52 protein-coding genes (2 of these 52 running past the window's edge) are annotated in these 55,250 nt (G+C 63.9%); 26 read left to right on the forward strand and 26 right to left on the reverse strand.

Annotated elements, in window-relative coordinates; translation table 11 throughout:
* A protein-coding gene (gene xthA, locus AC1RMG_RS20635) for an exodeoxyribonuclease III (RefSeq protein ID WP_011062215.1) crosses the window boundary here: on the forward strand, window positions 1-644 show its 3' portion. Its footprint begins 169 nt before the window's first position; 644 of the gene's 813 nt are visible here — the last part of the coding sequence; its start codon lies beyond the left edge, outside the window; its stop codon occupies window positions 642-644.
* Between the two features lie 47 nt (window positions 645-691).
* On the opposite strand, the gene AC1RMG_RS20640 is transcribed toward xthA, so the two are convergent.
* Window positions 692-1,024 carry a DUF1508 domain-containing protein gene (locus tag AC1RMG_RS20640; protein ID WP_011062216.1) on the reverse strand — a complete coding sequence of 111 codons (333 nt, stop codon included), beginning with the start codon at window positions 1,022-1,024 and terminating at the stop codon, window positions 692-694.
* A 294-nt stretch (window positions 1,025-1,318) separates the two neighbouring features.
* Between AC1RMG_RS20640 and AC1RMG_RS20645 the strand changes: the two genes are divergently transcribed.
* A complete protein-coding gene (locus AC1RMG_RS20645; RefSeq protein ID WP_019092828.1) occupies window positions 1,319-2,701 on the forward strand; it encodes a substrate-binding domain-containing protein in 1,383 nt (460 codons plus the stop codon).
* A 42-nt stretch (window positions 2,702-2,743) separates the two neighbouring features.
* Here AC1RMG_RS20645 and AC1RMG_RS20650 read toward each other — a convergent pair whose 3' ends face one another.
* Entirely contained in the window at window positions 2,744-3,973 is a 1,230-nt protein-coding gene (locus tag AC1RMG_RS20650) for an acyl-CoA dehydrogenase (RefSeq protein WP_493170111.1), read from the reverse strand.
* Between the two features lie 179 nt (window positions 3,974-4,152).
* On the opposite strand from AC1RMG_RS20650, the gene AC1RMG_RS20655 reads away from it, so the two are divergent.
* The 3 genes from AC1RMG_RS20655 to AC1RMG_RS20665 all read left to right on the forward strand — a co-directional run bounded on the left by AC1RMG_RS20655 (window position 4,153) and on the right by AC1RMG_RS20665 (window position 6,580).
* Window positions 4,153-5,088 (forward strand): LysR family transcriptional regulator, encoded by a 936-nt coding sequence (locus AC1RMG_RS20655; RefSeq protein WP_011062219.1) that lies wholly within the window; start codon window positions 4,153-4,155, stop codon window positions 5,086-5,088.
* 125 nt (window positions 5,089-5,213) lie between these two features.
* The gene (locus tag AC1RMG_RS20660; protein ID WP_011062220.1) at window positions 5,214-5,618 is read left to right on the forward strand and encodes a MerR family transcriptional regulator; all 405 of its coding nucleotides are present in this window, start codon (window positions 5,214-5,216) and stop codon (window positions 5,616-5,618) included.
* 62 nt (window positions 5,619-5,680) lie between these two features.
* Window positions 5,681-6,580 (forward strand): hydroxymethylglutaryl-CoA lyase, encoded by a 900-nt coding sequence (locus AC1RMG_RS20665; RefSeq protein WP_047337304.1) that lies wholly within the window; start codon window positions 5,681-5,683, stop codon window positions 6,578-6,580.
* A gap of 383 nt (window positions 6,581-6,963) precedes the next feature.
* On the opposite strand, the gene AC1RMG_RS20670 is transcribed toward AC1RMG_RS20665, so the two are convergent.
* Window positions 6,964-7,185, reverse strand: a complete 222-nt coding sequence (locus AC1RMG_RS20670) for a hypothetical protein (RefSeq protein ID WP_125062762.1) — start codon at window positions 7,183-7,185, stop codon at window positions 6,964-6,966.
* 6 nt (window positions 7,186-7,191) lie between these two features.
* Window positions 7,192-8,895 carry an AMP-binding protein gene (locus AC1RMG_RS20675; protein ID WP_077934500.1) on the reverse strand — a complete coding sequence of 568 codons (1,704 nt, stop codon included), beginning with the start codon at window positions 8,893-8,895 and terminating at the stop codon, window positions 7,192-7,194.
* Window positions 8,896-9,123: 228 nt separating this feature from the next.
* Here AC1RMG_RS20675 and AC1RMG_RS20680 point away from each other — a divergent pair, with 228 nt between their 5' ends.
* From AC1RMG_RS20680 to AC1RMG_RS20695, 4 genes are read left to right on the forward strand one after another with little or no spacing between them, the layout of a single operon-like run.
* Window positions 9,124-10,287 (forward strand): isovaleryl-CoA dehydrogenase, encoded by a 1,164-nt coding sequence (locus AC1RMG_RS20680; RefSeq protein WP_015636316.1) that lies wholly within the window; start codon window positions 9,124-9,126, stop codon window positions 10,285-10,287.
* A gap of 11 nt (window positions 10,288-10,298) precedes the next feature.
* Entirely contained in the window at window positions 10,299-11,906 is a 1,608-nt protein-coding gene (locus AC1RMG_RS20685) for a carboxyl transferase domain-containing protein (protein WP_493170113.1), read from the forward strand.
* Between the two features lie 17 nt (window positions 11,907-11,923).
* Window positions 11,924-12,739 carry a gamma-carboxygeranoyl-CoA hydratase gene (locus AC1RMG_RS20690; protein WP_011062225.1) on the forward strand — a complete coding sequence of 272 codons (816 nt, stop codon included), beginning with the start codon at window positions 11,924-11,926 and terminating at the stop codon, window positions 12,737-12,739.
* A complete protein-coding gene (locus AC1RMG_RS20695; RefSeq protein WP_019095141.1) occupies window positions 12,739-14,685 on the forward strand; it encodes an acetyl/propionyl/methylcrotonyl-CoA carboxylase subunit alpha in 1,947 nt (648 codons plus the stop codon). Before AC1RMG_RS20690 ends, AC1RMG_RS20695 begins: the two co-directional genes overlap by 1 nt.
* A gap of 53 nt (window positions 14,686-14,738) precedes the next feature.
* Here AC1RMG_RS20695 and AC1RMG_RS20700 read toward each other — a convergent pair whose 3' ends face one another.
* A complete protein-coding gene (locus tag AC1RMG_RS20700; protein ID WP_011062227.1) occupies window positions 14,739-15,404 on the reverse strand; it encodes a LexA family protein in 666 nt (221 codons plus the stop codon).
* Between the two features lie 131 nt (window positions 15,405-15,535).
* On the opposite strand from AC1RMG_RS20700, the gene AC1RMG_RS20705 reads away from it, so the two are divergent.
* Together AC1RMG_RS20705 and AC1RMG_RS20710 are read left to right on the forward strand one after the other, a co-directional pair.
* Window positions 15,536-15,883, forward strand: a complete 348-nt coding sequence (locus AC1RMG_RS20705; RefSeq protein ID WP_015636319.1) for a DUF6124 family protein — start codon at window positions 15,536-15,538, stop codon at window positions 15,881-15,883.
* A 488-nt stretch (window positions 15,884-16,371) separates the two neighbouring features.
* Window positions 16,372-17,526 carry a M14 family metallopeptidase gene (locus AC1RMG_RS20710; RefSeq protein WP_011062229.1) on the forward strand — a complete coding sequence of 385 codons (1,155 nt, stop codon included), beginning with the start codon at window positions 16,372-16,374 and terminating at the stop codon, window positions 17,524-17,526.
* Between the two features lie 36 nt (window positions 17,527-17,562).
* Here AC1RMG_RS20710 and AC1RMG_RS20715 read toward each other — a convergent pair whose 3' ends face one another.
* Window positions 17,563-18,018 (reverse strand): winged helix-turn-helix transcriptional regulator, encoded by a 456-nt coding sequence (locus AC1RMG_RS20715; RefSeq protein WP_011062230.1) that lies wholly within the window; start codon window positions 18,016-18,018, stop codon window positions 17,563-17,565.
* Between the two features lie 104 nt (window positions 18,019-18,122).
* On the opposite strand from AC1RMG_RS20715, the gene AC1RMG_RS20720 reads away from it, so the two are divergent.
* Complete coding sequence (locus AC1RMG_RS20720; RefSeq protein WP_493170115.1) at window positions 18,123-19,343, forward strand: MFS transporter; 1,221 nt, start codon at window positions 18,123-18,125, stop codon at window positions 19,341-19,343.
* A gap of 21 nt (window positions 19,344-19,364) precedes the next feature.
* Here AC1RMG_RS20720 and AC1RMG_RS20725 read toward each other — a convergent pair whose 3' ends face one another.
* Together AC1RMG_RS20725 and AC1RMG_RS20730 are read right to left on the reverse strand one after the other, a co-directional pair.
* A complete protein-coding gene (locus AC1RMG_RS20725) occupies window positions 19,365-19,904 on the reverse strand; it encodes a cytochrome b (protein ID WP_011062232.1) in 540 nt (179 codons plus the stop codon).
* Entirely contained in the window at window positions 19,901-20,986 is a 1,086-nt protein-coding gene (locus AC1RMG_RS20730) for a catalase family peroxidase (protein WP_493170117.1), read from the reverse strand. The genes AC1RMG_RS20725 and AC1RMG_RS20730 overlap by 4 nt, the downstream gene beginning before the upstream one ends.
* A gap of 167 nt (window positions 20,987-21,153) precedes the next feature.
* Between AC1RMG_RS20730 and AC1RMG_RS20735 the strand changes: the two genes are divergently transcribed.
* Both AC1RMG_RS20735 and AC1RMG_RS20740 read left to right on the forward strand, forming a co-directional pair.
* Entirely contained in the window at window positions 21,154-21,660 is a 507-nt protein-coding gene (locus AC1RMG_RS20735) for an RNA polymerase sigma factor (protein ID WP_011062234.1), read from the forward strand.
* Window positions 21,657-22,382: an anti-sigma factor family protein gene (locus tag AC1RMG_RS20740; RefSeq protein WP_065363221.1), complete on the forward strand. Its 726-nt coding sequence runs from the start codon at window positions 21,657-21,659 to the stop codon at window positions 22,380-22,382. The genes AC1RMG_RS20735 and AC1RMG_RS20740 overlap by 4 nt, the downstream gene beginning before the upstream one ends.
* Window positions 22,383-22,385: 3 nt before the next feature.
* On the opposite strand, the gene AC1RMG_RS20745 is transcribed toward AC1RMG_RS20740, so the two are convergent.
* From AC1RMG_RS20745 to AC1RMG_RS20775, 7 genes are all read right to left on the reverse strand, one after another.
* Complete coding sequence (locus AC1RMG_RS20745) at window positions 22,386-23,375, reverse strand: Csu type fimbrial protein (RefSeq protein WP_011062236.1); 990 nt, start codon at window positions 23,373-23,375, stop codon at window positions 22,386-22,388.
* Between the two features lie 32 nt (window positions 23,376-23,407).
* A complete protein-coding gene (locus AC1RMG_RS20750) occupies window positions 23,408-25,765 on the reverse strand; it encodes a fimbria/pilus outer membrane usher protein (protein WP_493170119.1) in 2,358 nt (785 codons plus the stop codon).
* A gap of 119 nt (window positions 25,766-25,884) precedes the next feature.
* Entirely contained in the window at window positions 25,885-26,676 is a 792-nt protein-coding gene (locus AC1RMG_RS20755; protein WP_493170121.1) for a fimbrial biogenesis chaperone, read from the reverse strand.
* A 46-nt stretch (window positions 26,677-26,722) separates the two neighbouring features.
* A complete protein-coding gene (locus AC1RMG_RS20760; RefSeq protein WP_015636326.1) occupies window positions 26,723-27,223 on the reverse strand; it encodes a Csu type fimbrial protein in 501 nt (166 codons plus the stop codon).
* A 4-nt stretch (window positions 27,224-27,227) separates the two neighbouring features.
* Window positions 27,228-27,764: a Csu type fimbrial protein gene (locus AC1RMG_RS20765; RefSeq protein WP_015636327.1), complete on the reverse strand. Its 537-nt coding sequence runs from the start codon at window positions 27,762-27,764 to the stop codon at window positions 27,228-27,230.
* Between the two features lie 20 nt (window positions 27,765-27,784).
* On the reverse strand, window positions 27,785-28,321 hold the full coding sequence (locus AC1RMG_RS20770; protein WP_011062241.1) for a Csu type fimbrial protein: 537 nt from the start codon (window positions 28,319-28,321) through the stop codon (window positions 27,785-27,787).
* A gap of 102 nt (window positions 28,322-28,423) precedes the next feature.
* Window positions 28,424-28,924 carry a Csu type fimbrial protein gene (locus tag AC1RMG_RS20775; RefSeq protein WP_015636329.1) on the reverse strand — a complete coding sequence of 167 codons (501 nt, stop codon included), beginning with the start codon at window positions 28,922-28,924 and terminating at the stop codon, window positions 28,424-28,426.
* 240 nt (window positions 28,925-29,164) lie between these two features.
* On the opposite strand from AC1RMG_RS20775, the gene zapE reads away from it, so the two are divergent.
* From zapE to AC1RMG_RS20795, 4 genes are all read left to right on the forward strand, one after another.
* Window positions 29,165-30,295, forward strand: coding sequence for a cell division protein ZapE (zapE, locus tag AC1RMG_RS20780; protein WP_493170123.1), 1,131 nt, complete (start codon window positions 29,165-29,167; stop codon window positions 30,293-30,295).
* Window positions 30,292-30,906: a hypothetical protein gene (locus AC1RMG_RS20785; protein WP_169893234.1), complete on the forward strand. Its 615-nt coding sequence runs from the start codon at window positions 30,292-30,294 to the stop codon at window positions 30,904-30,906. The genes zapE and AC1RMG_RS20785 overlap by 4 nt, the downstream gene beginning before the upstream one ends.
* Window positions 30,893-31,261: a hypothetical protein gene (locus tag AC1RMG_RS20790; protein ID WP_493170127.1), complete on the forward strand. Its 369-nt coding sequence runs from the start codon at window positions 30,893-30,895 to the stop codon at window positions 31,259-31,261. Before AC1RMG_RS20785 ends, AC1RMG_RS20790 begins: the two co-directional genes overlap by 14 nt.
* Window positions 31,262-31,350: 89 nt before the next feature.
* On the forward strand, window positions 31,351-32,664 hold the full coding sequence (locus AC1RMG_RS20795) for a leucine-rich repeat-containing protein kinase family protein (RefSeq protein WP_493170129.1): 1,314 nt from the start codon (window positions 31,351-31,353) through the stop codon (window positions 32,662-32,664).
* A 65-nt stretch (window positions 32,665-32,729) separates the two neighbouring features.
* Here the strand turns inward: AC1RMG_RS20795 and AC1RMG_RS20800 are convergent, their stop codons facing one another.
* From AC1RMG_RS20800 to AC1RMG_RS20810, 3 genes are all read right to left on the reverse strand, one after another.
* Window positions 32,730-33,434 carry a YebC/PmpR family DNA-binding transcriptional regulator gene (locus AC1RMG_RS20800; RefSeq protein WP_011062247.1) on the reverse strand — a complete coding sequence of 235 codons (705 nt, stop codon included), beginning with the start codon at window positions 33,432-33,434 and terminating at the stop codon, window positions 32,730-32,732.
* A gap of 108 nt (window positions 33,435-33,542) precedes the next feature.
* Entirely contained in the window at window positions 33,543-34,934 is a 1,392-nt protein-coding gene (locus tag AC1RMG_RS20805; RefSeq protein WP_125062770.1) for an FAD-dependent oxidoreductase, read from the reverse strand.
* Window positions 34,935-35,032: 98 nt separating this feature from the next.
* On the reverse strand, window positions 35,033-36,358 hold the full coding sequence (locus tag AC1RMG_RS20810) for an MFS transporter (protein WP_019095130.1): 1,326 nt from the start codon (window positions 36,356-36,358) through the stop codon (window positions 35,033-35,035).
* A 287-nt stretch (window positions 36,359-36,645) separates the two neighbouring features.
* On the opposite strand from AC1RMG_RS20810, the gene AC1RMG_RS20815 reads away from it, so the two are divergent.
* The gene (locus AC1RMG_RS20815; RefSeq protein WP_011062250.1) at window positions 36,646-37,533 is read left to right on the forward strand and encodes a LysR substrate-binding domain-containing protein; all 888 of its coding nucleotides are present in this window, start codon (window positions 36,646-36,648) and stop codon (window positions 37,531-37,533) included.
* Between the two features lie 170 nt (window positions 37,534-37,703).
* Here AC1RMG_RS20815 and AC1RMG_RS20820 read toward each other — a convergent pair whose 3' ends face one another.
* Window positions 37,704-38,564, reverse strand: a complete 861-nt coding sequence (locus AC1RMG_RS20820) for a LysR substrate-binding domain-containing protein (RefSeq protein ID WP_011062251.1) — start codon at window positions 38,562-38,564, stop codon at window positions 37,704-37,706.
* Between the two features lie 110 nt (window positions 38,565-38,674).
* On the opposite strand from AC1RMG_RS20820, the gene AC1RMG_RS20825 reads away from it, so the two are divergent.
* The 3 genes from AC1RMG_RS20825 to AC1RMG_RS20835 all read left to right on the forward strand — a co-directional run bounded on the left by AC1RMG_RS20825 (window position 38,675) and on the right by AC1RMG_RS20835 (window position 41,470).
* Complete coding sequence (locus AC1RMG_RS20825) at window positions 38,675-39,784, forward strand: 2-aminoethylphosphonate--pyruvate transaminase (protein ID WP_011062252.1); 1,110 nt, start codon at window positions 38,675-38,677, stop codon at window positions 39,782-39,784.
* A 101-nt stretch (window positions 39,785-39,885) separates the two neighbouring features.
* Window positions 39,886-40,713 (forward strand): phosphonoacetaldehyde hydrolase, encoded by an 828-nt coding sequence (phnX, locus tag AC1RMG_RS20830; RefSeq protein WP_015636337.1) that lies wholly within the window; start codon window positions 39,886-39,888, stop codon window positions 40,711-40,713.
* A 202-nt stretch (window positions 40,714-40,915) separates the two neighbouring features.
* Window positions 40,916-41,470 (forward strand): cytochrome b, encoded by a 555-nt coding sequence (locus AC1RMG_RS20835; protein ID WP_011062254.1) that lies wholly within the window; start codon window positions 40,916-40,918, stop codon window positions 41,468-41,470.
* On the opposite strand, the gene AC1RMG_RS20840 is transcribed toward AC1RMG_RS20835, so the two are convergent.
* From AC1RMG_RS20840 to AC1RMG_RS20855, 4 genes are all read right to left on the reverse strand, one after another.
* Window positions 41,461-42,390, reverse strand: coding sequence for a 1-aminocyclopropane-1-carboxylate deaminase/D-cysteine desulfhydrase (locus tag AC1RMG_RS20840; protein WP_493170131.1), 930 nt, complete (start codon window positions 42,388-42,390; stop codon window positions 41,461-41,463). The two genes, AC1RMG_RS20835 and AC1RMG_RS20840, sit on opposite strands and share 10 nt — an antisense overlap.
* Before the next feature lie 207 nt (window positions 42,391-42,597).
* Window positions 42,598-44,637, reverse strand: a complete 2,040-nt coding sequence (locus AC1RMG_RS20845; RefSeq protein WP_011062256.1) for an NADPH-dependent 2,4-dienoyl-CoA reductase — start codon at window positions 44,635-44,637, stop codon at window positions 42,598-42,600.
* Window positions 44,638-44,797: 160 nt separating this feature from the next.
* The gene (locus tag AC1RMG_RS20850) at window positions 44,798-45,943 is read right to left on the reverse strand and encodes a serine hydrolase domain-containing protein (protein ID WP_493170134.1); all 1,146 of its coding nucleotides are present in this window, start codon (window positions 45,941-45,943) and stop codon (window positions 44,798-44,800) included.
* A 148-nt stretch (window positions 45,944-46,091) separates the two neighbouring features.
* On the reverse strand, window positions 46,092-47,159 hold the full coding sequence (locus tag AC1RMG_RS20855) for a fatty acid desaturase (protein WP_493170136.1): 1,068 nt from the start codon (window positions 47,157-47,159) through the stop codon (window positions 46,092-46,094).
* A gap of 509 nt (window positions 47,160-47,668) precedes the next feature.
* Between AC1RMG_RS20855 and AC1RMG_RS20860 the strand changes: the two genes are divergently transcribed.
* Entirely contained in the window at window positions 47,669-48,799 is a 1,131-nt protein-coding gene (locus tag AC1RMG_RS20860) for a carbon-nitrogen hydrolase family protein (protein ID WP_493170138.1), read from the forward strand.
* Window positions 48,800-48,803: 4 nt separating this feature from the next.
* The gene (locus tag AC1RMG_RS20865) at window positions 48,804-49,844 is read left to right on the forward strand and encodes an AraC family transcriptional regulator (RefSeq protein WP_019093770.1); all 1,041 of its coding nucleotides are present in this window, start codon (window positions 48,804-48,806) and stop codon (window positions 49,842-49,844) included.
* Between the two features lie 29 nt (window positions 49,845-49,873).
* Here the strand turns inward: AC1RMG_RS20865 and AC1RMG_RS20870 are convergent, their stop codons facing one another.
* Window positions 49,874-49,999: a hypothetical protein gene (locus tag AC1RMG_RS20870; RefSeq protein WP_011062261.1), complete on the reverse strand. Its 126-nt coding sequence runs from the start codon at window positions 49,997-49,999 to the stop codon at window positions 49,874-49,876.
* Window positions 50,000-50,213: 214 nt separating this feature from the next.
* Here AC1RMG_RS20870 and AC1RMG_RS20875 point away from each other — a divergent pair, with 214 nt between their 5' ends.
* Window positions 50,214-51,302, forward strand: coding sequence for a transketolase-like TK C-terminal-containing protein (locus tag AC1RMG_RS20875; RefSeq protein ID WP_065363211.1), 1,089 nt, complete (start codon window positions 50,214-50,216; stop codon window positions 51,300-51,302).
* A gap of 11 nt (window positions 51,303-51,313) precedes the next feature.
* Here the strand turns inward: AC1RMG_RS20875 and AC1RMG_RS20880 are convergent, their stop codons facing one another.
* A complete protein-coding gene (locus tag AC1RMG_RS20880) occupies window positions 51,314-51,784 on the reverse strand; it encodes a MarR family winged helix-turn-helix transcriptional regulator (RefSeq protein ID WP_053152753.1) in 471 nt (156 codons plus the stop codon).
* Between the two features lie 160 nt (window positions 51,785-51,944).
* Here AC1RMG_RS20880 and aceE point away from each other — a divergent pair, with 160 nt between their 5' ends.
* Entirely contained in the window at window positions 51,945-54,620 is a 2,676-nt protein-coding gene (gene aceE / locus AC1RMG_RS20885; protein ID WP_053152755.1) for a pyruvate dehydrogenase (acetyl-transferring), homodimeric type, read from the forward strand.
* A 5-nt stretch (window positions 54,621-54,625) separates the two neighbouring features.
* Here aceE and AC1RMG_RS20890 read toward each other — a convergent pair whose 3' ends face one another.
* Window positions 54,626-55,250, reverse strand: partial view of a DUF2242 domain-containing protein gene (locus AC1RMG_RS20890; protein ID WP_015636345.1) — the 3' portion only. Its footprint extends 221 nt past the window's final position; only the last 625 of its 846 coding nucleotides appear in the window; its start codon lies off the right edge, out of view — the gene reads right to left on this strand; it ends in the stop codon at window positions 54,626-54,628.

Consider the following 55,250-nt stretch of genomic DNA (forward strand, 5'->3'; position numbering starts at 1 on the left):
ACGGCCAGAAAGGCCATTACGGCGTAGCCCTGCTCTCGCGCCAGGCACCGTTGGCCCTGCATAAAGGCTTTGAAGGTGACGACGAGGACGCCCAGCGGCGCTTTATCTGGGGCACCTTCGCCGATGCCAACGGCACCCCGGTGACCATCATGAACGGCTACTTCCCCCAGGGCGAAAGCCGCGACCATCCCACCAAATTCCCGGCCAAAGAGCGCTTCTACCAGGATCTGCAGCACCTGCTGGAAAGCCGTTTCAGCAATGACCAGCCCCTGGTGGTGATGGGCGATGTGAACATTTCCCCGGAAGATTGCGACATTGGCATCGGCGCCGAGAACGCCAAGCGCTGGCTGAAGACCGGCAAGTGCAGCTTCCTGCCGGAAGAGCGCGAGTGGATGGCCCGCCTGAAGAACTGGGGCCTGGTGGACAGCTTTCGTCACCTGAACCCCGAGGTGAACGACCGCTTCAGCTGGTTCGACTACCGCAGCCGCGGCTTCGAGGATGAACCCAAGCGCGGCCTGCGCATCGACCTGATCATGGCTTCCCAGGGGTTGTTGCCACGGGTCAAGGACGCTGGGGTCGACTATGAACTGCGGGGCATGGAAAAACCTTCGGACCATGCGCCGATCTGGCTCGAACTGGGCTGATCCACAGGCACAAAAAAGCCCATCTGCCGATGGGCTTTTTTTTGCGGTTACAGCTGTATGTGCTCGACCCGCTCCGTGGTACCGGCACTGGCGATAGCGCTGATGGCGCTCTCGAGGGTGGCTTCCGAATCGTACAAGTGGCTGACCAGAATCACTTCCTTACCGGACTTGAGCTTGAAAAAAGGTTTGCCGCCCGACGAAATTTTCTTGACGTAGCGTTCCGGGGAAGCGCAGTGTGCGCGGAACAGGCCGAGAGCCGCCTCGGCACTGTCCCGGCAAGGGTAGCGGTCGCTTTGAAGCATGGTCTGCGCCTCCTTTGTCTTCAGCAAGAATCTGCATGCACCACTGCCATACTGCTTCAGCTCGAACCAGGCACTCATTTGTAACTCCTTTGCACACTACGAAATAGCAGCTCAACACTGCCGAGGCATCCGCGGGGGATGACGCGTTGGCAGTCGCCCCAATCCCCGCCAGACAAAGTTGCCCACTCTACGCGTCGTTCCGAGGTTGGTCTTTAGGACAAATCTCAAAAAATCTAGAGAAAACAGCTATTTATGATGTAGGACTTTCGCCATTTCTCTGCAAATAGCCCCGTCCGTCACATCCCTGTCACCTCCCTGACTTAATGTCCCCAGCACTTACCTCCTCCCTCTATATAGAAGGCCAGTGCCGCCATGCCCCGCGCTTCCACCGTCAGCGAACGAGATATCTGGTGCCGGACCATCAGCCTGTTTCTGATCGGTTTCGTTTGCTACGCCCTGCCCTGGTCGGTATTCGCCGCCCTGCCCCCAGCCCCGGACAATGCGCCCGTCCTGCGCATCCAAGGCTCCAATACCATCGGCGCCCGGCTGGGCCCGGCCCTGGTCAAGGGCCTGATGGAAGAACAGGGCCTGCGCGATATCAGGATCACCGCCAGTGGCAAAGACAATGAACAACAGGTGGTGGGGCAAACCGCCCAGGGCCGAGCGGTGCGGGTGGAAGTGGCCGCCCACGGTTCGAGTACCGGCTTTGCCGCTCTGAAAACCGCCCGGGCCGACCTGGCCGCCGCTTCACGGCCGATCAAGGACAGCGAGCTGGTGGACCTTGAAAGCCTGGGGGACCTGAAAAGCCCCAGCGCCGAACAGGTGATCGCCATCGACGGGCTGGCAATCATCCTGCATCCGCACAACCCGCTGAACCAACTGAACACCGAGCAACTGGCCCGGCTGTTCAGCGGCGAAGCCAGGACCTGGGAAGAACTGGGTGGCATTGGCGGCGCGGTACATCTCTATGCCCGGGATGACCAGTCCGGCACCTACGACACCTTCAAGGAGCTGGTACTCAGCCGTCGCGGCAAGACCCTGGGCCCCGGCGCAAAACGTTTCGAATCCAGCGAGCAGTTGTCCGACGCAGTCAGCCATGACCCCCAGGGCATAGGTTTCATCGGCCTGCCCTATGTGCGCCAGGCCAAGGCGGTGGCCATTGTCGACGGCGACTCACAGCCGATGCTGCCGCTCAACAGCCTGATCGCCACCGAGGATTACCCGCTGTCACGGCGCCTGTATCTGTACCTGCCGCCCAATGGGCAGAACCCCTGGGCCGATGCCCTGGTGAGCTTTGCCCAGGGCAGCAAGGGCCAGGCCATCGTCGCCGCCAACGGTTTTATCGCCCAGACCGTGCAGGCCATGCGTGTCGCTCCCGGCCCGCAGATGCCGGAGGCTTATCAGGCGCTCACCCGCCAGGCGCAGCGCCTGACGGTCAACTTTCGTTTTGAGGAAGGCAGCGCCAGCCTGGACAACAAGGCCCGCCAGGACCTCAATCGGGTACTGGATTACCTGCGCCAGCACGGCAAGATGAACCGCCAGGTGACCCTGGCCGGCTTCGGTGACGCCAAGAACGATCCGGCCCGCGCGGCCCTGCTGTCCAAACTGCGGGCCATGGCGGTACGCCGGGAACTGGTGAAGAGCGGCGTGGTGTTTCGCGAGATTCGCGGCTTTGGCGCCGAGCTGCCGGTAGCGGCCAACAGTGCCGACGAAGGGCGGATCAAGAACCGCCGCGTGGAGGTCTGGGTGTACTGAACTCACAGCGGCCGGCCTTTCGACAGGCCGGCCGCATCGCCCTCAATGCCCGCTGCGCATCAGCTCCTTGGGTACATACTTGCCGATTTCATACTTGCCGATCGCCGCGCGGTGCACCTCATCCGGGCCGTCGGCCAGGCGCAAGGTACGCTGCATCGCATACATGTAGGCCAGCGGGAAGTCGTTGGAGACCCCGGCCCCGCCGTGGATCTGGATCGCCCGGTCGATCACCCGCAGGGCCACGTTCGGCGCCACGACCTTGATCTGGGCAATCTCGCTCTTGGCCACCTTGTTGCCCACGGTGTCCATCATGTACGCGGCCTTCAGCGTCAGCAGCCGGGCCATGTCGATCTCCATCCGCGAGTCGGCGATCTTGTCGATGTTGCCCCCCAGGCGCGCCAGCGGCTTGCCAAAGGCAGTACGGTTCACCGAACGCTTGCACATCAGTTCCAGCGCCCGCTCCGCCATGCCGATGGAACGCATGCAGTGGTGGATCCGGCCCGGGCCAAGGCGGCCCTGGGCAATCTCGAAACCACGGCCCTCACCCAGCAGCACGTTCTCGTAGGGCACCCGGACACTGTCGAACAGCACTTCGGCGTGGCCATGGGGTGCGTCGTCGTAGCCGAACACCGGCAACGGGCGAACAATCTTCACCCCGGGGGTATCCACCGGCACCAGGATCATCGAGTGCTGTTGATGGCGCGGCGCATCCGGGTTGCTCAGGCCCATGAAGATCAGGATCTTGCAGCGTGGGTCGCAGGCGCCCGAGGTCCACCATTTCTTGCCGTTGATCAGCCACTGGTCGCCGTCGCGTACCGCACGGGCCGCCATGTTGGTGGCATCGGAGGACGCCACGTCCGGCTCGGTCATGGCGAACGCGGAACGGATCTCGCCGCGCAGCAATGGCTCCAGCCAGCGCTGTTTCTGCTCTTCGTTGGCGTAGCGCACCAGCACTTCCATGTTGCCGGTATCCGGTGCCGAGCAGTTGAAGGGTTCCGGGCCCAACAACGACCGCCCCATGATTTCCGCCAGCGGCGCGTACTCAAGGTTGGTCAGGCCTGCCCCCAACTCCGACTCAGGCAGAAACAAATTCCATAGCCCGGCCTCCTTGGCCTTGAGTTTCAGCTCTTCCATGATGGCGGTCGGCTGCCAGCGATCGCCTTCGGCAACCTGACGCTCGAAGACCGCTTCAGCCGGATAAACATAGGCATCCATGAACGCGGTGACACGCTCACGCAGTTCCTGAACCTTGGGGGAATAGGCGAATTCCATGGGCAGCTCTACCTTTGTGACGATCGGGTGTTGGAGGACTGAAATCGATGCTAGATCAGCTACGAAAATTTACCTAGCCTATTCTCGGCGTGTATTAACATTCATCACCGATATATGATCGGCTGATCCGACAGGCTTCCGAGCCCTCCCACAGGCCCTAACAATAAGAGTGCAGCGCAATGAATCTGAGCAAGGTCGATCTCAACCTCTTCATCGTTTTCGATGCGATCTACACCGAAGCCAACCTGACCCGTGCAGGGCAGATCGTCGGCATCACCCAACCGGCGGTATCCAACGCCCTGGCACGCCTGCGCGAGACCTTCAACGACCCGCTCTTCGTGCGTACCGCCCAGGGCATGGTGCCCACGCCCATGGCGCAGAACATCATCGGGCCGGTGCGCAATGCCCTGTCGCTGCTGCGGGTTTCGGTCCAGGAAAGTCGCATTTTCAACCCCCTGCAAGCGGTCAAGACCTACCGCATCAGCATGACCGACCTCACCGAAGCGGTGATCCTGCCCCCACTGTTCCAGCGCCTGCGGCGCCTGGCGCCGGCGGTGATCATCGAAAGCTTTCTCTCCAAGCGTCGGGAAACCACCAAGGAGCTGGCAGCCGGGCGCCTGGACTTTGCCGTTGACGCACCGCTCAATACCGACCCCCAGGTGCGTCACGTCAAGCTGATGGAAGACCGCTATGTGTGCGCCATGCGCAAGGGCCACCCGCTGGCGGGCAAGGAAAAATTCAGCCTGGACGATTACCTGTCCCTGACCCACATCCATATCTCCAGCCGCCGCAGCGGCCTCGGGCATGTCGACCTGGCCCTGGGCAAGATGGGTATCCAGCGCAAGATCGCCCTGCGCTCCCAGCATTACCTGATGGCTTCCCAGGTGCTGCAGCAGACCGACATGGTGATGACCGTACCGGAGCGCTTTGCCCGTCGCCATGAACTGCACGCGTTCAACCTGCCGGTCAATGATGTCCCGCCGGTGGAAACCCACCTGTACTGGCACGAGAGCACCGACCAGGACCCGGCCAACCGCTGGATGCGCGAGCAGATGATCGAGCTCTGCCAGCAGGTCACGGCCTACGAAAAGAAGCTCGACCAGCAGACCGCCTGAGCCCTTTCGCCGGCAAGCCCTCACTGCAGGAGCCGGCTTGCCGGCGAACGGGATCGGCTCGGACTGCTTGACGTATACGTCAACCTGCCTTTAGCTTAGCGCCAAGCCCCCTCTTGAGCGCCTCCATGAGCAGCCAGACCTACAGCATTTCCGACCTCGCCCGCGAGCTCGACATCACCACCCGGGCCATCCGCTTCTATGAAGAGCAGGGCCTGCTGGCTCCCGAACGCCGTGGCCAGGAGCGCATCTATTCGCCCCGGGACAAGGTCAGCCTGAAACTTATCCTGCGGGGCAAGCGCATCGGCTTTTCCCTGGCCGAGTGCCGCGAACTGATCGAGCTCTACGACCCGAGCAGCGGCAACCTGAAGCAGCTGCACAGCATGCTGGCGAAAATCGCCGAGCGTCGCGAACAGCTCGAACAGCAATTGCTCGACATCGAACAGATGAAGCTGGAACTGGACACCGCCGAAGAGCGCTGCACCCAGGCGCTGGAGCAGACCATCCTGAACCAGAAAAGCACCGCCCGATAATCATCGGCACACCTGCGCCCGGGCGCCGGTATCCGCCACTCCCTATAAGAAGGTGAACCTCTATGTCACTCCCCAGCCATGTACGCCTGATCGAAGTCGGCCCCCGCGACGGCCTGCAGAACGAAGCCCAGCCCATCAGCGTCGAAGACAAGGTGCAATTGGTGGATGCCCTCACCGCCGCCGGCCTGGGCTACATAGAAGTCGGCAGTTTCGTGTCTCCCAAATGGGTGCCGCAGATGGCCGGTTCAGCCGAGGTCTTCGCCCGTATCCAGCGCAAGCCCGGGGTTGTCTATGGCGCACTGGCGCCCAACCTGCGGGGGTTCGAAGATGCCCTGGCGGCTGGGGTCAAGGAAGTGGCGGTGTTCGCCGCGGCCTCGCAAGCCTTCTCCCAGCGCAACATCAACTGCTCCATCAGCGAAAGCCTGGAACGCTTCGTGCCGATCATGGACGCCGCCAAGCAGCACGGCATCAGCGTGCGCGGTTACGTGTCGTGCGTGCTGGGCTGCCCTTATGAAGGTGAAGTGGCCCCGGAACAGGTGGCCATGGTCGCCCGCGAGCTGCATGACATGGGCTGTTACGAGGTCTCTCTGGGCGACACCATCGGTACCGGCACCGCCGGTGCCACCCGGCGCATGTTCGAGGTGGTGGGCGCCCAGGTACCACGGGAAAAACTCGCCGGGCACTTCCACGACACCTACGGCCAGGCCCTGGCCAATGTCTACGCCAGCCTGCTGGAAGGCATCGCGGTGTTCGACAGCTCCATCGCCGGCCTCGGCGGCTGCCCCTATGCCAAGGGCGCCAGCGGAAACGTCGCCACCGAAGACGTGCTCTACCTGCTCAATGGCCTGGGCATCCATACCGGTATCGACATGGACCGCCTGATCGACGCCGGCCGGCAGATCTGTAACGTGCTGGGGCGCCCCACCGGCTCCCGCGTGGCCAAGGCGCGTAACGCCAGCTGAGGTATTGTGCGGCCGGGTGTTACCGGCCACTCCGATCTGGGGCGGGAACGAGTAACACGGAAACAGTTTGTCGAATTTGTTGCGGTACAGATTGTCCTACAAAATTATCAAGTCATTGATTTTAAATGACTTTAAAAAGTTGGCACGGCTTCTGCTATCTCTATGGCATAACAAGAATAAAAAGCAGCAAACCTAATAAAAATAAGACGTAACGACTCTGAGATAACAAAAACAACACGGCAGAGACGCAGCTAACAGATTTTTTTGGAGAGGATGCACTGTGCAGGAGGGCTTGCAAGAGCCACCCGCAACCGGTCAGAGAACAATAAAACTACCCTGAGGTAGTTCCCGAACTGGTTGGATCGCCCTGGCGACACATTGAATCAGCGCTCAAAAAAATACGTTTGCTCTTGATCCCGGATGGGGATCGCCAAAAACAGCAGTAAAGGGCAACGGTTGCCAAAAACAACAATAGACCGCCCCTCAATAATAAAAAAAGAGCACGCAACGACAAAATTAAAGGGGAGCTTCGGCTCCCCTTTGTGCTTTCTGCGATCCCTCTTTGCTGCCCATAAAGCGTGCACCGGCGCCGATGCACGCTCCATCCGGGTTCACCCCTTGTTCATGCGCTCACGCAGCTCCTCGATGCTGATTTCGCGCATGCGGAACTTCTGGATCTTACCGGTCACGGTCATGGGAAACTCTTCAACGAACTTGAAGTAACGCGGCGTCTTGAAGTGCGCGATACGCTCCTTGCACCAGGTCTGCAGCTCCAGCTCATTGGCCGAATGGCCGGGGTGGAACTTGATCCAGGCGACGATCTCCTCGCCGTACCTGTCGCAGGGGATGCCGATTACCTGCACATCGGCCACCGCAGGATGGGTGAAGAAGAACTCTTCCAGCTCTCGCGGATAAATGTTCTCGCCACCGCGAATGATCATGTCCTTGTTGCGCCCGGCAATGCACACGTACCCCTGCTGGTTCATGGTGGCCAGGTCACCGGTATGCATCCAGCCGGCCTGATCGATGGACTCGCGGGTGCCCTCAGGGTTGTTCCAGTAACCGAGCATGACGCTGTAGCCCCGGGTGCACAGCTCACCGATGGTGCCGCGGGGCACCACATTGCCGGCCTCGTCGATGATCTTGCTCTCCAGGTGCGGCTGGGTCCGGCCCACGGTGGTCACCCGCAGTTCCAGGTCGTCGTCCGGCCCGGTCTGCAGCGACACCGGGCTGGTTTCGGTCATGCCGTAGGCGATCTGCACTTCGCTCATGTGCATTTCGCTGATCACCCGGCGCATCACTTCGATCGGGCAGGTGGCCCCGGCCATGATCCCGGTCCGCAGGCTCGACAGGTCGAACTCGCTGCGGCGGGGCTGATCGAGCACAGCGATAAACATCGTGGGTACGCCGTACAGGCCGGTGGCGCGCTCTTCGGCCACCGCAGTCAAGGTCAGCAGCGGGTCAAAGGCGTCATTGGGATAGATCATGGTGGTGCCGTGGGTGATGCACCCCAGGTTGCCCATGACCATGCCGAAGCAGTGGTACAGCGGCACCGGGATCACCAGCCGGTCGGCAGCAGTCAGGCCCAGGCTCTCCCCCACCATGTAACCGTTGTTGAGGATGTTGTAGTGGCTCAGGGTCGCGCCCTTGGGGAAACCGGTGGTGCCGGAGGTGTACTGGATATTCACCGGCTGGTCGAAATCCAGGCTGTCCTGGCGCGCCTGCAACTGCTCGGCCGTGGCCCCCGCCCCCAGCGCCGATAGCTGCGACCAGGGCAGGAAACCCGACGGCGGCTGCGCATCCAGGCTGATCACCCCGCGCAGCTCGGGTAACCGCTCGCTGTGCAATTGGCCGATGGACTGTTCCGCCAGCTCGGGCACCAGGCCCTGGAGCATGCCGTGGTAATCGGACGTCTTGAAGGCTCCGGCGCAGATCAGCCACTGGCAGCCGGACTGCCTGAGCACATACTCCAGCTCGGAACTGCGGTAGGCCGGATTGATGTTCACCAGAATCGCGCCGATCTTGGCGCTGGCGAACTGGGCGATGCACCACTGGGCGCAGTTGGGGGCCCAGATCCCCAGGCGATCGCCGGTCTTGAGCCCCAGGGCCAGCAGCGCCCGGGCATGCAGGTCGACCGCCTCGCGCAGTTGCTGCCAGGTGTAGCGCAGCTGCTGGTGGCGCACCACCAGAGCCTCGCCCTGGGGATAGGCGGCGGCGGTGTTATCGAAAGCCTGGCCGATGGTCAACGCCAGCAGCGGCTGGTCTTGCGTACCACGGGTGTAACTGCGATCCGGCTGGAAACCCGAGTGTTCCATGACGACCCCTATTGTCTTTATTAGTGGGTGTGCAGGAGCCAGGCGAAAGGTGCAAAACAGCCTGGCTCCAATCGAAAGCCTCGCTACTCTGGCGCAAGTTGACGTTTACGTAAAGGGCGATTGACAGCCACCGGTCGCAGGTTTACGTTAACGTAAAGGTGAGAGCCAGGCTGCGCCGCTCTCGACATGCTGTTCCCTCAATAAAAACAAGTTTGAAGGTGCCCCGCCATGAGTTACCCGACCCTGAACTTCGCCCTCGGTGAAACCATCGACATGCTGCGCCAACAGGTCCAGGCCTTCGTCAAGGCGGAGCTGGCACCCCGGGCAGCGCAGATCGATGTCGACAACCTGTTCCCCGCCGACATGTGGCGCAAATTCGGCGACATGGGCCTCTTGGGCATCACCGTGGCGGAAGAATACGGTGGCGCCGGCCTGGGTTACCTGGCGCATGTGGTCGCCATGGAGGAGATCAGCCGCGGCTCGGCCTCGGTGGCGCTGTCCTACGGCGCGCACTCCAACCTCTGTGTGAACCAGATCAACCGCAACGGCAACCACGAACAGAAGAGCAAATACCTGCCCAAGCTGATCAGCGGCGAACACATCGGCGCCCTGGCCATGAGCGAACCCAATGCCGGCTCCGACGTGGTGTCGATGAAGCTGCGGGCCGACAAACGCGGCGACCATTTCGTGCTCAACGGCAGCAAGACCTGGATCACCAACGGCCCCGATGCCAACACCTACGTGATCTACGCCAAGACCGACCTGGAGAAAGGCCCCCACGGCATCACCGCGTTCATCGTCGAGCGCGACTGGAAAGGCTTCAGCCGCAGCAACAAGTTCGACAAGCTGGGCATGCGCGGCTCCAACACCTGCGAGCTGTTCTTCGATGACGTGGAAGTGCCGGAGGAAAACATCCTCGGCGTGCTCAATGGTGGCGTCAAAGTGCTGATGAGCGGCCTCGACTACGAGCGCGTGGTGCTCTCCGGCGGCCCCACCGGGATCATGCAGGCCTGCATGGACCTGGTGGTGCCCTACATCCACGACCGCAAGCAGTTCGGCCAGAGCATCGGCGAATTCCAGCTGATCCAGGGCAAGATCGCCGACATGTACACCCAGCTCAACGCCAGCCGCGCCTACCTGTATGCGGTGGCCCAAGCCTGCGAGCGCGGCGAAACCACCCGCAAGGATGCCGCCGGAGTGATCCTCTACAGCGCCGAGCGCGCGACCCAGATGGCCCTCGACGCAATCCAGATCCTCGGCGGCAACGGCTACATCAATGAATTCCCCGCCGGCCGCCTGCTGCGCGACGCCAAGCTCTACGAGATCGGCGCCGGCACCAGCGAGATCCGCCGCATGCTGATCGGTCGCGAACTGTTCAACGAAACCCGCTAACGGAGCTGTCCATGGCTATCTTGCATACCCAGCTCAACCCGCGCTCGGCGGAGTTCGTGGCCAACAGCGAGGCGATGCTGGCCCAGGTCGACGCCTTGCACAGCCTGCTCGCCCAGGTCCAGCAAGGCGGCGGCGCCAAGGCCCAGGAGCGCCACACTTCGCGAGGCAAGCTGCTGCCCCGCGAGCGCATCAACCGCCTGCTCGACCCCGGCTCGCCGTTCCTGGAAATCAGCGCCCTGGCCGCCTATGAGGTCTATGGCGAAGACGTACCCGCCGCTGGCGTGATTGCCGGTATCGGCCGGGTGGAAGGCGTCGAATGCATGATCGTGGCCAACGACGCCACGGTGAAAGGCGGTTCCTATTACCCGCTGACGGTGAAAAAGCACCTGCGGGCGCAGACCATCGCCCAGCAGAACCGCCTGCCGTGCATCTACCTGGTGGACTCCGGCGGCGCCAACCTGCCGCGCCAGGATGAAGTGTTCCCGGACCGCGAGCACTTCGGGCGGATCTTCTTCAACCAGGCCAACATGAGCGCCCAGGGCATCCCGCAGATCGCCGTGGTGATGGGCTCCTGCACCGCCGGGGGTGCCTATGTTCCGGCCATGGCCGACGAAGCCATCATGGTCCGTGAACAAGCCACTATCTTTCTCGCCGGCCCACCCCTGGTGAAAGCCGCTACCGGCGAAGTGGTAAGTGCCGAGGACCTGGGCGGCGCCGATGTGCATTGCAAGATTTCCGGGGTCGCCGACCACTATGCCGAGAGCGACGAACACGCCCTGGCCCTGGCCCGGCGCAGCGTGGCCAACCTCAACTGGCAAAAACAGGGCCAATTGCAACAACGCACGCCGATCGCTCCGCTGTATGCCCGCGACGAACTCTATGGCGTGGTCCCGGCCGATCCCAAGCAGCCGTTCGATGTACGTGAAGTCATCGCCCGGCTGGTGGACGGTTCGGTATTCGATGAGTTCAAGGCCCTATTCGGCACCACCCTGGTCTGCGGCTTCGCCCACCTGCACGGCTACCCGGTGGCCATCCTCGCCAACAACGGCATCCTCTTCGCCGAAGCCGCGCAAAAAGGCGCGCACTTCATCGAGCTGGCCTGCCAGCGCGGGATTCCGCTGCTGTTCCTGCAGAACATCACCGGTTTCATGGTGGGGCAGAAATATGAGGCTGGCGGCATCGCCAAGCACGGCGCCAAGCTGGTGACCGCAGTGGCCTGCGCCCAGGTACCGAAGTTCACGGTGATCATCGGCGGCAGTTTCGGTGCCGGCAACTACGGCATGTGCGGCCGGGCCTATGACCCGCGCTTCCTGTGGATGTGGCCCAACGCGCGCATCGGCGTGATGGGGGCCGAGCAGGCCGCCGGAGTCCTGGTGCAGGTCAAGCGCGAACAGGCCGAGCGCGGCGGGCAAAGCTTCGACGCCGCCCAGGAAGCCCAGATCAAGCAGCCGATCCTCGACCAGTACGAGCATCAAGGGCATCCCTACTACTCCAGCGCGCGGCTCTGGGATGACGGCGTCATCGACCCGGCGCAAACCCGTGACGTACTGGCCCTGGCCCTGTCTGCGGCCCTCAACGCCCCCATCGAACAGAGCCGCTTCGGCGTGTTCCGCATGTAATCCTGCGCGAGAAGAACATGAGCGACTTCAATACCCTGGAACTGCTGCGTGACCCTCGAGGCTTCGCCACCCTGTGGCTCAGCCGCGAAGACAAGAACAACGCCTTCAACGCCGAAATGATCCGTGAACTGATCCTCGCCCTGGATCAGGTGCAGGGCGACCCGAGCCTGCGCTTCCTGCTGCTGCGCGGGCGCGGCCGGCATTTCAGCGCCGGCGCCGACCTGGCCTGGATGCAGCAATCGGCCGAGCTCGACTACCACACCAACCTCGACGACGCCCGGGAACTGGCGGAGCTGATGTACAACCTGGCCAAGCTGAAGATCCCGACCCTGGCGGTGGTGCAAGGCGCGGCCTTTGGCGGGGCCCTGGGCCTGATCAGTTGCTGCGACATGGCCATTGGCAGTGACGAGGCGCAGTTCTGCCTCTCCGAAGTGCGCATCGGCCTGGCACCAGCGGTCATCAGCCCGTTCGTGGTCCAGGCCATCGGCGAACGCGCTGCCCGCCGCTATGCCCTCACCGCCGAACGCTTTGGCGGCCAGCGGGCGCGGGAAATCGGTCTCCTGGCAGAAAGCTATCCCGCCGCAGAGCTGGATCAACAGGTCCAGCAGTGGGTCGACAATCTGCTGCTCAACAGTCCCCAGGCGATGCGCGCCAGCAAGGACCTGCTGCGGGAAGTGGGCAACGGTGCGTTGACCACCGCCCTGCGTCGCTATTGCGAAAACGCCATCGCCCGCATCCGGGTCAGCGCCGAAGGCCAGGAAGGCCTGCGGGCATTCCTGGAAAAACGCCCGCCCAGCTGGCAGTCCGAGACCACGTCCAAGGAGTCCCGTTGATGAGCGCCCCTGTTCTAGACACCCTGCTGGTGGCCAACCGCGGCGAGATCGCCTGCCGGGTGATGCGCACCGCCAAGGCCCTGGGCCTGACCACCGTGGCCGTGCACAGCGCTACCGACCGCGACGCCCGGCACAGCCGTGAAGCGGATATCCGCGTGGACCTGGGCGGCAGCAAGGCTGCCGACAGCTACCTGCAGATCGACAAGCTGATTGCCGCCGCCCGGGCCAGCGGCGCCCAGGCCATCCATCCCGGGTATGGGTTTCTCTCGGAGAACGCCGGTTTTGCCCGAGCCATCGAAGCCGCCGGGCTGATTTTCCTCGGGCCGCCTGCCGCGGCCATCGACGCCATGGGCAGCAAGTCGGCAGCCAAGGCGCTGATGGAAACCGCCGGGGTGCCCCTGGTTCCGGGTTACCACGGTGAAGCCCAGGACCTGGAAACCTTCCGCAATGCCGCCGAACGCATCGGCTACCCGGTGCTGCTCAAGGCCACCGCGGGCGGTGGCGGCAAGGGCATGAAAGTCGTCGAGGACGTCAGCCAACTAGCCGAAGCCCTGGCCTCGGCCCAGCGCGAAGCCCAGTCGTCCTTCGGCGATTCGCGGATGCTGGTGGAAAAGTACCTGCTCAAGCCACGGCACGTGGAGATCCAGGTGTTTGCCGACCAGCACGGCAACTGCCTGTACCTCAACGAACGCGACTGTTCGATCCAGCGCCGCCACCAGAAAGTGGTCGAGGAAGCTCCGGCCCCGGGCCTCAGCCCCGAACTGCGCAAGGCCATGGGCGAAGCCGCGGTGCGCGCGGCCCAGGCCATTGGCTACGTGGGCGCGGGCACCGTGGAGTTTCTCCTGGATGCCCGTGGCGAATTCTTCTTCATGGAGATGAACACCCGATTGCAGGTGGAACACCCGGTCACCGAGGCCATCACCGGTCTGGACCTGGTGGCCTGGCAGATCCGCGTGGCCCGCGGCGAAACCCTGCCCATCAGCCAGGAGCAGGTGCCACTGCGCGGGCATGCGATCGAAGTACGGCTGTATGCCGAAGACCCGGCCAACGACTTTCTTCCGGCCACCGGGCGCCTGGAGCTGTACCGCGAATCGGTTGCAGGCCCCGGTCGGCGGGTGGACAGCGGTGTCGAGGAAGGCGACAGCGTTTCGCCCTTCTACGACCCGATGCTGGGCAAGCTCATTGCCTGGGGCGAAGACCGCGAGCAGGCGCGCCTGCGGTTGCTGAGCATGCTGGACGAGTTCGTCATCGGTGGCCTGAAGACCAACCTGGCGTTTCTGCGGCGCATCATTGCCCACCCGGCCTTTGCCGAAGCGCAGCTGGATACCGGCTTTATCCCTCGCTATCAGGAGCAGTTGCTGCCAGCCGCAGGCGAGCTGAGTGCAGACTTCTGGCAAGCCGCCGCCCACGCCTTCAGCCAGAGCCAGCCGCCACGCACACGAAGCGATGATCCCGACTCGCCATGGTCCGCCATCAACGGCTGGCGCAACGGCCTGCCAGCGCAAACCAGCCTGCACCTGAGCTGCGCCGGCCAGGATCAGGCCATCAGCCTTGGCGCTCGCACTGCGGCCTTTGAGCTGCAGGGCGAGCACCTATGGACAGAGCAACAGGGACTGCGCCGCGAGCACCGGGCCATCCGCCGCGGCGACACCCTGTACCTGAACTGGCAGGGCGACACACATGCCGTCAGCGCCTATGACCCGATTGCCGCGGCCGAAGCCAGCCATAGCCAGCAAGGCGGGCTGACTGCGCCGATGAATGGCAGCATCGTTCGGATATTGGTCAGCCCGGGTCAAAGCGTCGAGGCCGGTACGCAATTGGTGGTGCTGGAAGCCATGAAGATGGAGCACAGCATTCGTGCCCCCCAGGCCGGGGTCATCAAGGCGCTGTATTGCCAGGAAGGCGAAATGGTCAGCGAAGGCAGTGCATTGGTGGAGTTGGAATAACTCCCAAGTAAGAAAGCCCCTTCCTGTTTGCAGGAAGGGGCTTCTAGGGAAAGTTAAAACTTCGCAGTAGCTTGTACGACTACACCAATAATCCGGCACTTGTCGCTGTAGAGCATCTTCGGATAAGTAGGATTGAGCGGAACCAGGTAACGCAAACCACCCTCTTGCACCAACTTGCGGAAGATCGCCTCGTCACTACCAGGACACTGTACAACCACCAACTTCCCGGGTTCGGCGCCAATCGCCGGGTCCACCAGGATCAGCATGTCCTGGCTGATGCTCAGACCGCTGGGAGCGATCATCGCGTCGCCGACCACCACCAGCCAGAATGCCGCGCCCCGGGCCTGATAGTCGGAAAGCTCGTAGCGCTCCGGCACGTAGGCAGGCTGCCCGTCTTCGCGAACTTCGCCGGCCACCCGCCAATCGCTCACCGGGTATCGGAAGTACGGGTTGTACTTGTTGAGCAGCGCAGGCCCGTCTGCCAGGGGCTCGCCATCGTCTCCTAGCAAGGGTTTCTCGCGGACCACCAGGGCCACTTCGAGAAAGCCCATGCCGATCTCTTCCAGCACCCGGTTCATGTCTTCGATCTTCGGTTGGCGGCGCTTGCTCAACCAGTGACCGATACCCCCTTGAGACATGCCCAGGCGCTCGGCGAGCTTTTCCTGTGTGACCTTGCGGCCTTTCATGTTGGCTTTGACCAACTCGATCCATTTGTCCATGGGCCGAACAATACGTTGTGTATTTCCAGCCTCAACACACAACTTGTAGTATTTGAAATCCCGTCACAATTACAATGTGTATTAGCATCGGCCTACCCCTATTTCCTTTCTCAGACAGGGCAGAACACTTCATGAACACAAGCAGCAAGGACGTGCCGGAACTCGATACAGAGACCACATTAAGCTCACTCAAGGACAGCCAGGCTGCCCGACGCGCAATGGACTATTACTTGAAGCCGGCCATTACCGAGTCAGACAAGGAAGAGAAGTTCTTCGAAATCAGGCGCAGCCTGAGCAGCGAGGAAGCCATGATCCACGCTTCCGACCTGCTGCGCTGTGCAGCGGCCACCGCCTACGATGCAGCGGACAATCTGCGGGGAGCCAATCGCGACCTGGCGTTTTCAGTGGTGCACATGATCGATCTGGCCAAGGCCCTGGTGGACAAATCACTGGAAAGCCAGCGCGTTGAGTCGAACTGAAGCCCTGAGCACGGCTGGACGTGAAGCCATCGACGGGAAAAAACGGAAGTGGAAAAAATATTTTCCGGAAGGCGGGGAAAAACATTTGACTTGCAAATGATAATGATTATTATTGCAAGCAACTGGTCGCGAGATCAGTCGATAGCCCAAAGGACCTTAGGTCGGACCTTTGGATTATCTCCTCATCAGGCTAATCACGGTTTTTGACCCGGCTTTTTGCCGGGTCTTTTTTTTGCCAGTTTTTCTGGCTTGGCTTCAGGCTAATGAAGACTGTAGGTGTCGCAAAAAATAATGGCGGCGATGATAGCAAAAGAATGTCCTTTTGCAAGCAAACGCCCGTCGTAAAAGCCTCGCAAATCAAAAAGTAGCGCTTGAGAATCAATCGCATAGCCACTAAGCTTCGTCTGCGTCAAGGACGACGCCCCCCTTCTTTTACCCCCCCTTCTGTGTAGAGTAGCGCTCATAACAATCCTGATAAGGAATCGATTATGACCGTGGGCAATCACACTTCTTTTGATATTTGCGCTGATTTCGACAGTGGCAACATCGACGTACTGGATATCAGCAACCCGTTGCAGGCACTGCTGGCCATCCGCCCGGATACCCGCAGCCCGCACTTCCAGTGGTTTCATTTCAAGGTCAGCGGCCTGCATGTCGGCCAGGAACACTGGTTTCGCCTGACCAACGCCAGCCAGTCCTCCTACAACAAAGCCTGGACCGGCTACCAGGCAGTGGCCTCCTACGACCATGTGAACTGGTTTCGCGTACCGACGATCTTCGAAGGCGACGCCTTGCGCTTCAACCTGGAAGCCACCCAGACCCATGCCTGGTTCGCCTACTTCGAACCCTACAGCCGTGGCCGCCACGACTGGCTGATCGACCAGGCCCTGACCAAGGCCGGCACCGAGTTGCTGGCCGTGGGTAAAAGCGTCGAAGGCCGGGACATCCAGTTGCTGCGCAAAGGCAGCGGCGCGCCAGGCCAACGCAAGATCTGGATCATCGCCCAGCAGCATCCCGGTGAGCACATGGCCGAATGGTTCATGGAGGGCGTGATCGAGCGCCTGTTCCGTCACGATGATGCGGAGCTCAACGCGCTACTGGCCAAGGCCGACCTGTACCTGGTGCCGAACATGAACCCCGACGGCGCATTCCACGGCCACTTGCGTACCAACGCCCAGGGCCAGGACCTGAACCGTGCCTGGCAGACCGCCAGCCAGGAACTCAGCCCGGAAGTGCTGTTCGTCCAGCAGCAGATGGAACAATACGGCGTCGACCTGTTTCTCGATGTGCACGGCGATGAAGAGATTCCCCACGTGTTCACCGCCGGCTGCGAAGGCAACCCGGGCTACACCCCGCGACTGGAGAAGCTCGAGGAGCATTTCCGCAGCCACCTGAAACGCCAGACCCGGGACTTCCAGACCACCCACGGCTACACCCGGGACAAACCCGGCCAGGCCAACATGGCCCTGGCCTGCAATGCCGTCGGGGAAAAGTACGACTGCCTGGCCCTGACCCTGGAAATGCCCTTCAAGGACCACGATGACAACCCCAACCCGCTCACCGGCTGGTCGGGCAAACGCTCCATGCAACTGGGCAAGGATGTGCTGAGCACCCTGGCCGACCTGGTGGATCACCTGCGCTGAACCCGACTCAGGGCTGCGCCCCCCGTTGCGCAGCCCTCAGTCACCCTCCCCGACCGGCACCCGCCGGCAATCCTCCGGCCCCAGCAAGCGCCCGTCCGCCGAGCGCAGCTCCAGCGCGCGCAACGGCTGCCCGGTCTGCCGGTCGACCATCCGTGAATGCGCTTCCCCTTCCTGGTAGAAAAACGCTTCGCCCCATTGGCGCAAGCCGATGATCAGGGGAAACAGCCCCCTGCCCTTTTCCGTCAGCACGTACTCCTGGTAGGCACTGCCATCGGACGCCGGGACAACCTCGAACACCCCATGTTCCACCAGGGTCCGCAGGCGTGTGGCCAGGATGTTCTTGGCCATGCCGAGGTTGCGCTGGAACTCGCCAAAACGGCGGATTCCGTCAAAGGCATCCCGCACGATCAGCAGCGACCACCAGTCGCCAATGGCGTCCAGTGAGCGGGCAACCGGGCACTCGGCATCTTGCAGGCTGGTGCGCTTGACCATGTAGGGCATTCTCCGATCAGGCCAAAGGAAAGTAGTTGCAATATAAAACCACGATCTTTACCGTACAACTGGTTTCATTATGAAACCAAAACTCGGAGCCCAACATGTCAGCCAATTCTTCCCCTCATGCCTCGCCTGCTCTTTCCACTAAAGTGGTGCTGCTGTTCGCCATCGCCTGCGGTCTGGCGGTGGGTAACGTCTACTACGCCCAGCCACTGCTGGATGCCATGGCTCATACCTTCGACCTGGCGCCGGCCACCGTAGGCATCGTCATCACCCTGACCCAGGTCGGCTATGGCCTGGGCCTGCTGTTGCTGGTGCCCCTGGGGGACCTGTACAACCGGCGACGGCTGATCGTGACCCAGACCCTGCTCTCGGTGCTGGCCCTGCTCACCGTGGCCCTGGCCCCGAGCAGCGCCTGGCTGCTGCTGGGCATGGCCTGCATCGGCCTGCTGGCGGTGGTAACCCAGGTACTGGTGGCCTACGCCGCCAACCTGGCCCCGGCAGAGCAACGCGGCCGAACCGTGGGCATGGTCACCAGCGGCGTGGTGGTTGGCATCCTGCTGGCCCGTACCGTGGCCGGGACCATGGCCGACCTGGCGGGCTGGCGTTCGGTCTATCTGTTGTCCGCCGGGCTGACCCTGCTGGTGGCCCTGGCCCTGTGGAAAACCCTGCCTACCCGCGAGCAACCCAAGGCCACCCAGGGTTACGGGCAATTGCTCGGTTCGCTGCTGCAACTGTTCAGGGAGGAAAAAGTGCTGCGGGACCGGGCGGTGCTGGCGATGCTGATCTTCGCCGCCGGCACCGTGCTGTGGACGCCATTGGTGTTGCCATTAAGTGCCCCGCCACTGTCCTTGTCCCACACCGAGATCGGCCTGTTCGGCCTCGCCGGCGCGGCAGGCGCCCTGGGCGCGGCACGGGCCGGGCACCTGGCCGACCGCGGCCTGGCGCAGTGGACCAGCGGCCTGGCACTGGGCCTGATGCTGCTGTCCTGGCTGCCCATTGCCTTCACTCAATCGTCCCTGTGGGCCCTGCTGTTCGGGGTAATCAGCTTCGACCTGGGCCTGCAGGCCGTGCACGTCACCAGCCAGAGCCTGATCTACAGCGTGCGCCCCGAGGCGCAGAGCCGACTGGCCGCCGGCTACATGCTGTTCTATTCCCTGGGCAGCGCCGCAGGCTCCATCGCCGCCACCGCCACCTATGCCTGGGCCGGCTGGACCGGGGTCTGCCTGCTGGGGGCCGGGATCAACGGCGTGGCGCTGATCTACTGGCTGTGGAGCCTGGCCCCGGGCAAAGCCGCGGCCAGGATGCGTTGCGCCACTTGAGCCCGGCGCCGCCGGGTTCAATCAACCGCGGCCGCGCAACATGCTCTGCAGCACACCATCGCGACGCACCCAGCCATGGAACAGCGCCGCGGCCAGATGCAGCAGCACGGTGAAAAACAGCAGGTACGCCAGATAACCATGGGCCTTGCGCAACACCGCAAACAGCTGGGCATTGGCCGGCAGGATCGCCGGCAGTTGCAGCGAACTGCCGAGCATCACCGGGTCACCGGCCGCCGAGATCATGCCCCAGCCCAGCAGCGGCAGGCTCAGCATCAAGGCGTACAGCAGCACATGGGAGGCCTTGGCCGCCAGCACCTGCCAGCCCGGCAGGTCTGCCGGCAACGGCGGTTGTCGGGTGTAAAACCGCACCCAGAGGCGCACCAGCACCAACAGCAGGATGGCGATCCCCAGGGGCTTGTGCAGGTGGATCAGCCATTCATGACGCGCGGAAACCGAGGCCACCATGCCGGCGCCGATGAACAGCATGGCGATGATCAGCAACGCCATCAGCCAGTGCAGCAGGCGCGCCAGGGGAGCGAAATGTCGAGGTTGGCTATTCATGGACGTGGCTCCTGGGCGCCGGGCAATTGGCTGACTTCGCTGGTGCGACGCAGGTAGGAACTGGCGTAGGCCGCAGAGCGCGCTGCCAGCAGGGGGTCGTCGGACGCCTGGATGCCGCTGGGCAGGATCAGCGGGTCGTAATTGATGTCCCGACACTCGCCGCTGTTCTGCGCCTGGGTGCTTTGCAGCACCAGGGTCCCGGCGTTGATTACCGGCCGCTGCGCCGGCCAGGCCTTGCTGGCGTCATCCGTGGGGTCGCCGGGCGCCGCCAGGGTGATCTGCAAGCGCCAGCGCAGCGGCCCTTGGGCCAGGCGCCGAACCAGGTCCTGCTCCAGGTAGTCGGCGCCTTGCGGGGCACTGCCTGCATCAGGCCCATCCCGGGTCTCGGGCACTACCCCCCAGCGCACTGCCTGGCGCTTGCCGCTGCCATCCACCAGGTAGAAGGCATTGATCCCGTTGTAGCTTTCACTGGCATAGCTGGCCGAAGGTTTGGCGCCCTTGACCCATTGCAGGAACGGCGTCGCCTCGGGATGGCTGGCGAAGAATGCCGGCACTTTGCTCGGGTCCGGCTTGCCCGTGGCCGGATCGGGGGAGCCGGCCTGTTGCAACTGATAGAAGGCTTCGGGAGTGCCCACCGGGAACACCGGCATGCTGTTCATCCCGGTCCGCCACTGCTGGCCGTTGGCCTGGAGGAAACGCAGCGCCAGGCTGCGGATCGGCACGCTGCTGTCCGGCGCATAGGGATTGCCACTGGGCAGGGCAAAGCGCCCCATCACCGGCGTGCGTGCCTCATTGAACACCTGCGCCGTGGAGTAGGCCCGGGCCTCGCCGCTGCTTTCGAAGTAGCCGATGACGCACACCCCTTTGGCGTGATTGCGGCGATACCCCGGGTGCACGCCATTGTTGGTTTCCAGCACATCCACCAGGGCCTTGGGGGTCAGGCGACCGGGATCGAGGCTGCCATGCACATAGGCCAGAGCCGCCGCAGCGACGGCCACCACCAGGGCGATTGCCCCCAGGCGCAGGGTCAGGCTGACGGGCCCCAGGGGTGGGCGGTCGGGCTTTGATGAAGGATCAACCATGGGACATCTCCAATACGCATAGCCATGAGGGCAAGGACCTGTCAGACGCAGCTCGCCCAGGGTTATTCCACGACCGGTATTTATTTTCCTGCGGCTGGAATAACCTGCTGTGCGGCGCGTCTTCCTAGCCTCAAGCCTAGTGACTGGCCCAGCATCCGCAGGATTTCATGAACGATCTCGACCAACAGCTACGCCCGCTGATTCCAAGGCTGCGCCGCTTTGCCCTGTCCCTGACGCGCCAGCCCAGCAGCGCCGACGATCTGGTGCAGGCCTGCCTGGAACGCGCCCTCGCCGGATGGACCGAGAAACGCCCCGAAGGCGACCTGCGGGCCTGGCTGTTCGCCATCCTCTACCGGCAGTTCCTCGATGCCCACCGGCGTTCCCGACGCTACGCGCGGATGCTGGAGTTCTTCACCGGCCGTGACGACAGCCAGCCCTCGGTGGAGCGCACGGTGATGGCGCAATCGACCCTGGAAGCCTTCGACCGCCTGAATGCCGAACAGCGCGCCCTGCTGCTCTGGGTGTCGGTGGAAGGCTTGAGCTACAAGGAGATCGCCGAGATTCTCCAGGTGCCCACCGGCACCGTGATGTCGCGCCTGTCCCGGGCCCGCCAGGCCCTGCGCCAACTCAGCGACGGCGAAATCAGCAGCCCTTCTCTACGGATACTCAAATGATCAGCCTGCCCCCCAGCGACAGCGACTTGCACGCTTATGTCGATCACCAACTCAGTGAGCAGGACCGCCGGCTGCTGGAACACTACCTGGCCAGCCACCCGCAGGTGGCGGCCCGGGTCCAGGCCTGGCAGCAGGACGCCCAGCACCTGCGGGCGGCCCTGGGTGGTGCCCTGCTGCAGCCGGCCAACCCGGCGCTGGACCCTGTGCAGATCCGCGCGCGCCTGAAGCAACGTAGCCTGCGCCGCCTGGCCAGTGCCGCGGTGCTCCTGATGGCGGTGGGCGTGGGCGGCCTGAGCGGCTGGCAGGCGCGGGAACTGACCCTGGCCGGCAGCAGCGTGCTGCCCATGACCGACGCCCTGCAGGCCTATCGTCTGTTTGCCGAGCAGGGCATGCTCCCCGCGGACTTCAAGGTACAGGGCAATCAGAGCATGCAGGCCTGGCTGGACCGCTACTTCACCCAGGCCAGCCCATTGCCGGATCTGCAGGGGGCCGGGTTCAGGGCCGTCAGCGGGCGCCTGCTGAGCACCGAGCAAGGCCCGGCGGCCATGGTGCTGTACGAGGATCGCGAGGGGCGCAAGGTCAGCTTCTACATCCGCCCGCCAGGGCCGCAGAACAAACTGCTGCCCCCGGGCAGCCGCCGCGAGGGCCCGTTGCAGGCGCAGTACTGGTCCGGCCAGGGCTACAACTACGCCATGGTCGGCCCGGCGGAAATTCCCCTGTAGCCCTCAGAAGCCCACGTCCAGCACCACGTTGTCGATATAGGTGCCGGCCGGCGGGGTGCTCTGGTCGGTGTAGATCCTGGCGTTGTAGTTGAAGATCTGGCTGCCGGTGCCCAGGCCGTTGCCGGGGTTCACCTCGGCATCGGTGCTGGAGCGCCGGGCACTGCCGACACTGCCCCAGCGGGTGCTACCGGCACTCTTGAAGATGTCGTAGGCCAGGTAGTTGCTGCCGGAAATCATCTGCCTGCGCCCCCCCGCACTCACCGGGTGCTGGCCGTCGCTCAGGCCCACGGTGTAGGCACTGCCCTTGGTGCAGGCCAGGTTGATGGTCTGCCCGGTCACCGTCGCGAAGGCGCTGATCACCGGCGCGCTACCGAAACTGATGTTCGGCGCAGTGATCACGCAATCGTTGGACACCGTCATGTTCACGGTCAGGCTCTGGGTACCGCTGCCGACATCCCGGCCCAGACAGATCCCCAGGGCGCCTATTCCGGAGCAATAGTTCCAGCTCCAGAGAATGCTCAGGTTCTCGGTATAGACCCCCGCCGCCACGTTGCTGCCGGTGAGCGTACCCAGGTAGATGGGCACCGTCTTGGCCACGGTCGGGCTGCCCAGCAGGCCCAGCAGGTCGATGATGGAATTGCGGGCGAAGTCGAACTGCACCCCGCGGGTGATCGGATAGCTGGTGCTGTTGTTGGCGTACAGGGTGTAGCTGATGACGTCGCCGGTAGGTCCCACCATGCCGCTGGTGGTGGAGGTGATGGTGGCGTAGAAATGATCGTTGCTGGCCAGAATGCTCAGCAGCGAGCCGGTACAGCTCAGCCCGGCATTGGTGGTGGAGGCCGGCTGCGAGGTGGTGCGCACCAGGATCGAGCTGACGGTACCGAAGCCTGCCGGCGCGGTCGGGACCGTCGTGCACAGTGCCTGGGCCGTGCACGACAGCACGCTCGCCAGCAGCCCCAGTATTGCCTGTCGCCATCCCTTGCCCGCATTCACACGCCACGCTCCTTGATCCGGTGATACCGCCGTTACTGACAGACCAGCGGGCCGATCAACGGCACCTGCTGCTGTTGCATGTCGATGTCGAACTGCGCCCGGCAGGTCTTGCCGTCGGCCAGTTCCACGTGCAGGGTGTTTTGGGCCGCGAGGTTTTCCAGATAGACCAGCCCATCCCAGCCGACCACCGTCCGCGCCCCGCTCTGCTCATGGGTGACGTTGCTGCCCAGGGGCAGCTCGCGCTGCTGGGCGTCCACCAGCACCACGCTGGCGGCAATGATCCGGGTCAGCGGAAACTCCAGCAGGTAGCCGCTGCCACGCCGCACCGCCACCCGCTGCTCGACATTCGGGCTCTGCACGTTGGCCGGCAGGTTCAGCGGATCGATCTCGTACTTGCCGCGGTAATAGGCGCTGCTCCAGGGCACCAGCAGATGGCCGTTCTTGTCGGTCTGGCCCACCAGCTGGTTTTCATAGCGCACCGGGATGTCCTTGTAGCCGTCGGTACTGACCACCACGAAGGCGTCGTCGATCTGGTTGGCGGCGAACACCTGGCGGTCCATCCACACCAGTGAACCGCTGGCATCGGCCCAGCGGGTCTCGGCATCGCTGGTGCCATAGACCCCGGCCTGCAGGCGCACCGACTGCAGGCGCCAGGTCACATCGGCCTGTCGATAGTCGGGGCCACTGCCGGTGGCGTAGCCAAGGTTGTAGCCAACCCCGCCTTCGATCGGCACCGAGCGGCTGAAGTTAACCCGCTGGCGGTTTTCCCCGGTCTTGCTGCGCTCGTTGCTCAGGCTCAGGCTGCCGTGCAGGTCGAAGGGGACCACCAGTTGTGCCTGCATGGCCCAGTGGCTGTCGCCGATCTCGCGGTTGGCCGACAGGTAGAAGCTGCTGCTGTGCCACAGCGGCTTGCTCCAGGTCAGGTTCAACAGCCGGGTACGGGTCGAGTCGGCGGCGCGCACGTCGAAATAACCGGCGCCCAGGCTGCCGAAGCGCTCCAGGTTGAGGCTCAGGGTCAGTTGCTCGCTACGCTGGCTGAGGCTGGTGTAGGGGCTGTCGACCACCGTCAGGTCGGCGTACTGATCACGCCGCTGCACCCGCTGGTAGGCGACGCTGTAGCGCTGGCTGCTGTACTGATAGCCAAGGCTCAACTGCTGGCCGCCGTCGCCGTCGAAACGGCTCTGGCTGACGGCGGTATTGATCACCCCGAACTGCCCCAGCCGCAGGTTGCCACCGACCCCGCCCAGGGTCAGGGAGTCCGAGGCTTCGGCATGGCCTTCCAGGGTCAGGCTGTCGCTCAGGCCGTAGCGCAGGCTGCCGGAAGTCACCCCCGGGCCATAGCCGAAGTCGCGCAGGGTGTAGTCCCGGCGCAAGGTGCCCGCGGCCACCGAGAAGTCCGTCAGGCCCTTTTGCAGCAAGGTGCTGGTGACGTAGAACGGCACCGTGGTAGACACCTGCCGGCCAAGGGCATCGGTGGTGACCACCACCGCTTCGCCGGCGCCGTTGATGAAGGGAATGTTGGTCAGGGTATAGGGGCCGGGCTGCAGGTCGGCGCTGCTGGATTTGTAGCCGTTGATGAACAGGTCCACCGAGGACGGCACCGCTGCTTCCCCGGCGAACTGCGGCAAGGGATAGGTCACCAGGTCCGGACGCACCGAGAAATCCCGGGACAGTTGCACCCCGCCCAGGCGCACCGAGTTGCTCCAGGGCAAGGCGCCACTGATCAGGTCGCCGGCCTCGTAAGTCAGCAGGCGTTCATCGTCGGAAAAACGCCAGGTGGTGTCATAGCGTCGGTAACCGTTGTTCAGGGAGCTGTTCCCAACCCCCGACAGGGTCTGGCGGTACTGCCCGGTGTTGGACAGCGTGCCCCAGGAGTCGAACAGCCGCACCTCGTTCCAGGCCGCCAGGTAGGTGCCGCCGTCATCGGTGTCGTTGAGGTACAGGTCGTAGTTGAGCAACCCGCCGAAGCTGCTCAGGGCCGGGGTCCGTGGGTAAGCCTGGCGGCTGCCGATGAATTGCTCCGGCAGCCAGTCGGGCGGCACGTCCAGCAGCAGCCGCTGGCCCTGGCTGTCGTAGTCGCTGTGCAGGCCCGGCAGGCTGTCCAGGTCGACCTCGGCGCCCAGCCCCTCGGGCAGCTTGATCCCGGTTTCACGCAGGGTCTGCGCCGGCAGAAACAGCCGGCCGGAGCGCTGCTCCACCGCCACCACCTTCCCTGTGTTCATCTGATTGATCACCAGTTCCAGAAACAGCTGTGCATCGGCCATCGACTCCAGGCTGCTGGGCGGCGGCGGCAGTTCGCCCGCCGGCACCTCTGCGGCCAGCATCAGGCTACACAGGCCGGTCACCAGCCCTTGCCACCTGCGAAAACGCCGAGCCGGGTCCTGGCTCATTGCGGGCTCAAGTCCATCTATGGACATCTCCATCCCGGGGCGGATGCGCCACCGCGCTCACATCCGTCCGTACCTCTCCCCACCGGCCGTCCGACTGGCGGCCGCGTTGCGCCCGAGGCTCAGTGCGTAGGCGCCAGGTCCTGTACCTGCGGTGCTCCATTGACCCGCAGTTGCAGGGTCGACTCGGCCGCCAGGGTTTCAGGCATCGGCCAGCGCATCACCGCCCCGGGCAACACATAGCCCAGCAGCCCAGGCGCCACGGGCCGGGCCTGCCCGCCCTGCTTGAAGGCCACATCGGTCAGGCGGGCGTGCACCGCGCCCTGGTTGCGCAGCTCGAAAAACGTCTTGCCGTCCACTGCCACCTTGCGCCAGCTCAGGTCCGGCACGCCGGCCCCCTTGGGATCGCGTGGACGGGAGGTGTCTTCCTTGCTCCACAGCCCGGCGCCATAGGCGAACAAAGGCACCGAGTAGCGCATCTGGAAGCGGATCGCTGCCGCACTCTTGGCATCCCCTTCCGGGGTGATGGGCTTGGCCGAGGGAATCTCGTCGATGATGATCCGGTACGCCAGCTCCTGCCCCGGTGGCACCTCGCGGGTGCGGGTCAGGCGTACCAGTTGCTTCTGCCCCGGCTCGATCTTCGCCACCGGCGGGCTGCCGATGACATCGCGCTGGTTCTGGTACTGGTCGGCAAAGCCGCTCTGGCTCCAGGCAAACACCCGGATCTGCAGGTTGGCGGTCTCGGTACCGCGGTTCTCCAGCCACAGCGCGCTGGCCTGCTGATCGGCCTCCAGTACCGGGTCGATCGGCCAGATCAGCACCGAACTGGCGGCCTGGACCCTGGGTACAACTGCCAACAGCCCCGCCAGGATCAGATAACCGGTCCCCCGCATGCCCTGCAAAGGTAAATGCATACTGCTACTCCTTGTCCGCCTGCCGGCTGGTTATGAATGCGCCCCATCACCACGACAGCTGCACCTGCAGCACATCGCTGTACGTCCCCCCAGGCTGATTGCCCGGCAACTGCACCTGCCCGTAGATCGGCAGGCTGATGTTATTGGCATCGCTGTAGGCCACGGCCACGCTCTGGCCTATCCCCAGGCTCTGGCTGTAGCCCGCATCGCGAAACAACTGATAGGCCACCCGCGCACTGCCGCTATTGAGCTGCATGTGCCGGCCGCTGCTGTTGTACTGGCCTCCGTCCACCGTCATGTTCAGGGTCACCCCCGGCGTGCACTGCAACTGCACGCCCCCGGTGAGCGCCACTCTGACCGTGCTGGTGGACAGCGCCGACTGGCTGCCGAAGGCCAGGCTGCCGTAGTTGCTGACGCCCCCCACCACCAGGCACCCGGCGGTGATGGTGGCGCTGACCTGGAAGCTCTGGCTGGTGGCCGCAGCGATCCACCCCGGCCAGGCACTCGCGCAGGCCAGGAGCAGCAGCGCACAAGCGTGGCTGGCCATGGCATCAGAAGGTCAGTTGCACGGACACCGTATCGGTGTAGGTGCCGGCCGGTAGCCCCGCCTTGCCCACCGCCTGGCCATAGAGGTTCACGGTTTGCGCCACCCCGGTGCTTGGCGCCAGGTTGATCACGCCGTTGATCGCGACGATCTGCGAATGCCCGGAGTCGGTGTACAGGTCATAGGGCACATAGTTGGCCACCCCGTCGAACAGGGCCCGGGTGCCACCGGTGGACTTGCCGTCATTGGCGCCGCCCTGGATGGTCAGGGTCGGCGTGGTGCCGGTGGAGCAGAGGATCGACAGCGCGCCGCCACCGCCGCCCAGCACCTGGCCGGTGGCCGTGGTGAACAGGCTGTTGGTGGTGCCGAAGTTCAGGGCACCGAAGTTCAGCCCGGTGCTGCCGCCGACGCCGTTGACCTGGCAACTGCTGGTGAGGATCAGGGTCGAACTGATCTGCCCGGTGACCGTGGTGGCGGCATTGGCCGTTGAAGCCATGACCAGCCCCAACAGAGGCCAGCCGATTCTGGATACAAGCGCGTGCATGATGTGTGTCCTCTCATGGTTTACCAATCCAGCGTGATGGTCAGGGTGTCGGTGTAGAGCCCTGCCGGAACCGCGCGGGTATTCGCGACCACAGAGCCGAACACCGGGATGGGAATCCGTCTGCCGCTGCTCACTGCGAAATTGCGCTGCTGGCCGATGCTGTAGCTGTCGCTACCGGATGCATCGACGAACAATCGATAGGGAATGGTCTGGCGGCCATTGCTCAAGCGCCGGGTCGTGCCGTCGCCGTTGAGGCCGCCATTGATGGTCACGGTGAAGCCGGTGACCGAGGAGTTGCAGGCCACCTGCAGCTGGCCCTCGGCGCTGTTGGTGAGGCTGGCCTTGATCGGCGCGACCCAGGTCGGGCCCTGCTGGCCGAAGTTGAGCATGCCCGGGTCGCCGATCGGGCTGGCAGACGGATCGCCGCCGCTGCTGACCTGGCAGGCAGCGGTAATCACCAGGCGTGCCTGGATCTGCCCGCTGATTGCCGCCTGGGCGTCATCCGCCAACAGGCACAACGAACCCAGGGCGACAATCGTCCAGGTCCTGCCTTTCATTGCAGCCATCCCAGTTCCATCAGGACTCCCACATGGGCCGTTCACCATGAACCGCCCTCCCTGCTCTGCCCCGTTACTGGTGGCAGCATTCATACCCCGGCCCTACCAGGTCAGGGTCACTTTCAATACATCGGAATAACCGCCGGCCCGGGGGATCTCGGCCAGAGGTTCGATACGCCCGTACAAGGGCAGGTCCACCGTGCCGGAATCCGGCACCCGGCCACTGACCGGTACATTCACCGGCAGCGGAATCCGCCGGGCCGGGTCCTGGTAGAGGCGATAAGGAATGGGTTTGCCGGCCCGGGTGTTGCTGGCCAGGTAGCGCACCTCGCCGACGCCACCGTGCAGGCCGCCGTCGATGCGCATCTGATAGGGGGTATCGGGGTTGCATTCCAGGCGCGGCTGGCGGCTGCCCGGCAGTGCCGCCGACAAGGGCCCGGCCGGGTCGTCCAGGCGTGCGGTGCTGCCGAAGTCCAGGGTACCGAGCTGTTCGATCCCCGCTTCGCGCTGCTGGCCGACCAACTGGCAGCCACGCAGCACATCGACCCGGACCTGCACCTGCAAGTCCGCGGCCCCTGCTGTCGCGCTGAGCAATGCGCTCATCACTGCCACACCCTTATATCCATTCAAGGCCTCAATCCTTATGAGGAGCATTCGCTGAAGTCAGGTTAGCAACCCGCGGGGAAACCGCCAGTTAGCGTATTAATTGCTCACGGCATGAGCGCTGCGCCGGCACGGCTGCAGCCATGCCTTTTCGAGATGACTGGCCGGGGCATTTTCTATTGGTTAAATTGGCGCGCCGCTCTTAAGGTGAGCGGCCTGGAACCATCGGGGTAATCACCATTGGCCGCTTTACCGCCAAAACCTGCACAGACTCGATCTCCCTGGCGTCGCCTGTTCGCCAGGCCCGCCCGCCGCCCGAGCGCCGCTGGCGCGCTGATCCATGACTACTTTCGCCATAAGGCCCACGACCTGGGCTACACCCTGAGCCATGGCCAGTTGCAGGTGATCGAGCGCATGGGGCAACTGGCCGACGCCCTGGAGCAGGCCACCCCGCAGGCGCCGAGCCTGTACCTGTATGGCGCCGTGGGGCGGGGCAAGAGCTGGCTGCTGGACGGCTTCTTCCGCGCCCTGCCCATCGACGAGAAACAGCGCCTGCATTTCCATGACTTCTTCGCCCAACTGCACCAGGGCATGTTTCGCCACCAACAGCAGGCCGATGCCCTGGAAACCACCCTGGACGAGCTGCTCCGCCAGTGCCGGGTACTGTGTTTCGATGAGTTCCATGTCCACGACATCGGCGACGCCATGCTCATCACCCGGCTGTTCAAGGCCCTGTTCAAGCGCGGCATCGTGCTGCTGGTGACCTCCAACTACGCCCCCGAAGGCCTGCTGCCCAACCCGCTGTACCATGCCCGCTTCAAACCGGTGATCGAACTGATCAACGCGCGCATGCAGGTCATGGAAGTCGGCGGTGCCGAGGATTACCGGACCCACGCGCAAACCCACGAACAACAGGCCTTTACCCGGGGGCAGTATCTCTGGCCCGGCACCGCGGCCCAGCGCCAGGCGCTCAAGCTGCCCGAACGCCACGCCCCGGCAACGCTGCTGCAGGTCGGCAGCCGCCAGCTGACCACCCGCCAGCGCCAGCAGCGCAGCATCCGCTTCGAATTCAACGACCTGTGCCAGCAGCCCACGGCAGTCATGGACTACCTGGAACTGAGCCGCCAGTTCGACACCTGGATCATCGATGAACTGCCGCCACTGGCGGAGTGCTCGATCGCCGCCCAGCAGCGCTTCATCAACCTGATCGACGTGCTCTACGACCAGGACAAGCGCCTGCTGCTGATCGGCCAGCGCCCGCTGGCCGAAAGCCTGGGCGGCCACGCCATCGACCTGGCCCGCACCCGCAGCCGCCTCGGGCAATTGCAGGAAATCGGCCCCGAGCACCCGCTTGAGCAGGTAGCCACATGAGTTCGATCAGCTTTTGCGAGCTGGTGTGCCTGCACCTGCAAGATTCAACCCTCCAGCACTCCCGGCTATTTGGCCTGGAGAGTTTCTCGGCAGCCGAACTGGCGGCCAAAGGCTATGAGCGGGTCGGCGAGCCCCAGGACTTTCACCAGTATGAAAAACGCTGCACGACGCGCTACCACCAGCGAACCCTGGAGGTGCTGTTCAAGTGCTACTTCCTTGACCGGCAACGGGTCGGCAGTGGCTTCAACCTGGCCCCCGGGGCCCGCCTGACGTCGGTGCTCAAGTACAGGAAACGCCTTGCGGCCCAGCAAAACCTGCCCCCTTCGCAGTTGGCTTTCCATTTCTCGGACGACAAGCAGGAAGGCGCGGTGATTCTGGATGACCGGCACGTCATGCGTTTCAACCAATGGAGCCGCCAAGGCGCCTACCTGCTTGCAACCCTGGAGAGCGACTTCGACCTGGAAAGCCCGCTGGGCAGAGCCGCCACCGGATCGGTAAAAAATACCCTGGAGCACCATAGCCTGGAGTCGATGCTGGCTGAGGCCGGGAACTCCAGGCAACCCGCGGCATTTCGCCGGCTGGCTGGAGCACTGCAAGATGCAAGCATTTGACCGCCAAGAGATTTACCGACTGGCAGAGGCACTTTTGCGCGCCATTGAACATGCCCAGCCGACGGCATTGGCGGCAGTTGGCGTGAGCCCGGCCATTTATGCAGAAATCCTCGAAGAGCTGGACAGCTCGGGAGAACAGGCCGGGGACCTGACCCTCGCGCCCTATGACCTGGCATTCCAACCGGACCGCAGCGGCCGGGTGGCCCTGGACCTTTACCCGCTGGGCACCGAGCCATCGATCATGAGAGTGGCCTGCCAGCTGTGGTCCAAAGGCCGCAAGACCGACCTGACCCTGATTGCCGACTACGTTCAAGGAGCGGGCGCGTTGGCCTTCAGGCTGCTGGAAACCCAATAGCCCCCATCCCATGGCCGCTCAGGCAGCAAAAACCGCCGAACTGCTTTATTCTGCCCGCCTTTTTCTTCTTTCGAGTGTTGACGCTGTTCATGGATACCCTTGCCCAACTGCGGGCTGGCCAACTGGCCGGCATCAAGCGCCTGGACCTGTCCTGCGGGCTGACCGAGTTCCCCCGGGAAATCTTCGATCTGGCCGACTCCCTGGAGATCCTCAACCTCAGTGGCAACGCCCTGAGCAGCCTGCCCGAGGACCTGCACCGGCTCACTCGCCTGCGCATCCTGTTCTGCTCGGACAACCGGTTCAGTGAAGTACCGGCCTGCCTCGGCCAATGCCTGCAACTGAGCATGATCGGCTTCAAGGCCAACCGCATCGAGCGGGTCCCGGCCGCCGCCCTGCCACCGCAGCTGCGCTGGCTGATCCTCACCGATAACCGCATCGCTGAGCTGCCGGAAGAACTGGGCCAGCGCCCGCTGCTGCAAAAACTCATGCTCGCCGGCAACCGCCTGACCCGCCTGCCCGAAAGCCTGGGCCAGTGCCACCGCCTGGAACTGCTGCGGATTGCCGCCAACCGCCTGACCGAGCTGCCGCCCTTCCTCCTCGCCCTGCCGCGCCTGACCTGGCTGGCCTATGCCGGCAACCCGCTGGAGTCGGAAGCCGATGCCACGGCCCTGGAATCCACTCCGACCATCCCCTGGAGCGAACTGACCCTGGAACAGCGCCTGGGCGAAGGCGCCTCGGGGGTGATTCACCAGGCGCAATGGCAGCCCGCCGGGCAACCGCCGCGGGCGGTGGCGGTCAAGCTGTACAAGGGCGAGATGACCAGCGACGGCTCGCCGCTGCATGAAATGAACGCCTGTATCAGCGCCGGGCTGCACCCGAACCTGATCCGCGTCGAAGGACGCATCCTCGACCACCCCCAGGGCCAGAACGGCCTGGTGATGCAGCTGATCGACAAAAGTTTTGCCAACCTTGCAGCGCTGCCCAGCCTGGACTCCTGCTCCCGGGATATCTACCCGGACAATGCGCACTACAGCGCCAACGTGACGCTGCGGATCGCCCGCGGCATCGCTTCGGTGGGCGCCCACCTGCACGCCCAGGGCATCACCCATGGCGACCTCTATGGCCACAACACCTTGTGGAACGCCCAAGGCGACTGCCTGCTGGGGGATTTTGGCGCAGCGTCCTTCCATGCCCAGGACGACACCGTGCAAAGCCGGGCGCTGCAACGCCTGGAAGTGCGGGCCTTCGGTATCTTGCTGGAGGAATTGCTGGAGCGCGGGGATGGCTCGCTGAGCCTGGAGCAGCGGCAGAAACTGGCGGCGCTGGTGCAGCGCTGCTGCCAGCCGGAGGTACTGGCGCGACCGGGCTTTACCCAGGTCTGCGAGGAATTGGCGGGGCTTTAAAACAGCTTCGCCGGCCAGCCGGCTCCTACAAAGGTATGCAGGAGCGGGCTGGCCGGCGAATCGCCTTAGCCTGCCAGGCCGACGAACATGTCCTGCACGTCGTCATGGTTGTCCAGGCCTTCGAGGAACGCCTCGACTTCAGCCATCTGCTCATCGCTCAGGCCGCTGACCGGGTTCTTCGGCTGGTAGCCAAGCTTGGCCGAAAGCACGGTGAAACCTTGCTCCGGCAGGGCTTTCTGTACCGCATCCAGGTCCGCAGGCTCGGTCAGGAACAGGGTCGCGCCCTCTTCGCCCGGCTCGAAGTCCTGGGCACCGGCCTCGATGGCGGCCAGTTCCGGATCGGCGTCCGGGCTGTCCGGCGAGGCCTCGATCATGCCCACGTGGTTGAAATCCCAGGACACCGAACCCGAAGCGCCCAGTTGGCCCTTGCGGAACGCCACGCGGATTTCCGCCACGGTACGGTTGATGTTGTCGGTCACGCATTCAACGATCAGGGGTACCTGGTGCGGGGCAAAACCTTCGTAGGTCACGCGGTGGTACTGCACGGTCTCGCCCAGCTGGCCCGAGCCTTTCTTGATGGCACGCTCCAGGGTCTCGCGGGGCATCGAAGCCTTTTTCGCCTGTTCCACCACCAGCCGCAGGTGGGCGTTGGTGGCGGTGTCGGCGCCGTTACGTGCGGCGATGGTGATCTCTTTGACCAGCTTGCCGAAAATCTTGCCCTTGGCATTGGCTGCCGCTTCTTTGTGTTTAACCTTCCACTGTGCGCCCATTACTCACTCTCTTGATCTATGGCGTCGAGTTGGATTTGGCCGACGCGATGGGCAAGTTTATACGTCCTCAAGGCCCTGATCGACCAAAAAGTCAGTGGCTGGCAGGCTTCAGCCCTTGTCGGCCTTGCCGGCCGCCGCGGCGAAACGCGCCAGGCGCACATCCAGGTGCCGCGGCCGGCGCCCGTGGTCCTCGGCCCGTTCCTTGCGGCGGATGGCGTTGCGCACCACCAGCGAACCCAGGTAGCGGATCGGCTCCGGCGGGAAGTAGCCCAGGGGGCCATTGACCAGCGGCGAGCGAGTCCAGGGGTTGTCCAGCCCCTGCACCAGGGAGGCGAGGATCTGCCCGCCCATATGGCAGGGGCCGACGCCGCTGCCGGAATACCCGAAACCGTAGAACACATTGCCCGCGCGGCTCATCTGGCCGAAGAACGGCAAGCCGGTCACCGAGCGATCCGACGGGCCATTCCAGGTGGCCGCCACCGGCACGTCGGCAAAGGCCGGGAAGAACTGCCCCAGGCTGCGCTTGAGCAAGCCGGCGTAGGGCGACGGCTGGTCGAACACCGGCAGCATCCGCCCGCCGTAGGCGAAGGTGTTGCCGCCCTTGCCGAGCATGATCCGACCGTCCGGGGTGTTGTGGTAGTAGTGCACGAAGATCCGCGAATCCAGCACCGTCACGCCGCTGGTCAGGCCGATCTGCTGCAGCAGTTGGGGCCGCGGCTCGGTGATCAGCATGTCGCTGGAAACAATCGCCACGCTGCGCTCGAATTGCGGGAAGGCCCGGGCCATCCAGGCATTCATCGCCAGTACCACGCGCTCGGCGCGGATCTGCCCCAGGGGCGTGCGCAACAGCGCCGGGCGCCCCTCCTCCAGCCCGGTCATGGCGGTGTTCTCGTGAATCCTCACGCCCAGTTGCAGGGCCACCCGGCGCAGCCCGCGCACCAGCAGGCCCGGCTGTACGCTGGCCGCAGCTGGCGAATACCAGCCCTCCAGATGCTGGCTGGAACCGGCCATGCGCTGCACGTCGGCCAGGGGTCGCTTGTCGAAGGAGTTGATGCCGCGGCGCTCCAGCGCAGCGATCACGCCATCGGTGGAGCCGACCTGGGCCGGGTTGGTGGCCGTGTACAAAGTGCCGTCGAGGCGGTACTGGGCATCCACCCCGTAGCGCTCGCAGAAGGCGCCGATGGCATAGATGCTCTGCTCGGATTCCTTGACCAGGCGCACGGCCTCCTCGACACCGAACAGCCGCTCCAGGGTGAAGTACTTGGCCGACCAGGACAGCGCGCAGCCGCCGTTGCGCCCACTGGCACCGGCGCCGCAGATATCCGCCTCGATCAGCAGCACGTCCAGCCCGGGGTTCTGCTCCTTGAGCATGATGGCGGTCCACAGCCCGGTGTAGCCGCCGCCGACAATAGCCACCTGGCAGGTGGTATCGCCCGACAGTGGCGGGCACGCCGGTGAGGGTAGCTGTTGCAGGGCCTGTTCCAGCCAGAAAGGTCGCATGGTGAGTCTCCAGGTAAAAAACGGCGAGTGGGTTCGCTGGCAAGCCTGCTCCTACAAGCCTTCGTAGGAGCCGGTTTGCCGGCGAAGAGGCCCGAAAGTCAGGTACGCAGCGGTTTGATCAGCAAAGGTCCATTGGGAACGAGTGCGCGCACCGGCTCGAGCCCTTGGGGCCGGCTGTTCCAGTACGGCACCAGCACCAGGGCCGAGACCAGGGCGCAGGCGGCAAACACGATGAACACCGTGACCGTGTCGAAGTAACCCGGCAGCAGGCCACCCAGCACCGCGCCCACCGAGCCGCAGCCATTGACGAAACCGGCCGCGGTGGCCCCGGCCTTGGCCGAGCCGAAGTCGATGGCTGCAGCGCCACAGATCATCGAGTCCGGCCCGTACAGGGTCAGGCCCATGAAAAACAGCAGGGCCATCACCAGCACGACGCTGCCGGTATGCAGAGCGCCCATGAACAGCGCCAGGGACAGGGTCAGCGCCAGCAGGCTGATGACACAGGCCGGCATGCGCCGGGCGCCGAACAGCTTGTCCGAGGCCAGGCCGATCATCACCGGCCCCAGCAGCCCGGCCAGCTCGAAGCTGGTGGGCACGATCGCCGCCCCCACCTTGCCCACCGACGGCATCTGTTCGTAGACGATCACCGGCCCCCACAGCAGGATCGCGTAGCGCGCCGGCTTGAGCAGGAAGTACGACAGCCCGAGGATCAGCACCGTGCGGTTGCGCAGGATCTCGCGCAGCGGTTCCCAGACGCTCATGCGCCGTTCGGCGGCGTCTTCTTCGGCGCTCTGCGGGGGCAATGGCTCCACGGCCGGCAGGCCCACGTCCTCCGGGGTATTGCGCTGGAAGATGAAGAACAGCACCGCGGTCAGGCCCACCACCACCGCACTGGAAATGAACGCCGCGTGCCAGGTGCCGATCAGCGTATAGGCCCACCAGCCGGCAAAGGGCGAGGCCACCAGGCCGCCGAAGGCGTAGCAGGAACTCCACAGCCCCAGCACCCTGCCGCGCTGCCCGGCGGGAAAGAAACTGCCGATGTTCTTGCACAGCCCCGACCAGCCCGTGGACTGCGCCAGCCCCTGGACCAGCATGCAGGTGGCGAACACCGGCAAGGTGGCGAAGCTGCCCATCACCAGCGCCGCAGCGGCGGAAATCAGCAAGCCGCCCAGCACCACCACCCGCGGGCCGAAGCGGTCGGCGAAGATGCCCCAGGTGAACTGCCCCACGGCGTAGGCCGCCAGGTAGATGGCGTCGAGGTTGGCCATGGCCATCTTGTCGAGGGTGAAGTCGGGATCGTCGGCGATCCCGAGCTTGGCGACGGAAAAGGCTTTGCGGGTGAAGTAGAACGCCGCGTAGGCGATCCAGGTGATGGCGAAAATCTGCACGCGCCAACGTTTGATGGTGCCGATCTGCTTGTTCATTGTGGTTCTGACCTCAGGGTGAGTGTGCCGGCAGGATGCGAAGCAAACGCCTGTGTTTTTTTATTCTTGAGCACTGCAGCAGGGCCCTCGCGGCGGGCGCTGCTGGTCAGATGAGTCCTGTTGCCGGCCCGTTTCGGGGACCGAAGCTGCACGCACAGGCCTCAGGGCCCGGTGCCGGTCGACCGACCGGTCACTGGGCTTGCAGGGATGGAAGCAATTACTGACTAATAAATGAAATCGATTTATCGTATTTCAAATATAAGCTCAGCTTGTAAGAGGTTTGGCCCATGTCGGTTTCCCACGCCCAATTGAAAGCCTTCCACGCCGTGGCGGTGCACGGCAGCTTCACCCGGGCGGCCGAACGCCTGTACCTGACGCAGCCGGCGATTTCCGACCAGGTGCGCAAGCTCGAAGAGCGCTTCGGGGTGCTGTTGTTTCATCGCAACAAGCGCTCGGTGCGCCTGACCGACCTGGGCGAGCGCCTGCTGGCCATCACCCAGCGCCTGTTCGTGGTGGAAGCCGAAGCCAAGGAGCTGCTGCAGGAGTCCCGGGCCTTGCAGACCGGCAGCCTGGTACTGGCGGTGGATGCCCCGGTGCATGTGCTGCCGCAGATCGCTCGATTCTGCGAGCTGTACCCCGGGATCAATGTGAAGATCGAAACCGGCAACACCGATGAATCGCTGCTGCGCCTGTTCAATTACCAGGCCGACCTGGCTCTGCTGGGGCGGGCCGTGGACGACGAGCGCCTGCTGTCTCTGACCCTGCGCAACGACCCGATGGTGGCGTTCGTCTCCCGTCACCACCCCTGGGCCGGCCGCCAGTCCATCTGCCTCGCCGACCTGGACGACACGCCCCTGGTGCTGCGGGAGGTCGGCTCGGTAACCCGCCAGACCCTGGAAGAGGAAATGAACCGCGCCGGCCTGCGCATCCGCCCGACCATCCAGGTGGAAGGTCGCGAAGCCGCGCGCGAAGCGGTGGTGGTGGGCATTGGCGTGGGGGTGGTCTCGGCGGCAGAGTTCGGCGCCGACGCCCGGGTCTGCGCCCTGCCGATCGTCGACTGCCAGCGGCGCCTGACCGAAACCCTGGTGTGCCTGCGCGAACAGAGTTCACGACGGATCGTCGCCACCTTCCTCGACCTGGTACGCGAAAGCCTGGCCTCCCCCACCGCCCTGTAGGAACCGGCTTGCCGGCGAAGGTGATCTCCAGGCACCACTACCATAGGAGCCGGCTTGCCGGCGAAAGCGATCCCCCAGACACCGCTACCGCAGGAGCCTGGCTTGCCGGCGAAGGCGATCTTTCGGGCCTCTTCGCCGGCAAGCCAGCTCCTACAAGAGTGGAGGTGGGCTCAGGCTGGAGCCAGGGCGAAAAACGCCTGGATCAGGCGCAGGTCCCGGCGCCGCTCCACGCAGCCGATCATGTGCCGGTTGACCAGCCCCGCACCGCGGATCGGCACCGTGCGCACCCGCGGGTCGTGGCCAACCTCCACCGAACTGACAATGCCCACCCCCAGGTGCGCCGCCACCGCCTCGGTCACCGCTTCGCGGCTGTCCAGCTCCAGCAGCACCCGGGGCTGGACCTGGGCCAGCCCACAGGCCTCATCGAACGTCCGGCGGGTGATCGAACCCGGTTCGCGCAGCACCATGATCACCTGGTCCAACTGCTCGATGGCGACGCCCTCGGCCAGTTCCAGCCAAGGGTGCCCATCGGGCACCAGGGCACAGATCCGCGACTCGCCCAGGCTTTGCAGATGCAGGCCCTTGCGCGGCTCGACCTCGGTCAGCACCGCCACGTCGGCATGCTCGGACAACAGCGCCGCCAGGGTTTCCTGGGCATTGCCCAGGCGCAGGTTGACCGTCACCCCCGGGTAGCGCGCCCGCAGGCTGGCCAGCATCGGCATGACCAGATGGGGGCCGTCCGCTGCCACTTCCAGGCGCCCGGTGAGCAATTGCCGGTTGGCCTCGAGCATGGCCTGGGCCTCTTCCGCCAGGCCGAACATGGCCCGGGTAATGGCCGCCAGCTTGATGCCCTCCTCGGTCAGTTCCACCCGGCGCGCAGTGCGCCGCAGCAAGGTGATCTGGTAATGCTCTTCCAGGGCCTTGATATGCCCGGTGACCGCCGGCTGGCTGATGAACAGCCGCCCGGCGGCCCGGGTAAAGCTGCCTTCCCGGGCCACGGCGTCGAATGCGCGGAGTTGAAACAGGTTCATAGCTATCGGCCTCACTGATGGCTGGCATAACAACAAACAATTTGATTGATGACAAGGCAAACTGCAATTTAGTCCCCGTAGCGTCATCCCCACCTTTTCGAGGACACAGCATGAGCATCGCCGAGCCAATCCTGCTTACCCCCGGCCCCCTGACCACCTCCGCCCGCACCCGCCAGGCAATGCTGGTGGACTGGGGTTCGTGGGATGACCGCTTCAACCAGCTGACCGCCAGCCTGTGCCAACAGCTGCTGGCCATCATCCAGGGCGCCGACAGCCATCACTGCGTGCCCCTGCAAGGCAGTGGCACCTTCGCCGTGGAAGCGGCCATCGGCACCCTGGTGCCCCGCGACGGCAAGGTCCTGGTGCTGATCAACGGTGCCTACGGCAAGCGCCTGGCGAAGATCTGCGAAGTGCTCGGCCGGGATTTCAGCACCTTCGAAACCGCCGAGGACCAGCCCACCACGGCCGCGGATGTCGAGCGCCTGCTCCAGGCCGACAGCAGCATCAGCCACGTGGCGCTGATCCACTGCGAAACCAGCACCGGCATCCTCAACCCGCTGCCGGAAATCGCCCAGGTGGTGGCCAGCCATGGCAAGCGCCTGATCATCGACGCCATGAGTTCCTTCGGCGCGCTACCCATCGATGCCCGGGAAATCCCCTTCGATGCGCTGATCGCCGCCTCAGGCAAATGCCTGGAAGGCGTGCCCGGCATGGGCTTTGTCTTCGCTGCCAAGGCCTCCCTGGCCCAGGCCGGCGGCAATGCCCATTCCCTGGCCATGGACCTGCACGACCAGCACAGCTACATGGCCAAGACCGGCCAGTGGCGCTTCACCCCGCCGACGCACGTGGTCGCCGCGCTGCACGAAGCCCTGCTGCAATACGCCGAGGAAGGTGGCCTGCCGGCGCGCCACGCCCGCTACGCCGACAACTGCCAGACACTGCTCGATGGCATGGGCGAACTGGGCCTGCGCAGTTTTCTGCCGGAAGCGATCCAGGCACCGATCATCGTCACCTTCCACGCCCCGAAAGATCCCCGCTACCAGTTCAAGGATTTCTACGAGCGGGTCAAGGCCAAGGGTTTCATCCTCTACCCGGGCAAGCTGACTCAGGTCGAAACCTTCCGCGTGGGCTGCATCGGCCATGTCGACCGCCGCGGCATGCAGGCTGCCGTCGCCGCCATCGCCGAGGTGCTGCAAGAGATGGAAGTCCTCGATATCTGACTCCCCACCGAGCCTGTAGGAGCGAGCTTGCTCGCGAATCAGGCGACGCGATACCGAACCTTTTTTGCGAGCAAGCTCGCTCCTACACAGGCATCGAAACCATGAACTACAGCAACCCTTCTCAGCTGCAAGCGGCGATCCTCGACTGGGCCGGCACCGTGGTCGACTTCGGCTCCTTTGCCCCGACCCAGATCTTTGTCGAAGCCTTCGCCGAGTTCGATGTGCAGGTGTCCATCGAAGAAGCCCGCGGCCCCATGGGCATGGGCAAGTGGGACCACATCCGCACCTTGTGCGACCTGCCGGAGGTGGCCGAGCGCTATCGCAAGGTCTTCGGCCGCACCCCGACTGACGCCGATGTGACCGCCATCTACGAACGCTTCATGCCGTTGCAGATCGAGAAGATCGCCGAGCACTCGGCGCTGATCCCCGGCGCCCTGGAGGTGATCGCCAAGCTGCGTGGACAGGGGATCAAGATCGGCTCCTGCTCCGGCTACCCCAAGCAGGTGATGGACAAGGTGGTAGCCCTGGCCGCCACCAACGGCTACACCGCCGACCACGTGGTGGCCACCGACGAAGTGCCCAACGGCCGCCCATGGCCAGCCCAGGCCCTGGCCAACGTGATCGCCCTGGGCATCGACGACGTGGCCGCCTGCGTGAAGATCGACGACACCGTACCGGGCATTCTCGAAGGCCGCCGCGCCGGCATGTGGACCGTGGCGCTGACCTGCTCGGGCAATGCCCTGGGCCTGACCTACGAAGGCTACCGGGCCCTGGCCAGCGACACCCTGGCCAGCGAGCGCAAGCGCATCCACAAGCTGTTCGAGGCTTCGCGCCCGCACTACCTGATCGACACCATCGCCGACCTGCCCCAGGTGATCGCCGACATCAACCAGCGCCTGGCCCGGGGGGAAATGCCCCAGGGCAACTGATTCAGGCACGGGGCAATATTAAAAAACGGCGGTGCCTTCGGGGCCGCCGTTTTTTTCATACCCGCCCACCGCCCCGGCGCTGCACAGGGGGGCGATAAAAGCCGCTACAGCTCCAGGCAGACCGGCATAAAGCGGATTACAGTTAAAGCACTCCGTCGCTCAAGAACGGAGGCTTCAGACCTGATGACCGAGGATGTCCCGTATGCCCTGGAAAAACACTGAGTCTCGCTACAGCACCATGACGATCGCCCTGCACTGGTTGATGCTGGTGCTACTGGCCGTGGTTTACGCCTGTATCGAATTTCGCGGCATCTTCCCCAAAGGCAGCGGTGGTCGCACGCTGATTGTCGAAGCCCACTTCATGCTCGGCCTCACAGTGTTTGCGCTGGTCTGGCTGCGCCTGTTCGCTCGCGCCCAGGGCGTAGCGCCGAAGATCCTGCCCACCCCGCCCCACTGGCAACGGCTGCTGTCGACCCTGATGCACTGGGCGCTGTACCTGTTCATGATCGCCATGCCGATCCTCGGCTGGCTGACCACCAGCGCCAAGGGCCATCAGGTGATGTTCTACGGCCTCGACCTGCCGCTGCTGCTGGCCGAGAACAAGCCACTGGCCAAGCAGCTCCAGGGCTGGCACGAACTGCTGGGTACGGTCGGCTACTGGCTGATCGGGCTGCACGCCCTGGCCGGGCTCTACCACCACTACGTGATGCGCGACAACACTCTGCAACGCATGTGGCGCAAGCGCGGTCAGGCCTGAGCCAACAGCCCGCGGCGGCCCTGCAGGCCGCCGGTATGCACAAAGATCAACCGACAACCCGGGGAGAAACGCCCGGCCTGGACCTGTTCCTGCAACGCCAGCAGGGCCTTGCCGGTGTACAAGGGTTCAAGCGGTAGAGCGCATTGTTGTTCTGTGAGCCGGATAAACCCGCTTAACACTTCATCGACCTTGGCAAAACCGCCGCGGCTGCTGTCCAGCAGCTGATAACCGCCGCAGCCCTGCCCGGCCTCTTGCAAGATCCCCTCGACCTGCTGCGCCACCCCGTGATCCTCGGGAACCGCCAGGGCGCCGTAGACCGGATGCGCTCCGGCCTCCGCCAGCACCAGCCCGGCCAGGGTAGTGCCCGTGCCGGCGGCCAGCCACCAGCCGTGGTAGTCGCTCCAGCCCAGGCTCGGCAACTGCCGCCGCACCTGATCGCGCAGGGGCATGCAGCCCGCTGCGCCGGCCAGGCCACCGCCACCTTCGGGCACCGGGTACAACTCCGGGTACCGGGCCTGCCAGGGCGTCCAGAAACCCGCCTCGTGGCGCGCGCGATAACCGCCATAGCCCAGCCAGTGCAGGTGCATGCCGAAGGCTTGCAGGTCGAGCACCGTCGGTGTGTCTTGTGGATGGCCACGCAACAGACCCACGGTGGGAAAGGCAAAACGCCGGCCAGCAGCGGCCAGCGCATGCAGATGATTGGAATGGGCGCCCCCCAGGCTGATGATGCCGTGGGCACCGGCGGTGCGTGCCGCCGCCAGGTGTTCGGTCAGCTTGAACCACTTGTTGCCGCTGATCAGCGGGTCGATCAGGTCCAGGCGCAGCACCGCCACCTCGACCCCGGCCCGCGACAGCCAGTCCAGCTCCAGCCGTTGCAGCGGGGCGTGGGGTAACCAGTCGAAGGATTCGGGGAAGGACATCGGCAGCGGGGGTTCGGGGAAGAAGCTGCGCAGTCTATCAGCTCCAGGCCCAGGCTCATCCTTGTAGCCGCTGCCGCAGGCTGCGAACGGGTTCGCAGAACCCGCAAGACAGGCAACCGCGCTCGCTGGTTGCAGCGCGATTGCCCGCTGGGCGAGTCCTGCGGCCTCGTGCCCGGCCTACGGCAGCGGCTACAGGACGGCAGGCCGTTACAGCTCGGCCGCCAGACGCGAACCCTGGTTGATGGCGCGCTTGGCGTCCAGTTCGGCGGCCACATCGGCACCACCGATCAGGTGCACGTTCTGCCCTGCCGCCACCAGGCCGTCCTGCAGTTCACGCAGCGGATCCTGGCCGGCACAGATGACGATGTTGTCCACCGGCAGCACCTGGGGTTCGCCGGCCTCACCGATACGGATATGCAAGCCGGCATCGTCGATCTTCAGGTACTCGACGCTGTTGAGCATCTGCACCTGCTTGTTCTTCAGACCGGTGCGATGGATCCAGCCGGTGGTCTTGCCCAGGCCGTCGCCGACCTTGGTCTTCTTGCGCTGCAAGAGGAACACCTGCCGCGCTGGTGCATGGGGCTCGGGCTTGATCCCGGCCACGCCGCCACGGGCCTGGAGCTGGGTGTCGATGCCCCATTCCTTCCAGAACGCCTGGCGATCCTGGCTGGTGGCCACACCCTGGTGCACGAGGAATTCGGAAACATCGAAGCCGATGCCGCCGGCACCGATCACCGCCACGCTCTTGCCCACCGGCTTGCGCTCCAGCAGCACGTCCAGGTAACTGAGGACCTTGGCGTGCTCCACCCCGGGAATCGCCGGCACGCGAGGGGCAATGCCGGTGGCCAGAATGATTTCGTCAAAGCCGCCGGCCACCAGTTGCTGCACATCGACGCGGGTGTTGAGGCACAGCTCGACATGGCTGGTCTGCAACTTGCGCTTGAAGTAGCGCAGGGTCTCGAAGAACTCTTCCTTGCCCGGCACTCGCTTGGCGATGTTGAACTGGCCGCCGATCTCGCTGGCGGAATCGAACAGGGTCACCTGATGCCCACGCTCGGCGGCCACGGTAGCGGCGGACAGGCCCGCCGGGCCGGCACCGACCACGGCGATCTTCTTGATCTGCTTGACCGGCAGGTAGTTCAGCTCGGTCTCGTGGCAGGCGCGCGGGTTGACCAGGCAACTGGTGAGCTTGCCGCCGAACGTGTGGTCCAGGCACGCCTGGTTGCAGCCGATGCAGGTATTGATTTCGTCGGCGCGGCCTTCGGCGGCCTTGTTGACGAAGTCCGGGTCGGCCAGGAATGGCCGCGCCATGGAGACCATGTCGGCATCGCCCTCGGCGAGGATCTGCTCGGCGACTTCCGGGGTATTGATGCGGTTGGTGGTGATCAGCGGAATGCTCACCGAACCGCGCAGCTTGGCCGTCACCTTGCTGAATGCGGCACGCGGCACCTTGGTGGCGATGGTGGGGATCCGCGCTTCGTGCCAGCCGATCCCGGTGTTGATCAGGGTGGCGCCGGCCTGCTCGATGGCCTGGGCCAGTTGCACGATCTCTTCCCAGGTGCTGCCGCCTTCCACCAGGTCGAGCATCGACAGGCGGAAGATGATGATGAAGTTCGGGCCCACCGCCTCACGTACCCGACGGACGATTTCCACCGGCAGGCGCATGCGGTTTTCATAGCTGCCGCCCCAACGATCGGTGCGGTGGTTGGTGTGGGCGGCCAGGAACTGGTTAATGAAATAACCTTCCGAGCCCATGATCTCGACACCGTCGTACTCGGCCTTCTGGGCCAGGGTCGAGCAGGTGACGAAATCGCGGATCTGCTTCTCGATGCCTTCCTCGTCCAGCTCCTTTGGCTTGAACGGGTTGATCGGTGCCTGGATGGCGCTGGGAGCCACCTGCTTGGGGCTGTAGGCATAACGCCCGGCATGAAGGATCTGCATGCAGATCTTGCCGCCGGCCTCGTGCACCGCACGGGTCACGATCTGGTGCTTGAGTGCCTCTTCTTCGGTGGTCAGCTTGGCGGCGCCGGAATACACCCCGCCCTCATCGTTGGGGCCGATGCCGCCGGTGACCATCAGGCCCACGCCGCCCCGGGCACGCTCGGCAAAGTACGCCGCCATGCGCTCGAAGCCGCCGGGCTTTTCTTCCAGACCGGTGTGCATCGACCCCATCAGGGTGCGGTTGCGCAGGGTGGTGAAACCCAGGTCGAGGGGGGCCAGCAAATGCGGGTAAGGTGCTCCAGCCATGGTGTCACTCCAGATCGGGCAATCACGGAAAAATGCGGAAGCTCTGCGGCTTCCATCAGTAGTGCTGCACAGACTAAGAGCAGAACATCGGACACTCAATGACCGTAACTGACAACTTAATGATCAGAACGCACACCCTTTTACCATCCCCCCCTTCCACTTAAAGTGCCGCGTAGGCCAGCGCGGCCAGTCGCTGCGGGCGGGGATCGATCATGGTGTGCCGGCCCGAGGTGGAGGTGACAAAGCCGAAGCTCACCTCGCGTTCGGGGTCGGCAAAACTGATCGGGCCGCCCAGGCCGATATGACCGAAAGTCTCGGGCCCCATGCCGAGGGAGGCAGCCGGATCGGCCGGTTGCTCCATCATGCAGCCCAGGCCATAGCGCATGGGGCGTCGCCAGATGCGATCCATGTCATTGCTGTGCTCACGGGTGAACTCACTCAACAGGTCGGGCCCGATCAGGCGGCCCCCCAGCAATGCGCTGTAAAAGCCGGCCAGGCCATGGGCGGTGCTGTGGCCGTTGACCCCCGGCTGCCGATAGGCCCACCAGCGGGGGTCGCAGGTGCGCCGGGGGACCATGCCCGGGTTGGTAAAGGCCAGGGTCGCGACATGCTCCGGCTCGGCAATGATCACCTTGCGCAGGTCCTCCGAGTAGTAGTCGCCCACCCGCCCCTCGGCGGCATCGAAATGCGCGATACGCTCAAAATCCTGTTCCTCGACCCCCAGGTAAACCTCCAGGTCATGGGGCCGGGTGATCCGCTCGTGGATGAAGGTGCAAGGCTCTCGACCGTCGACCCGGCGAATCAACTCACCGATGACCCAGCCAAAGATAGTGGTGGCATACCCCAACCCGGTTCCTGGCTGCCACCACAATGGCTCGGCAGCCAGGATCTCAACCATGTGCTCCCAGTCATACATCATGGCGTTGTGATTGGGCCCGCGCAGCGCCGGTATGCCGGAGGTGTGGGTCATGACCTGGCGCACGGTGACCCGCCCCTTGCCGCCCTGGGCAAACTCGGGCCAGTAGCGGGCCACCGGCGCGTCGAGCTCCAGCTTGCCCTCCTCCACCAGCATCAGGGCAGCCACTGCGGCCAAGGGCTTGATGGTGCAGAAGGTATTGGCCAGGGTGCCGTGGTGCCACGGCTTGTTGCCCTCCAGGTCCGCCACGCCGGCCCACAGGTCGACCACGGTCTGGCCGCCGACCTGCACACAGAGCCCGGCGCCGCGCTCCTGGGGATCATCGAACATTGCCTCGAAGGCGTGCAGCACGGCTTCGAAACCCTTCGCACATGTTCCTTGCGCTTCCATTCTCAAAACTCCCATCCATCGTCATGCCGCCCTGGCGAGAGTCGGCCAGGGTCAGCATGAGTTAAAAACCGAAACCAAGAGGCCGGTTGCATTCGTCAACGGCAATGCAAACCTGTGATAACAAGAGCAATAGAGGTGCAAAAGATCTTCAGCCTCTGGACTGAAACTGGACCGTATCCAACTTGAAACGATTTGCCCGCTTGTAGGTACCGAAGTCATTGAAACGAACTCCGGCCTTCCCCATGACTTCATGGGCATAGGGCGCCGTCATCTGTCGAAGATAAAAAGGATCTTTCACGACAAAATGGTGAATACTGTGAGTACTGCCAAAGTTGAAACAGAACAACTGGAACGGCCACAACAGCCAATGGTTCATTACTTGGGTTTGCTGTAGAGCATTGCGTGGCGCAACGTCACCATAATAATGCATATTGGAACTGATGAAATACAGGCAGAACTGTCGAATCATATTCGGCGCAACAACAATGACCACTACACAATCAATCACGTTCATCACTTGCAGCACTAACGGCGAACTTGGTGGCGGCACTCCTGCCAGGCCGCCCAGCCAGGTAGACAAGTGATAACCCAGGAACACATACCAGCTGCCCCAGTACAGGAGCCCGAAAGGGGTATTGAGGCGAATGATCCTGGCCAGCAGTTTCATTTTCTGCCGCCAGCCCGGTGCGCAGACCGCATTCACAAAGCCGAACAGGAAGCCATCCATCAGCTTCAGCAGCCTGAGAATGCCCCAGGGGTTGCCGCTGGTGGTGATCCAGGCCTCGACATCGGTGGCGGTTCCGGATTCCTTGTGATGATGAAAGTGCAGGCCGCGCCTGAGCCAGGGGCTGGGCATTCCCGGGCGCGTCAGCCAGCACAGCAGCATCATGAAGTTATGGGCCAGAGGCTGTTTCCGGAAATACAGACGGTGAATCAGGTCATGTTCAAGTTCATGAATGATCGAGGTCGACAGCGCGTTTACCAAGATGCACAACCACGCGGGCATGATGCCCTTCACATACAACACACCAGTCACCACCATAGCTGTCACCGAAACAGCCATGGCACTTGCACCCAGGGCGTTCTGATAGTTCAGGACAGGATAGCGTCTGCGTAGTTCGTTACCATGCTCGGTAATTTGGCGGGTGACTTCTTCGATCTTTTGCTGGTCAGTTACGGAACGACCGCAATCAAGTTCCTTTTCTATGGAGTTCATCACTTCATCCTTTGAAGAAAATGAGTGGAGGCGAACTTCAATAGAAAGACATACTTCGATAGCAAAACAACCAATTGGGCCGAAACGGCGGCTACAACTGATAAGTGGCCCCCTGGACCGCTGGTTTTTTTAACAACTGTTATGAATGACCCAGCAGTCCACTTTGGAACTATTAGTTCGCCACTACTGAGCCTCTTTGGGTAAGTCCTGAAGAACTTTCAAGATTGCTTCATTGTCGAACAACCCATCAACGTGCAAAACCTCAAACTTCGACGAAAGTAGGGGCAACTGCACTAAACCTGACTCGCTCGACGCAGGACCGCAGCAACCTGCCAGCCCTCTCCCCCCTGAGGCGACATCGCAGGCGCAGCCCAGGGAAAAGCCCGAGACGCCACGAAAAATGACCCATTTCATGCAAAAAACCGCTCTAACACACTGTTTTCCTGTACCTTTGGTCCAAATTTCCGAGAAATGTCACGATCCAGCACACGGCCGCTGACTGTTTTCCCATGCGCAAACTTCTCTACATCACCCTCACCCTGGCCCTGCTTGCCGCCATCACCAGCTACGCCATCTGGACCCGTGATCGTCCAGGGGCGCACTACCTGTCGGACCTGCGTATCCAGCTCGCGGTGGACCAGGGTGTGCCTGCCGACCACGGCAACCTGCTGGCAATCCAGCCCGAGCTGTTCCCCACCGACTACCAGAGCATCGAGCGCCTGCATCGCAAGCTTGCGGCCTACATGCAGCAAGCCCGTGACAAGGGCCTGGTCAATGACAAGACCATCGTCGTGCTGCCCGAGCATGTCGGCACCTGGCTGATGGTCAGTGGTGAAAAGAATGAGCTGTATCAGGCCACCTCTCTGAAGGAGGCAATGAACTGGCTGGCGGTGAGCAACCCGCTGCCGTTTCTCAAGGCGCTGATCACCGCCAGGGGTGACAGCCGCCTGGACGATGCGTACCTGCGCATGAAGGCCAAGAGGATGGCTCGGGACTATCAGTCGCTGTTCGGCGGCCTGGCGAAGGAGTTTCATGTGACCCTGGTGGCCGGCAGCATCATTCTTCCAGAACCCAGTGTCAGCCAGGGCAACCTGCAGATCGGCAGCGGCGCCCTGTACAACAGCAGCCTGGTGTTTGGCAGCGATGGCCTGCCCATGGGCCAGCCCCAGCGGCAGATCTACCCGACCTATGCCGAAAGCGGCTACGTGAAGGGCGATGCCGACAAAGCGCTGGAGGTTATCGACACCCCGGCCGGGCGCCTCGGTGTGCTGATCGGCAGCGACAGCTGGTACCCCGACAACTACCGCAAGCTCAATGACCAGCACGCCCAACTGGTGGCGGTCCCGGCCTTTGTCATGGGCCGTGATGGCTGGGACAAACCCTGGCGCGGATACAAGAGCATCGCCCCCCCCAGCGAAGTCAGCCTCAAGCCCGAGGAAGTCAGCGAGGGGGAGGCCTGGCATCGCCTGACACTGACTGCGCGTGCACCCAGCAGCCTGGCCAGCGCCGGGGTCAGCGTGTTCCTGCGCGGCCAGTTCTGGGACCAACGCAGCAGTGGCCAGAGTTTCATCAACAGCAACGGCCAGACCTTTGCCGACGATGGCAACCGCGGCGCCCGCCTGCTGAACATCTGGTTGTAGGCCAATGAAAACCCCACCGATGCGCCTGGGCGATTTGTCGGTGGGCTTCGTCCATAGCCTGGTGGATGCGGTCCTCAGCTACGGGCAGGACCCCACCCCCTTGCTGGAACAGTACGCCCTGGACGCCGCGCGCCTGGGCGAAGCCGGAGCGCGGCTGTCAATCCCGCGCTACATGCGCCTTGGCCACGGGGCGATCCAGCTGACCGGAGACCCGGCCCTGGGCTTGCGCATGGGCCGCCTGAGCCGGCTGAGCCAGGCCGGCCTGGCCGGAGTGACCGCAGCCCAGGCCCCCACCGTGCGCGAAGCCGCCCGCTGCCTGACCCGCTTCGAAGCTCTGTATGGCTCCAACTATCGCGGCCAGTCGAGCTTTCACGAGGATGCCAGCGGCGCCTGGCTGTGCTTCTACTCCATCAGCCCGTACAACGCCTACAACCGCTTCGTGGTGGACTCGATCATCTCCGGCTGGCTGCAGCAGTTGTCCAGCGTCGCCGACCAGGCGATCCACGCCGAACAGATCGATATCGAATTCCAGCGCCCGGACTACCACGAGGCCTATGCGGTACTCGGCCCCACGCCTATCCAGTTCGGCGCCGAACAGAACCAGCTGCGCCTGAGCCAGGCCAGCCTGGGCCTGCGCAACCCGCAGCATTGCCCGAGCACCTGGCGGCATCTGGTGCAGTTGTGCGAGAGAGAACTGGAACAACTGACCCGCACCCGCAGCCTGCGCGAACGCATCATTCAGATGCTGGGGCCGTTGCTCAATGGCGGTCGCGAGCCGGGCCTGGAAGAAGTGGCGATGCGCCTGAAGCTGCCGACCTGGACCCTGCGGCGCAAGCTGGCGGAAGAAGGGACGCAGTTCCGGGCGATTCTCAATGACACCCGCCGCGACCTGGCCATGACCTACATTCGCGATACTGAACTGGCGTTCGGGGAGATTGCCTATCTGCTGGGCTTTGCCTCAGCCGAGGCGTTTCAACGGGCCTTCAAGCGCTGGAATGGCCAGACCCCCGGGGATTTTCGCCGCAGCCACCGACAATTCGGCTAGAGAAACGGTAAAAAAAAACGCCACCGGCGTTACAGCTCGGTGGCGTCTTCAGCAGGTTCCAGAGGATCCAGCTCGAAAGCCTGATACTCCAGCAGTTCCTCTTGGTATTCGTCCATGGCGGACTCCTTTTTCCGTTGTTGAAAGACCTTGTTCAATAGCCCTGTGCCTAATGACCATCGGGATCAGCATAAAGTGCCGGGATGACAGAAAAAATACTACCCCCCAGGTCAGGATTTCTATCATTAAAACGTAACAGCCCGTGAGGAATTTAACCCTCGAACACAGATGCAACTGCAACGATTGCAATTGCAATCATATTTGCCAATCCGTTAGGGTAGCCGCTCTCCCCCCTTGCGGACGGCGCCGAGCATGAACCCATCCTCACTTTTCCCCACTCGCCACAAGGCCCTCGCGCAACAGGCGGCCCAGGCCTGCCTGGACCTGCTCAGGAGCGCCCGCCCCCCTGGCGGTTCGCCACTCAACACCGTGCTGGAGATGGCCAATACCCTGGAGCTGGACCGGCGCACCGCACGCCAGTCCTTTGTGGTGCGCAGCCACAGCGCACCACAAAGGAGTACCCGGATCAGCGCCTGGCCATTGTGGTTCTCCACCGACAGCGCGGAAAAACCCCTGCTCTATCTGCACCGCTGCAGTTCTTCGGCGCAGTTGTGCGCGGTCAGCGCCGAGACCGCGGCGCGGGGCATCCTGTGCAACGACAGTGAGACCCAAACCTCCCCATGGCCCAAGGGTGCCGACCCGTCACTGGCGTTGTGGCTGGCCCACAACCCGCACTGCCTGCCATTCGACCCGGCCACTGGCGCGGAGGCCGAGGCGATTATCCTGGAGGCCCTGCAACGCCTGTATATCGAGGGCCAGCCAGGCTTCTACTACCTGGCCCTGCATGACCATGAGCTGCAACTGGAACTGACGCCCGAGCAACGGCAAGCCGCATTGCAGGGGATGTACAAGGTGACGGACACCACTGCCCACCCAGCGGCGGGGCGCGTGCGACTGCTGGGCGCCGGCCGGGCGTTTGCCCAGGTCAGGGCCGCGGCGGATCTGCTGCAGCGTGATTGGAAGGTGGCCAGCCAGCTCTGGAGTTGCCCCAGCTACACCCGCCTGGCGCGGGAAGCGGCTGCGGCGCAGCATTGGAATCGCCTGCATCCTGGGCAGGAGAAGCGCGGCTCACACCTGCAGCGCTGCCTGGCGGATGACTCGGCGCCCGTGATTGCAGTGACTGGCTACGGCCAGGCGGTGGCCGAACAGCTACGCCCTCACCTCAAGGCCGAGCTGGTGGCCCTGGGCACCGACTCCTTCGATGCCGCCCGCGACCCGCGACGCGGCCGCTGCCCCGAGGCTCGCTGGATCGCCGTGCTGGCGCTCAAGAGCCTGGCAGACGCTGGGCAATTGCCCATGCAATGCGTGGAACAGGCCATGGCGACCTATGGCCTGCCCTGACGGTACCGGGCTCAGCCCCTGGAGCCTGTGTCGCCACCATTGGCCGCCGCCCGAGCCAGGGTCGCGGTGCGTTCCAGGGCATCGGCAAAGGCGTGTTTCTGCTCGCTGTCCAGTTGCGAGAGAAACAGCTCGGCCACTGTCGCCTCGTAGATTTTCCACATCTTCTTGCGCAGCTTTCGGCCTTCGTCGGTGATGCTGACAAAGGCCGCGCGACCATCGCCCTCACAGCGCGAGCGCTGCACCAGGCCGTCTTTTTCCAGGCGATCCACCAGGCGTGTGAGGTTGTAGCGCTCGATGGCCAGCACATCGGCCAATTCGTGCATGCGCCGGGTACCTTCGGCGCCGCTTTCCAGGCCCCAGAGGGCGTCGTACCAGGCGTACGCCGGCAAGCCGGCCTGGGCCAGGCGGCGCTCGATTTCGCGAATCACCGTCCGGTGAGCCCTGACAAAACGGAACCAGACATCGGGCTCTTTTGAAGACATGCCACACCATCCGAAGGTTTGAAGAAGGGTTGCAATAGTAGCGCATGCCGGGATAGATTCGGCCATGTAGTTGCAATTGCAATTACTTTTCCCGGCGCCGAATACCCTCCGATTCCACAAGAATCCGCGCGCTGGAACCCCGCCCAACACGGAGCCAGGTATGACCCAGAACAACAGTGCAACCCTCGATAACGATCCCCAGGAAACCCGCGAGTGGCTCGACTCTCTGGAGTCGGTGCTGACGGTGGAAGGTCGCCCGCGGGCCCATTACCTGATCGACCAGTTGCTGGATTTCGACGTGGCACGCCACGGCGACTTCCATGGCCGGGTGACCACGCCCTACATCAACACCATTGCCCCCGATCGGCAGCTGCCCTACCCCGGCGACCTGGAGACCGAGCGCAAGCTCAACGCGATGATCCGCTGGAACGCCATGGCCATGGTGCTGCGCGCCGGCAAGCATTCGGGCGTGGGCGGCCACATCGCCACCTATGCTTCGGCAGCCGTGCTCTACGACGTGGGTTTCGATCATTTCTTCCGCGGCCGCAGCGACAGCTTCGACGGTGACATGGTGTACATTCAGGGCCACTCCTCCCCAGGCATCTACGGCCGCGCCTACCTGGAAGGCCGGATCAGCGCCGCCCAGCTCGACAACTTCCGCCGCGAGGCCGACGGCCAGGGCATTTCCTCCTATCCGCACCCCAGGCTGATGCCGGACTTCTGGCAGTTCCCCACTGTATCCATGGGCCTGGGGCCGATCACCGCGGCCTATCAGGCGCGTTTCATGCGCTACCTGGAACTGCGCGGGCTCAAGCAGCACCAGGGGCGCAAGGTCTGGGCCTTCCTCGGCGACGGCGAAATGGACCAGCCCGAATCCCTGGCGGCGATTTCCCTGGCCGGGCGGGAGAAACTCGACAACCTGATCTTCGTCGTCAACTGCAACCTGCAACGCCTCGATGGCCCGGTACGGGGCAACGCCAAGGTCATCCAGGAGTTCGAAAGCCTGTACCGCGCCGCCGGCTGGAACGTGATCAAGGTGATCTGGGGCAGCGGCTGGGACGCGCTGCTGGAGAAGGACCGCAGCGGCCTGCTGCGCCAGCGCATGATGGAGTGCGTGGATGGCGACTATCAGAACTACAAGTCGCAGAACGGCGCCTATGTACGCGAGCATTTCTTCGGCAAGTACCCGCAATTGCTGGAGCTGGTGGCCGATCTCTCGGACGAGCAGATCTGGAAGCTCTCCCGGGGCGGCCACGACCCGCTCAAGGTCTACAACGCCTATGCCGCCGCAGTACGCCACAGCGGCCGGCCCACGGTGATCCTGGCGAAAACCGTCAAGGGCTTCGGCATGGGCGAGGCCGGCGAAGGCCAGAACATCAACCACCAGCTGAAGAAGATGGGGGCCGAGGCAGTGAAGGCCTTCCGTGATCGCTTCGAACTGCCGGTCAGCGATGAGCAACTGGCTGAAATGCCCTACCTCAAGCCCGCGGCGGACAGCACGGAAGGCCGTTACTTCGCAGCCTGTCGCAGCCGCCTGGGGGGCTATGTGCCGGCTCGCTACAACGACTGCGCACCGCTGCAGATCCCGGCCCTGGAAGCCTTCGCCACCCAGCTCAAGGACACCGGCGACCGGGCGATCTCCACCACCATGGCCTTCGTGCGCATCCTCGGCACCCTGCTCAAGGACCCGCAGATCGGCAAGCGGGTGGTGCCGATCGTGCCTGACGAGTCGCGCACCTTCGGCATGGAAAGCCTGTTCCGCCAGATCGGCATCCACTCGGCGGTGGGCCAGCTCTATACCCCACAGGATGCCGGGCAACTGAGCTACTACAAGGAGAGCAAGGACGGCCAGATCATGCAGGAGGGCCTGAACGAATCCGGGGCGATTTCCTCATGGATCGCCGCCAGTACCTCCTACAGCAACCACCAGGTCATGACCCTGCCCTTCTACATCTTCTATTCGATGTTCGGCTTCCAAAGGATCGGTGACCTGGCCTGGGCCGCCGGCGATGCGCGGGCCCGGGGCTTCCTGCTGGGCGCCACGTCCGGGCGCACCACGCTGATGGGCGAAGGCCTGCAGCACGACGACGGCCACAGCCATATCCTCGCCTCGGTGATTCCCTGCTGCATCTCCTACGACCCGACCTTCGCCTATGAACTGGCGGTGATCATCCATGAAGGCATGCAGCGCATGTATGTGCAGCAGGAGGATGTGTATTACTACATCACCCTGCTCAACGAAAACTACCCGCAACCGGCCATGCCCGAAGGTGCTCGCGAGGGCATTCTCAAGGGCTTGTACCGCTTCAGCTCAAGCACCGCCCAGGGCGCCAAAGCCCCGCGGGTGCAACTGATGGGCAGCGGCTCGATCCTGCGCGAGGTGATCGCCGCCGGGCAGCTGCTGGAGAAGGACTTCGGGGTGCAGAGCGACATCTGGAGTGCCACCAGCCTCACCGAACTTCGCCGCCAGGGCCTGGCGGCGGAGCGCTGGAACCTGCTGCATCCGCAGCAGCCTCGGCGAGCGGCCTATGTCGAGCAATGCCTGGAAGGCCATCAAGGCCCGCTGGTGGTGGCCACCGACTACATGAAACTGTTCGCCGACCAGATCCGCCCCTTCGTCGAGGGTCGGCGCTTCGTCGCCCTGGGCACCGACGGCTTCGGCCAGTCCGATACCCGGGAAAACCTGCGGCAGTTGTTCGAGGTGGACCGGCATTTCATCGCCCTGGCGGCGTTGAAAGCCCTGGCCGATGACGGGGAGATACCCTACAGCCAGGTCGGCGAAGCCTTGAGCCGCTATCGGATCGACGCTGAAAAAGTCGACCCGAGCTCGGTCTAGGAGCCTTAGTGCCCGCTGCTCGGCAGGGCCGGAATCGGCTCGCTGGGCGGCGGCAGGTTGCTGGCCGGTGGCGGCGTGACGGTTTGTGTGGCGGGCGCTGGCTCGCTGCTGGCTGCCGGCACTATCGGCGCCGCCTCGACCGGAGGAGCCAGGGGTTGCGAGACCGCAGGCTCAGGCTCGGTGGCGGGTGCCGGCGCGGCCACAGGGGCAGGCTCGACCACTGGCTGCGCCTTGGGCTCGGGCTTGGCTGGCGCCTCGGGCTTGTTCTCGGGAACCCCGAGGTCGGCCTTGGGTTTCTCTTCGATATGCGCCGCCTTCTTCGCTTCCTGGGGCAGGAACAACTCCACCAGGGCGAAATAGCGGTCATAGAACTTGGCCGAGGACACGGTTTCGCTGGCCACCTTGACCATCGAATCATCGGTAGAGCCGATCGGCATCGACACCGAGCCCAGCACGCCCACGCCGAGGCTGGCCGAGTTGTTCACCTTCTTCAGCGCATAGCGATCCTGCAGGGCGTTGGCGAACATCGTCGAACGCTGGTCGCCGCTGCCGTCCTGGGCACAAACCACGTTGAAGCTGATTTCCAGGTGGGTCTCGCCGGTCTGCTGGAAGCTCTTGTGGCCGCTGACC

It is taken from the genome of Pseudomonas sp. GW822-FHT04H02 (assembly GCF_058800645.1).

What these genes read in the sequence shown, in the direction of transcription:
- AC1RMG_RS20640 (WP_011062216.1), bottom strand. Translation starts at nt 1,024, where the DNA reads ATGAGTGCCTGGTTCGAGCTGAAGCAGTATGGCAGTGGTGCATGCAGA.
- AC1RMG_RS20645 (WP_019092828.1), top strand. Translation starts at nt 1,319, where the DNA reads ATGCCCCGCGCTTCCACCGTCAGCGAACGAGATATCTGGTGCCGGACC.
- AC1RMG_RS20650 (WP_493170111.1), bottom strand. Translation starts at nt 3,973, where the DNA reads ATGGAATTCGCCTATTCCCCCAAGGTTCAGGAACTGCGTGAGCGTGTC.
- AC1RMG_RS20655 (WP_011062219.1), top strand. Translation starts at nt 4,153, where the DNA reads ATGAATCTGAGCAAGGTCGATCTCAACCTCTTCATCGTTTTCGATGCG.
- AC1RMG_RS20660 (WP_011062220.1), top strand. Translation starts at nt 5,214, where the DNA reads ATGAGCAGCCAGACCTACAGCATTTCCGACCTCGCCCGCGAGCTCGAC.
- AC1RMG_RS20665 (WP_047337304.1), top strand. Translation starts at nt 5,681, where the DNA reads ATGTCACTCCCCAGCCATGTACGCCTGATCGAAGTCGGCCCCCGCGAC.
- AC1RMG_RS20670 (WP_125062762.1), bottom strand. Translation starts at nt 7,185, where the DNA reads ATGGAGCGTGCATCGGCGCCGGTGCACGCTTTATGGGCAGCAAAGAGG.
- AC1RMG_RS20675 (WP_077934500.1), bottom strand. Translation starts at nt 8,895, where the DNA reads ATGGAACACTCGGGTTTCCAGCCGGATCGCAGTTACACCCGTGGTACG.
- AC1RMG_RS20680 (WP_015636316.1), top strand. Translation starts at nt 9,124, where the DNA reads ATGAGTTACCCGACCCTGAACTTCGCCCTCGGTGAAACCATCGACATG.
- AC1RMG_RS20685 (WP_493170113.1), top strand. Translation starts at nt 10,299, where the DNA reads ATGGCTATCTTGCATACCCAGCTCAACCCGCGCTCGGCGGAGTTCGTG.
- AC1RMG_RS20690 (WP_011062225.1), top strand. Translation starts at nt 11,924, where the DNA reads ATGAGCGACTTCAATACCCTGGAACTGCTGCGTGACCCTCGAGGCTTC.
- AC1RMG_RS20695 (WP_019095141.1), top strand. Translation starts at nt 12,739, where the DNA reads ATGAGCGCCCCTGTTCTAGACACCCTGCTGGTGGCCAACCGCGGCGAG.
- AC1RMG_RS20700 (WP_011062227.1), bottom strand. Translation starts at nt 15,404, where the DNA reads ATGGACAAATGGATCGAGTTGGTCAAAGCCAACATGAAAGGCCGCAAG.
- AC1RMG_RS20705 (WP_015636319.1), top strand. Translation starts at nt 15,536, where the DNA reads ATGAACACAAGCAGCAAGGACGTGCCGGAACTCGATACAGAGACCACA.
- AC1RMG_RS20710 (WP_011062229.1), top strand. Translation starts at nt 16,372, where the DNA reads ATGACCGTGGGCAATCACACTTCTTTTGATATTTGCGCTGATTTCGAC.
- AC1RMG_RS20715 (WP_011062230.1), bottom strand. Translation starts at nt 18,018, where the DNA reads ATGGTCAAGCGCACCAGCCTGCAAGATGCCGAGTGCCCGGTTGCCCGC.
- AC1RMG_RS20720 (WP_493170115.1), top strand. Translation starts at nt 18,123, where the DNA reads ATGTCAGCCAATTCTTCCCCTCATGCCTCGCCTGCTCTTTCCACTAAA.
- AC1RMG_RS20725 (WP_011062232.1), bottom strand. Translation starts at nt 19,904, where the DNA reads ATGAATAGCCAACCTCGACATTTCGCTCCCCTGGCGCGCCTGCTGCAC.
- AC1RMG_RS20730 (WP_493170117.1), bottom strand. Translation starts at nt 20,986, where the DNA reads ATGGTTGATCCTTCATCAAAGCCCGACCGCCCACCCCTGGGGCCCGTC.
- AC1RMG_RS20735 (WP_011062234.1), top strand. Translation starts at nt 21,154, where the DNA reads ATGAACGATCTCGACCAACAGCTACGCCCGCTGATTCCAAGGCTGCGC.
- AC1RMG_RS20740 (WP_065363221.1), top strand. Translation starts at nt 21,657, where the DNA reads ATGATCAGCCTGCCCCCCAGCGACAGCGACTTGCACGCTTATGTCGAT.
- AC1RMG_RS20750 (WP_493170119.1), bottom strand. Translation starts at nt 25,765, where the DNA reads ATGAGCCAGGACCCGGCTCGGCGTTTTCGCAGGTGGCAAGGGCTGGTG.
- AC1RMG_RS20755 (WP_493170121.1), bottom strand. Translation starts at nt 26,676, where the DNA reads ATGCATTTACCTTTGCAGGGCATGCGGGGGACCGGTTATCTGATCCTG.
- AC1RMG_RS20760 (WP_015636326.1), bottom strand. Translation starts at nt 27,223, where the DNA reads ATGGCCAGCCACGCTTGTGCGCTGCTGCTCCTGGCCTGCGCGAGTGCC.
- AC1RMG_RS20765 (WP_015636327.1), bottom strand. Translation starts at nt 27,764, where the DNA reads ATGCACGCGCTTGTATCCAGAATCGGCTGGCCTCTGTTGGGGCTGGTC.
- AC1RMG_RS20770 (WP_011062241.1), bottom strand. Translation starts at nt 28,321, where the DNA reads ATGAAAGGCAGGACCTGGACGATTGTCGCCCTGGGTTCGTTGTGCCTG.
- AC1RMG_RS20775 (WP_015636329.1), bottom strand. Translation starts at nt 28,924, where the DNA reads ATGAGCGCATTGCTCAGCGCGACAGCAGGGGCCGCGGACTTGCAGGTG.
- AC1RMG_RS20785 (WP_169893234.1), top strand. Translation starts at nt 30,292, where the DNA reads ATGAGTTCGATCAGCTTTTGCGAGCTGGTGTGCCTGCACCTGCAAGAT.
- AC1RMG_RS20790 (WP_493170127.1), top strand. Translation starts at nt 30,893, where the DNA reads ATGCAAGCATTTGACCGCCAAGAGATTTACCGACTGGCAGAGGCACTT.
- AC1RMG_RS20795 (WP_493170129.1), top strand. Translation starts at nt 31,351, where the DNA reads ATGGATACCCTTGCCCAACTGCGGGCTGGCCAACTGGCCGGCATCAAG.
- AC1RMG_RS20800 (WP_011062247.1), bottom strand. Translation starts at nt 33,434, where the DNA reads ATGGGCGCACAGTGGAAGGTTAAACACAAAGAAGCGGCAGCCAATGCC.
- AC1RMG_RS20805 (WP_125062770.1), bottom strand. Translation starts at nt 34,934, where the DNA reads ATGCGACCTTTCTGGCTGGAACAGGCCCTGCAACAGCTACCCTCACCG.
- AC1RMG_RS20810 (WP_019095130.1), bottom strand. Translation starts at nt 36,358, where the DNA reads ATGAACAAGCAGATCGGCACCATCAAACGTTGGCGCGTGCAGATTTTC.
- AC1RMG_RS20815 (WP_011062250.1), top strand. Translation starts at nt 36,646, where the DNA reads ATGTCGGTTTCCCACGCCCAATTGAAAGCCTTCCACGCCGTGGCGGTG.
- AC1RMG_RS20820 (WP_011062251.1), bottom strand. Translation starts at nt 38,564, where the DNA reads ATGAACCTGTTTCAACTCCGCGCATTCGACGCCGTGGCCCGGGAAGGC.
- AC1RMG_RS20825 (WP_011062252.1), top strand. Translation starts at nt 38,675, where the DNA reads ATGAGCATCGCCGAGCCAATCCTGCTTACCCCCGGCCCCCTGACCACC.
- phnX (WP_015636337.1), top strand. Translation starts at nt 39,886, where the DNA reads ATGAACTACAGCAACCCTTCTCAGCTGCAAGCGGCGATCCTCGACTGG.
- AC1RMG_RS20835 (WP_011062254.1), top strand. Translation starts at nt 40,916, where the DNA reads ATGCCCTGGAAAAACACTGAGTCTCGCTACAGCACCATGACGATCGCC.
- AC1RMG_RS20840 (WP_493170131.1), bottom strand. Translation starts at nt 42,390, where the DNA reads ATGTCCTTCCCCGAATCCTTCGACTGGTTACCCCACGCCCCGCTGCAA.
- AC1RMG_RS20845 (WP_011062256.1), bottom strand. Translation starts at nt 44,637, where the DNA reads ATGGCTGGAGCACCTTACCCGCATTTGCTGGCCCCCCTCGACCTGGGT.
- AC1RMG_RS20850 (WP_493170134.1), bottom strand. Translation starts at nt 45,943, where the DNA reads ATGGAAGCGCAAGGAACATGTGCGAAGGGTTTCGAAGCCGTGCTGCAC.
- AC1RMG_RS20855 (WP_493170136.1), bottom strand. Translation starts at nt 47,159, where the DNA reads ATGAACTCCATAGAAAAGGAACTTGATTGCGGTCGTTCCGTAACTGAC.
- AC1RMG_RS20860 (WP_493170138.1), top strand. Translation starts at nt 47,669, where the DNA reads ATGCGCAAACTTCTCTACATCACCCTCACCCTGGCCCTGCTTGCCGCC.
- AC1RMG_RS20865 (WP_019093770.1), top strand. Translation starts at nt 48,804, where the DNA reads ATGAAAACCCCACCGATGCGCCTGGGCGATTTGTCGGTGGGCTTCGTC.
- AC1RMG_RS20875 (WP_065363211.1), top strand. Translation starts at nt 50,214, where the DNA reads ATGAACCCATCCTCACTTTTCCCCACTCGCCACAAGGCCCTCGCGCAA.
- AC1RMG_RS20880 (WP_053152753.1), bottom strand. Translation starts at nt 51,784, where the DNA reads ATGTCTTCAAAAGAGCCCGATGTCTGGTTCCGTTTTGTCAGGGCTCAC.
- aceE (WP_053152755.1), top strand. Translation starts at nt 51,945, where the DNA reads ATGACCCAGAACAACAGTGCAACCCTCGATAACGATCCCCAGGAAACC.